At 69.3% G+C, this 55,543-nt stretch carries 51 protein-coding genes (2 of these 51 only partly in view); 22 read left to right on the top strand and 29 right to left on the bottom strand.

Annotated features, from left to right (window positions below; translation table 11 throughout):
• The 6 genes from infB to QT382_RS05010 all read left to right on the top strand — a co-directional run.
• A protein-coding gene (infB, locus tag QT382_RS05035; protein ID WP_289252952.1) for a translation initiation factor IF-2 crosses the window boundary here: on the top strand, positions 1-1,672 show its 3' portion. 1,241 nt of this gene lie to the left of the window's left edge; the window shows 1,672 of its 2,913 coding nt (coding positions 1,242-2,913); the start codon falls outside the window, past its left edge; the stop codon is at positions 1,670-1,672.
• A gap of 86 nt (positions 1,673-1,758) precedes the next feature.
• Positions 1,759-2,139, top strand: coding sequence for a 30S ribosome-binding factor RbfA (gene rbfA, locus QT382_RS05030; protein ID WP_289252951.1), 381 nt, complete (start codon positions 1,759-1,761; stop codon positions 2,137-2,139).
• Between the two features lie 14 nt (positions 2,140-2,153).
• On the top strand, positions 2,154-3,137 hold the full coding sequence (gene truB / locus QT382_RS05025) for a tRNA pseudouridine(55) synthase TruB (protein ID WP_289252950.1): 984 nt from the start codon (positions 2,154-2,156) through the stop codon (positions 3,135-3,137).
• Position 3,138: 1 nt separating this feature from the next.
• Complete coding sequence (gene typA / locus QT382_RS05020) at positions 3,139-4,962, top strand: translational GTPase TypA (RefSeq protein WP_289252949.1); 1,824 nt, start codon at positions 3,139-3,141, stop codon at positions 4,960-4,962.
• A 109-nt stretch (positions 4,963-5,071) separates the two neighbouring features.
• The gene (locus QT382_RS05015; protein WP_289252948.1) at positions 5,072-5,956 is read left to right on the top strand and encodes a DMT family transporter; all 885 of its coding nucleotides are present in this window, start codon (positions 5,072-5,074) and stop codon (positions 5,954-5,956) included.
• A 40-nt stretch (positions 5,957-5,996) separates the two neighbouring features.
• On the top strand, positions 5,997-7,121 hold the full coding sequence (locus tag QT382_RS05010; protein ID WP_289252947.1) for an enoyl-CoA hydratase/isomerase family protein: 1,125 nt from the start codon (positions 5,997-5,999) through the stop codon (positions 7,119-7,121).
• A gap of 7 nt (positions 7,122-7,128) precedes the next feature.
• Here the strand turns inward: QT382_RS05010 and QT382_RS05005 are convergent, their stop codons facing one another.
• Together QT382_RS05005 and QT382_RS05000 are read right to left on the bottom strand one after the other, a co-directional pair.
• Positions 7,129-8,547 (bottom strand): putative bifunctional diguanylate cyclase/phosphodiesterase, encoded by a 1,419-nt coding sequence (locus QT382_RS05005; protein WP_289252946.1) that lies wholly within the window; start codon positions 8,545-8,547, stop codon positions 7,129-7,131.
• Between the two features lie 95 nt (positions 8,548-8,642).
• Positions 8,643-10,052 (bottom strand): putative bifunctional diguanylate cyclase/phosphodiesterase, encoded by a 1,410-nt coding sequence (locus QT382_RS05000; protein ID WP_289252945.1) that lies wholly within the window; start codon positions 10,050-10,052, stop codon positions 8,643-8,645.
• A gap of 217 nt (positions 10,053-10,269) precedes the next feature.
• On the opposite strand from QT382_RS05000, the gene QT382_RS04995 reads away from it, so the two are divergent.
• From QT382_RS04995 to QT382_RS04965, 7 genes are all read left to right on the top strand, one after another.
• Positions 10,270-11,928, top strand: coding sequence for a formate--tetrahydrofolate ligase (locus tag QT382_RS04995; protein ID WP_289252944.1), 1,659 nt, complete (start codon positions 10,270-10,272; stop codon positions 11,926-11,928).
• A 7-nt stretch (positions 11,929-11,935) separates the two neighbouring features.
• A complete protein-coding gene (locus tag QT382_RS04990) occupies positions 11,936-12,478 on the top strand; it encodes a hypothetical protein (protein ID WP_289252943.1) in 543 nt (180 codons plus the stop codon).
• Positions 12,479-12,609: 131 nt separating this feature from the next.
• Positions 12,610-13,479, top strand: a complete 870-nt coding sequence (locus QT382_RS04985; protein WP_289252942.1) for an ABC transporter ATP-binding protein — start codon at positions 12,610-12,612, stop codon at positions 13,477-13,479.
• A complete protein-coding gene (locus tag QT382_RS04980; protein WP_289252941.1) occupies positions 13,476-15,053 on the top strand; it encodes an ABC transporter permease in 1,578 nt (525 codons plus the stop codon). Before QT382_RS04985 ends, QT382_RS04980 begins: the two co-directional genes overlap by 4 nt.
• Before the next feature lie 71 nt (positions 15,054-15,124).
• The gene (gene dusA, locus QT382_RS04975) at positions 15,125-16,123 is read left to right on the top strand and encodes a tRNA dihydrouridine(20/20a) synthase DusA (protein ID WP_502929878.1); all 999 of its coding nucleotides are present in this window, start codon (positions 15,125-15,127) and stop codon (positions 16,121-16,123) included.
• 20 nt (positions 16,124-16,143) lie between these two features.
• On the top strand, positions 16,144-16,707 hold the full coding sequence (locus QT382_RS04970) for a methylated-DNA--[protein]-cysteine S-methyltransferase (protein ID WP_289252939.1): 564 nt from the start codon (positions 16,144-16,146) through the stop codon (positions 16,705-16,707).
• Positions 16,708-16,726: 19 nt separating this feature from the next.
• Positions 16,727-17,962 carry a DEAD/DEAH box helicase gene (locus QT382_RS04965; protein ID WP_289252938.1) on the top strand — a complete coding sequence of 412 codons (1,236 nt, stop codon included), beginning with the start codon at positions 16,727-16,729 and terminating at the stop codon, positions 17,960-17,962.
• Positions 17,963-18,300: 338 nt separating this feature from the next.
• On the opposite strand, the gene QT382_RS04960 is transcribed toward QT382_RS04965, so the two are convergent.
• The 4 genes from QT382_RS04960 to QT382_RS04945 form a co-directional block, all read right to left on the bottom strand.
• Entirely contained in the window at positions 18,301-19,281 is a 981-nt protein-coding gene (locus QT382_RS04960; RefSeq protein WP_289252937.1) for a recombination-associated protein RdgC, read from the bottom strand.
• 91 nt (positions 19,282-19,372) lie between these two features.
• Positions 19,373-20,023, bottom strand: a complete 651-nt coding sequence (locus QT382_RS04955) for a DsbA family oxidoreductase (RefSeq protein WP_289252936.1) — start codon at positions 20,021-20,023, stop codon at positions 19,373-19,375.
• Positions 20,024-20,028: 5 nt separating this feature from the next.
• Entirely contained in the window at positions 20,029-21,024 is a 996-nt protein-coding gene (locus QT382_RS04950; protein ID WP_289252935.1) for a succinylglutamate desuccinylase/aspartoacylase family protein, read from the bottom strand.
• 36 nt (positions 21,025-21,060) lie between these two features.
• A complete protein-coding gene (locus QT382_RS04945) occupies positions 21,061-21,999 on the bottom strand; it encodes a DMT family transporter (protein WP_289252934.1) in 939 nt (312 codons plus the stop codon).
• A 119-nt stretch (positions 22,000-22,118) separates the two neighbouring features.
• Between QT382_RS04945 and QT382_RS04940 the strand changes: the two genes are divergently transcribed.
• The 3 genes from QT382_RS04940 (at position 22,119) to QT382_RS04930 (ending at position 24,908) form a co-directional block, all read left to right on the top strand.
• Positions 22,119-22,715 (top strand): TetR/AcrR family transcriptional regulator, encoded by a 597-nt coding sequence (locus tag QT382_RS04940; RefSeq protein ID WP_289252933.1) that lies wholly within the window; start codon positions 22,119-22,121, stop codon positions 22,713-22,715.
• An 86-nt stretch (positions 22,716-22,801) separates the two neighbouring features.
• Positions 22,802-23,503, top strand: coding sequence for an SDR family oxidoreductase (locus QT382_RS04935; protein ID WP_289252932.1), 702 nt, complete (start codon positions 22,802-22,804; stop codon positions 23,501-23,503).
• 10 nt (positions 23,504-23,513) lie between these two features.
• Positions 23,514-24,908, top strand: a complete 1,395-nt coding sequence (locus QT382_RS04930) for a DHA2 family efflux MFS transporter permease subunit (RefSeq protein WP_289252931.1) — start codon at positions 23,514-23,516, stop codon at positions 24,906-24,908.
• A 9-nt stretch (positions 24,909-24,917) separates the two neighbouring features.
• On the opposite strand, the gene QT382_RS04925 is transcribed toward QT382_RS04930, so the two are convergent.
• Entirely contained in the window at positions 24,918-26,888 is a 1,971-nt protein-coding gene (locus QT382_RS04925) for an alkyl/aryl-sulfatase (RefSeq protein WP_289252930.1), read from the bottom strand.
• Between the two features lie 125 nt (positions 26,889-27,013).
• On the opposite strand from QT382_RS04925, the gene QT382_RS04920 reads away from it, so the two are divergent.
• A complete protein-coding gene (locus tag QT382_RS04920; RefSeq protein WP_289252929.1) occupies positions 27,014-27,907 on the top strand; it encodes a LysR family transcriptional regulator in 894 nt (297 codons plus the stop codon).
• A 36-nt stretch (positions 27,908-27,943) separates the two neighbouring features.
• Positions 27,944-28,498, top strand: coding sequence for a dihydrofolate reductase family protein (locus tag QT382_RS04915; protein WP_289252928.1), 555 nt, complete (start codon positions 27,944-27,946; stop codon positions 28,496-28,498).
• Here the strand turns inward: QT382_RS04915 and QT382_RS04910 are convergent.
• From QT382_RS04910 to QT382_RS04875, 8 genes are all read right to left on the bottom strand, one after another.
• Entirely contained in the window at positions 28,467-28,829 is a 363-nt protein-coding gene (locus QT382_RS04910) for a hypothetical protein (protein WP_289252927.1), read from the bottom strand. The two genes, QT382_RS04915 and QT382_RS04910, sit on opposite strands and share 32 nt — an antisense overlap.
• Positions 28,826-29,191 carry a hypothetical protein gene (locus tag QT382_RS04905; RefSeq protein ID WP_289252926.1) on the bottom strand — a complete coding sequence of 122 codons (366 nt, stop codon included), beginning with the start codon at positions 29,189-29,191 and terminating at the stop codon, positions 28,826-28,828. The genes QT382_RS04910 and QT382_RS04905 overlap by 4 nt, the downstream gene beginning before the upstream one ends.
• Positions 29,192-29,210: 19 nt before the next feature.
• The gene (locus tag QT382_RS04900) at positions 29,211-32,321 is read right to left on the bottom strand and encodes an efflux RND transporter permease subunit (protein WP_289252925.1); all 3,111 of its coding nucleotides are present in this window, start codon (positions 32,319-32,321) and stop codon (positions 29,211-29,213) included.
• A 10-nt stretch (positions 32,322-32,331) separates the two neighbouring features.
• On the bottom strand, positions 32,332-33,432 hold the full coding sequence (locus tag QT382_RS04895; RefSeq protein WP_289252924.1) for an efflux RND transporter periplasmic adaptor subunit: 1,101 nt from the start codon (positions 33,430-33,432) through the stop codon (positions 32,332-32,334).
• Entirely contained in the window at positions 33,429-33,962 is a 534-nt protein-coding gene (locus QT382_RS04890; RefSeq protein WP_289252923.1) for a hypothetical protein, read from the bottom strand. Before QT382_RS04890 ends, QT382_RS04895 begins: the two co-directional genes overlap by 4 nt.
• Positions 33,959-35,179: a TolC family protein gene (locus tag QT382_RS04885; RefSeq protein WP_289252922.1), complete on the bottom strand. Its 1,221-nt coding sequence runs from the start codon at positions 35,177-35,179 to the stop codon at positions 33,959-33,961. Before QT382_RS04885 ends, QT382_RS04890 begins: the two co-directional genes overlap by 4 nt.
• 103 nt (positions 35,180-35,282) lie before the next feature.
• Entirely contained in the window at positions 35,283-35,639 is a 357-nt protein-coding gene (locus QT382_RS04880; protein WP_289252921.1) for a DUF2946 family protein, read from the bottom strand.
• A 24-nt stretch (positions 35,640-35,663) separates the two neighbouring features.
• Positions 35,664-36,452, bottom strand: a complete 789-nt coding sequence (locus tag QT382_RS04875) for an esterase/lipase family protein (protein ID WP_289252920.1) — start codon at positions 36,450-36,452, stop codon at positions 35,664-35,666.
• 159 nt (positions 36,453-36,611) lie between these two features.
• Between QT382_RS04875 and QT382_RS04870 the strand changes: the two genes are divergently transcribed.
• On the top strand, positions 36,612-38,072 hold the full coding sequence (locus tag QT382_RS04870; RefSeq protein WP_289252919.1) for a B12-binding domain-containing radical SAM protein: 1,461 nt from the start codon (positions 36,612-36,614) through the stop codon (positions 38,070-38,072).
• Here QT382_RS04870 and QT382_RS04865 read toward each other — a convergent pair.
• The gene (locus QT382_RS04865; RefSeq protein ID WP_289252918.1) at positions 38,069-39,088 is read right to left on the bottom strand and encodes a phosphoenolpyruvate carboxykinase (ATP); all 1,020 of its coding nucleotides are present in this window, start codon (positions 39,086-39,088) and stop codon (positions 38,069-38,071) included. The two genes, QT382_RS04870 and QT382_RS04865, sit on opposite strands and share 4 nt — an antisense overlap.
• 43 nt (positions 39,089-39,131) lie before the next feature.
• Here QT382_RS04865 and QT382_RS04860 point away from each other — a divergent pair, with 43 nt between their 5' ends.
• Positions 39,132-40,364, top strand: coding sequence for a nucleotidyltransferase family protein (locus QT382_RS04860; RefSeq protein ID WP_289252917.1), 1,233 nt, complete (start codon positions 39,132-39,134; stop codon positions 40,362-40,364).
• Here QT382_RS04860 and QT382_RS04855 read toward each other — a convergent pair.
• The gene (locus QT382_RS04855) at positions 40,359-41,474 is read right to left on the bottom strand and encodes a glycosyltransferase (RefSeq protein WP_289252916.1); all 1,116 of its coding nucleotides are present in this window, start codon (positions 41,472-41,474) and stop codon (positions 40,359-40,361) included. The genes QT382_RS04860 and QT382_RS04855 overlap by 6 nt on opposite strands.
• 41 nt (positions 41,475-41,515) lie before the next feature.
• On the opposite strand from QT382_RS04855, the gene QT382_RS04850 reads away from it, so the two are divergent.
• Positions 41,516-42,355, top strand: a complete 840-nt coding sequence (locus tag QT382_RS04850; RefSeq protein WP_289252915.1) for a class I SAM-dependent methyltransferase — start codon at positions 41,516-41,518, stop codon at positions 42,353-42,355.
• Here QT382_RS04850 and QT382_RS04845 read toward each other — a convergent pair.
• The 12 genes from QT382_RS04845 to QT382_RS04790 all read right to left on the bottom strand — a co-directional run bounded on the left by QT382_RS04845 (position 42,316) and on the right by QT382_RS04790 (position 54,147).
• Positions 42,316-43,770 carry an oligosaccharide flippase family protein gene (locus QT382_RS04845; RefSeq protein WP_289252914.1) on the bottom strand — a complete coding sequence of 485 codons (1,455 nt, stop codon included), beginning with the start codon at positions 43,768-43,770 and terminating at the stop codon, positions 42,316-42,318. The genes QT382_RS04850 and QT382_RS04845 overlap by 40 nt on opposite strands.
• Complete coding sequence (locus tag QT382_RS04840) at positions 43,767-44,876, bottom strand: glycosyltransferase family 4 protein (RefSeq protein ID WP_289252913.1); 1,110 nt, start codon at positions 44,874-44,876, stop codon at positions 43,767-43,769. The genes QT382_RS04845 and QT382_RS04840 overlap by 4 nt, the downstream gene beginning before the upstream one ends.
• 23 nt (positions 44,877-44,899) lie before the next feature.
• Positions 44,900-46,408, bottom strand: coding sequence for a B12-binding domain-containing radical SAM protein (locus QT382_RS04835; RefSeq protein ID WP_289252912.1), 1,509 nt, complete (start codon positions 46,406-46,408; stop codon positions 44,900-44,902).
• Positions 46,405-47,559, bottom strand: coding sequence for an amidohydrolase family protein (locus tag QT382_RS04830; RefSeq protein ID WP_289252911.1), 1,155 nt, complete (start codon positions 47,557-47,559; stop codon positions 46,405-46,407). The genes QT382_RS04835 and QT382_RS04830 overlap by 4 nt, the downstream gene beginning before the upstream one ends.
• Complete coding sequence (locus QT382_RS04825; RefSeq protein ID WP_289252910.1) at positions 47,556-48,239, bottom strand: class I SAM-dependent methyltransferase; 684 nt, start codon at positions 48,237-48,239, stop codon at positions 47,556-47,558. Before QT382_RS04825 ends, QT382_RS04830 begins: the two co-directional genes overlap by 4 nt.
• The gene (locus QT382_RS04820; protein ID WP_289252909.1) at positions 48,236-49,264 is read right to left on the bottom strand and encodes a radical SAM protein; all 1,029 of its coding nucleotides are present in this window, start codon (positions 49,262-49,264) and stop codon (positions 48,236-48,238) included. Before QT382_RS04820 ends, QT382_RS04825 begins: the two co-directional genes overlap by 4 nt.
• Positions 49,251-50,351 carry a porin family protein gene (locus QT382_RS04815; protein ID WP_289252908.1) on the bottom strand — a complete coding sequence of 367 codons (1,101 nt, stop codon included), beginning with the start codon at positions 50,349-50,351 and terminating at the stop codon, positions 49,251-49,253. Before QT382_RS04815 ends, QT382_RS04820 begins: the two co-directional genes overlap by 14 nt.
• Positions 50,348-50,791: a hypothetical protein gene (locus QT382_RS04810; RefSeq protein WP_289252907.1), complete on the bottom strand. Its 444-nt coding sequence runs from the start codon at positions 50,789-50,791 to the stop codon at positions 50,348-50,350. The genes QT382_RS04815 and QT382_RS04810 overlap by 4 nt, the downstream gene beginning before the upstream one ends.
• A 114-nt stretch (positions 50,792-50,905) precedes the next feature.
• Positions 50,906-51,637: a TorF family putative porin gene (locus QT382_RS04805; RefSeq protein ID WP_289252906.1), complete on the bottom strand. Its 732-nt coding sequence runs from the start codon at positions 51,635-51,637 to the stop codon at positions 50,906-50,908.
• Positions 51,637-52,776 carry a S8 family peptidase gene (locus QT382_RS04800; protein ID WP_289252905.1) on the bottom strand — a complete coding sequence of 380 codons (1,140 nt, stop codon included), beginning with the start codon at positions 52,774-52,776 and terminating at the stop codon, positions 51,637-51,639. The genes QT382_RS04805 and QT382_RS04800 overlap by 1 nt, the downstream gene beginning before the upstream one ends.
• A 92-nt stretch (positions 52,777-52,868) precedes the next feature.
• Positions 52,869-53,501 (bottom strand): zf-HC2 domain-containing protein, encoded by a 633-nt coding sequence (locus QT382_RS04795; RefSeq protein ID WP_289252904.1) that lies wholly within the window; start codon positions 53,499-53,501, stop codon positions 52,869-52,871.
• A gap of 10 nt (positions 53,502-53,511) precedes the next feature.
• A complete protein-coding gene (locus tag QT382_RS04790; RefSeq protein WP_289252903.1) occupies positions 53,512-54,147 on the bottom strand; it encodes an RNA polymerase sigma factor in 636 nt (211 codons plus the stop codon).
• A gap of 171 nt (positions 54,148-54,318) precedes the next feature.
• On the opposite strand from QT382_RS04790, the gene QT382_RS04785 reads away from it, so the two are divergent.
• A protein-coding gene (locus QT382_RS04785; protein ID WP_289252902.1) for an N-acyl-D-amino-acid deacylase family protein crosses the window boundary here: on the top strand, positions 54,319-55,543 show its 5' portion. The gene runs 389 nt beyond the window's last position; only the first 1,225 of its 1,614 coding nucleotides appear in the window; the start codon lies at positions 54,319-54,321; its stop codon lies off the right edge, out of view.

Genomic DNA, 55,543 nt, shown 5'->3' with positions numbered 1-55,543 from the left:
GCTGATGAAGCTGGGGCAGATGGTCACCATCAACCAGCAGCTGGACCAAGAGACGGCCATGATCCTGGTCGAGGAAATGGGCCACAAGGCGTTTGCCGCCAAGCTGGACGATCCGGATGCCTTCCTCGAGGAAGAGGGCACGGCCGAGCAGCAGCACGAGCTGCTGCCGCGTGCTCCGGTGGTTACGGTCATGGGTCACGTCGACCATGGCAAGACCTCGCTGCTGGACTACATCCGCCGCAGCCGCGTGGCCGCGGGCGAAGCCGGTGGCATCACGCAGCACATCGGCGCCTATCACGTCGATACGCCGCGTGGCACGGTCACCTTCCTGGATACCCCGGGTCACGAAGCCTTCACGGCCATGCGTGCCCGCGGCGCCAAGGCCACCGACATCGTCATCCTGGTCTGTGCTGCCGACGACGGCGTGATGCCGCAGACCAAGGAAGCCATCCACCATGCCAGGGCGGCGGGCGTGCCCATCGTCGTGGCCATGACCAAGATCGACAAGCCCGATTCCAACGCCGAGCGCGTCAAGAGCGAGCTGGTGGCCGAGCAGGTCGTGCCGGAAGAATTCGGCGGCGATTCGCCCTTCATCGGCGTGTCGTCCAAGACCGGCCAGGGCATCGACGAGCTGCTGGAGCAGGTGCTGCTGCAGGCCGAAGTGCTGGAGCTCAAGGCCCCGGCCGCCTCCATGGCCAAGGGCCTGGTGATCGAAGCCAAGCTGGACAAGGGCCGCGGCCCGGTGGCCACGGTGCTGGTGCAGAGCGGCACGCTCAAGCGCGGCGACGTGGTGCTGGCCGGCTCGACCTTCGGCCGCGTGCGCGCCATGCTGGACGAAGACGGCAAGCCGACCACTGAAGCCGGTCCGTCCATCCCGGTGGAAATCCAGGGCCTGACCGAAGTGCCGCAGGCCGGCGACGAATTCATGGTGTTGGCCGACGAGCGCCGTGCCCGCGAGGTCGCGACCTTCCGTTCGGGCAAGTACCGCGACGTCAAGCTGGCCAAGCAGCAGGCCGCCAAGCTGGAGAACATGTTCTCCGACATGACGGCTGGCGACGTCCAGACTCTGCCGCTGATCATCAAGGCCGACGTGCAGGGCTCGCAGGAAGCGCTGGCTGCCTCGCTGCTCAAGCTCTCGACCGACGAGGTCAAGGTGCAGATCGTCCATGCGGCGGTCGGTGGCATCAGCGAGTCCGACGTCAACCTGGCGATCGCTTCCAAGGCCATCGTCATCGGCTTCAACACCCGCGCCGATGCCGGCGCGCGCAAGCTGGCCGAGGGCAATGGCGTCGACCTGCGCTACTACAACATCATCTACGACGCCGTGGATGAGGTGAAGGCGGCGATGGGCGGCATGCTGGCTCCGGAGCAGAAGGAAGAAGCGCTGGGCACGGCCGAGATCCGCGTCGTGTTCGTGGCTTCGAAGATCGGCACGGTGGCCGGTTCCATGATCACTTCGGGCATGGTCCGCCGCAACGCCAAGTTCCGCCTGCTGCGCGAGAACATCGTCATCTACACCGGCGAGGTCGAATCGGTTCGCCGCGAGAAGGACGACGTCAAGGAAGTCAAGGAAGGCTTCGAGTGCGGTATCAAGCTCAAGAACTACAACGACATCAAGGAAGGTGACGTGCTGGAGTTCTTCGAGATCAAGGAAGTGGCACGAACGCTGTAACAGCGGAGTTGGCCCCACCCACCAAACCCCGCCTACGAAAAGCAGGCGGGGTTTGTCCTTGGTGAGGCCGGCGAAGGAGCAAATGCATGCGACACAAGCGAGCGATCCCCAACCGCGGTTTCCGCGTGGCCGACCAGATCCAGCGCGACCTCTCGGAACTGATCCGTGAGCTCAAGGATCCGCGCATAGGAATGGCCACGATCAGCGGCATCGAGGTCACGCCCGACTACGCCCACGCCAAGGTGTTCTTCACCGTGCTGATCGGCGACCCGCAAGCCACCGAGGAGGCGCTGAACGAGGCCGCCGGCTTCCTTCGCAATGGCCTGTTCAAGCGCCTGCAGATCCACACGGTGCCGACCCTGCACTTCCACTTCGACCGCACGACCGAGCGCGCTTCGGAGATGAGCGCCCTGATCGCCCGAGCCAACGCCACGCGCGCAGCGGATGACGATCTGACCAACGACTGACCGGCCCACCCGCAATGACCGACAAGCCCCAGCGCCAACGAGTGGTCCGCCGTGCCCTGCACGGCGTGCTGCTGCTCGACAAGCCGTTGGGCCTGTCGAGCAACGATGCGCTGCAGAAGGCCAAATGGCTGCTGCGCGCCGAGAAGGCCGGCCACACCGGCACGCTGGACCCGCTGGCCACCGGCCTCTTGCCGCTGTGCTTCGGCGCGGCCACCAAGTTCAGCCAGGTCAGCCTGGACGCCGACAAGGAATACATCGCAACTTTGCGCCTGGGCGTGCGCACCAGCACCGGCGATGCCGAGGGCGAGGTGCTGGAGACCAGGCCGGTCGAAGGCCTCAGCCGCGGGCAGATCGAAGCGGCCTGCGCGCGCCATGTCGGCCTGATCTCCCAGCTGCCGCCCATGCACTCGGCACTCAAGCACGAGGGCAAGGCGCTGTACGACTACGCCCGCCAGGGCATCACCGTAGAGCGCGAGCCGCGCGAGGTGACGATTCATTCGATTGCCATCCTGGACTGGCAGCATGAGGCGCTGGTGATACGCGTCCGCTGCTCCAAGGGCACCTACATCCGTACGCTGGCCGAGGACATCGGTGCGCTGCTGGGCTGCGGCGCCTCGCTGTCCGCGCTGCGCCGCACGGCCAGTGGCGCGGTGCAGGTCGAAGACGCCATCACGCTCGACGCGCTGGCCGCGATGAGCGAAGACGAACGCCTGGGCCTGCTGCGTCCGCCAGACTGCCTGTTGCAGGACTGGCCGGCCGTGAGCCTGGAAGAGGAGGACGCCTCGCGTTTCCTCAACGGCTTGCGGCGCCGCCTCCCCCCGGGAAGCGGCGACCAGTCCCAGGTGCGGGTCTATGGAATCCGCCCACCGGTGCTGCTGGGCAGCGCCTCGATCGCCGAAGGCCAGCTGATACCCAGCCGGCTGCTGAGTCCCCAGGAAGTGGCGGGGCTCGCAGCCAGCAGCAGCGCTGAAGAACAAGTTACTAGGAAAGTCGTTTGATATGAGCAAGCAGATCCGCAACATCGCCATCATCGCCCACGTCGACCATGGCAAAACCACCATGGTCGACCAGCTGCTGCGCCAGAGCGGCACCTTCGCCGAGCACGAGAAGGTCGTCGACACCGTGATGGACAGCAATGCCATCGAACGCGAGCGTGGCATCACCATCCTGGCCAAGAACTGCGCCGTGGCCTGGGAAGGCACCCACATCAACATCGTCGACACCCCGGGACACGCGGACTTCGGCGGCGAGGTGGAGCGCGCCCTGTCCATGGTGGACGGCGTGGTGCTGCTGATCGACGCCCAGGAAGGCCCGATGCCGCAGACCCGCTTCGTGACCAAGAAGGCGCTGGCCCTGGGCCTGAAGCCCATCGTCGTGGTCAACAAGGTGGACAAGCCGGGCGCCAAGCCCGATGCCGTGATCAACGCCGCCTTCGACCTGTTCGACAAGCTGGGCGCCACCGACGAGCAGCTGGACTTCCCGGTCGTCTACGCCTCCGGCATCAATGGCTGGACCTCGCTGGAAGAGGGCGAGCCCGGCGCGCAATGGGGCCCGGACATGTCGGCCCTGTTCAACACCGTGCTGAAGCATGTGCCCTCGCAAAAGGGTGACCCGACCGCCCCGCTGCAGCTGCAGATCTCGGCGCTGGACTACTCGACCTTCGTCGGCCGCATCGGCGTGGGTCGCATCACCCAGGGCACGATCAAGCCCAATATGGATGTGGCCGTGATGGAAGGCCTGGACGGCAAGACCACCAAGGGCCGCATCAACCAGGTGCTGACCTTCCAGGGTCTGGACCGCATGCAGACGCCCGAAGCCGGCCCCGGCGACATCGTGCTGATCAACGGCATCGAGGACATCGGCATCGGCGTGACCGTGACCAGCATCGCCGAGCCGGCACCGCTGCCCATGCTCAAGGTCGACGAGCCGACCCTGACCATGAATTTCTGCGTCAACACCAGCCCGCTGGCCGGCCGCGAAGGCAAGTACGTCACCAGCCGCCAGATCTGGGACCGTCTGCAGAAGGAACTGCAGAGCAACGTCGCGCTGCGCGTCTCGGAAACCAGCGAAGACGGCATCTTCGAGGTGATGGGCCGTGGCGAACTGCACCTGACCATCCTCTTGGAAAACATGCGCCGCGAAGGCTACGAGCTGGCCGTCTCCAAGCCGCGCGTGGTGTTCCAGATGATCAACGGCGAGAAGCATGAGCCTATCGAGCTGGTGACCGCCGACGTGGAAGAAACCCACCAGGGCGGCGTGATGCAGGCCCTGGGCGAGCGCAAGGGCGAGCTGGTGAACATGGAGTCGGACGGCCGCGGCCGCGTGCGCCTCGAGTACCGCATCCCGGCTCGCGGCCTGATCGGTTTCAGCAACGAATTCCTGAACCTGACCCGCGGTTCGGGCCTGATCTCCAACATCTTCGACGGCTACGAGCCGCACAAGGGCGAGATCGCCAGCCGCAAGAACGGCGTGCTGATCTCCATGGACGCCGGTGAAATCTTCACCTACGCCCTGGGCAAGCTGGACGACCGCGGCCGCATGTTCGTCAAGCCCAACGATCCGGTCTACGAAGGCATGATCGTCGGCATCCACAGCCGCGAGAACGACCTGGTGGTCAACGCCACCCGTACCAAGCAGCTGACCAACTTCCGCGTCAGCGGCAAGGAAGACGCGATCAAGATCACGCCTCCTATCGAGCTGACGCTGGAATACGGCGTGGAGTTCATCGAGGACGACGAACTGGTCGAGATCACGCCCAAGAGCGTGCGCCTGCGCAAGCGTCATCTGACGGAGAACGAGCGCAAGCGCGCATCGCGCGCGTAAGCGCGCGATGCACGCTCGCGTGCGCGTGAATGTTGCTCCCCCAGCCCCCTCCAGGAGGGGGCTCTAGTCAGAATGACGCCCGAGCCGCCGTTGGCGGCTCTCTAATTTCATGAGCCATCGTCGAGCGGTGTTGTTGATGATTTTGGTGACGCTGATGTGGAGCACGGCGGGGGTCGTGACGCGTCATCTGGAAGCGGCGCGCAGCTTCGAGGTGACCTTCTGGCGCAGTGCCTTTAATGCGCTGTCGCTGATCGCGCTGCTGCGCTGGCTGAGAGGGCCGGGGCTCTGGGCGCAGTTGCTGGCGGCGCCGCGGCTGGTGTGGTGGTCGGGCCTGTGCTGGGCGGCGATGTTCACCGCCTTCATGGTGGCCATCACCCTGGCCAGCGTCGCAACGGTGCTGGTCACCATGGCCCTGGGGCCGCTGCTGACGGCGCTGTTCTCGCGGCTGTTCCTGCATCACAAGCTGCCTGGACGCACCTGGGCCGCCATCGCGCTGGCCACGCTCGGCATCGCCTGGATGTTCGGCCATGAAGCCGATGCCGGTGGCCTGAAGGGCGTGCTGGTGGCCCTGCTGGTGCCGCTGGCCGCGGCGACCAACTGGACACTGTTGCAGCGCGTGACCCATGGCGCAGCCGATCCCGAGAAACCGGCAGCCGGCCAGGACATGCTGCCCGCCGTGCTGATAGGTGCGCTGCTGTCGGCCGCGATCACCTTGCCGCTGGCTTGGCCGCTGCAGGCTTCGGCGCATGACCTGGGCCTGCTGGCCTTCCTCGGCCTGGTGCAGCTGGCCATTCCCTGCCTGCTGGTCGTGCGCCTGAGCCGCGTGCTGCCGGCGCCCGAGATCGCACTGCTGGGGCAGCTGGAGGTGATCTTCGGTGTCCTCTGGACATGGGTCGGCGCCGGTGAAGCGCCGTCTGGTGCCGTGCTTGTTGGCGGTGCTATCGTGCTGGCCGCCCTGGCCGGCAATGAGCTGCTGGCCCTGAGGCGCCGCTGATTTTCCGTCCGTTCCTAGAAGTTTCCTGGAGTTCCCTGGCATGACCGCCGCTGCATCCGCTCTCCCGACCCTGCAATCCGATGGCCAGGTGCTGGCCGAAGTCAACGGCTGCCTGGGCCTGATCACGCTGAACCGGGCGCAGGCGCTGAATGCGCTGTCACTGGCCATGATCCGCGACCTGACCGCGCTGCTGAAATCCTGGGCGGCCGAGCCCGCCATCGAGGCCGTGGTCATCCTCGGCGCCGGCCGCGAGGGCAAGCCGGCCGCGTTCTGTGCTGGTGGTGACATCCGCTTCTTCCATGCCGCGGCCCTGGCGGGCGATAGCGCGCTGGAGGATTTCTTCACCGAGGAATACGCGCTCAATCACCTGATCCACGCCTATCCCAAGCCCTACATCGCCCTGATGGACGGCGTGGTCATGGGCGGTGGCATGGGCATCAGCCAGGGCGCCAAGCTGCGCGTACTGACCGAGCACAGCAAGCTGGCCATGCCCGAGACCAATATCGGCCTGTTCCCGGACGTGGGCGGCGGCTGGTTCCTGGGCCAGTGTCCCGGCCACAGCGGTGAATGGCTGGCCCTGACCGGCCAGCCGATTGGCGCCGGCGATGCCATCGCCCTGGGCCTGGGCGACGTCTTTGTCCGCGCGGCCGAGCTGCCGGCCATCATCGAGGCCTTCCGCCGTGGCGAGCAATCCAGCGCCGAGCATGTGGTGGCCACGGTGATGGAGCGAGCCGACCTGGCCGCGCCGGCCGACGACCTGGAACTGCGCAAGCGCATAGACCAGCATTTCTCCAAGCCCACGGTGCTGGCCATCTGCGAGTCGCTGCAGGCGGCCGGCGATGCCTGGTCGCTGGAGACCCTGGCCACGCTGCGCAAGCGCTCCCCACTGATGCTGGCCGTGACGCTGGAGCAAGTGCGCCGCGCCCGCGGCATGAGCCTGGCCGAAGACCTGCGCATGGAGCGCGACCTGGTGCACCGCTGCTTCACGCTGCGTCCCGGCGCGGCCTCTGAGACAGTGGAAGGCATACGCGCTCTGGCGGTCGACAAGGACCACAGCCCGCGCTGGAACCCGGCCCGCATCGAGGACGTGACGCCGGCCCTGGTGGCCGAGTTCTTCGCCAGCCCCTGGGCTCCGGCCGAGCATCCGCTGCGCGGACTGACCTGAGCCCCGCCTAGACCGAGGCCAGCAGGGAGCGCCCGTTGCGGGCCAGCTCCTCGAACTCCTCCAATGGCATGGGGCGGCCGAACAGGTAGCCCTGGAAGACCGAGCAGCCCATGGCCTGCAGGGCCTGCAGCTGCTCGCGCTTTTCAACGCCTTCGGCCACCAGCTCTAGGCCCAGGTCGTGGCCAAGATTGACGATGGTGGAGGCGATGCGCGCCGAGCTGCCGTCTGCTGGCAGGTCGCGCACAAAGCTCTGGTCCACCTTGAGCTGGTCCAGCGGCAACTGCTTCAGGTAGGCCAGCGAGGAGAAGCCGGTGCCGAAGTCGTCCAGCGCCATGCGTATGCCCTGGGCGCGGAAGCCGTTCATCTTGCCCAGCATGGCCTGGAAGTCGTGGGCGAACATGGACTCTGTCAGCTCGAACATCAGGGCCGAGCGCGGCGCCCCGGTGGTCTCGACGATGGCCAGCAGCCGCTCGGCCGATTGGCCGCTCAAGAGCTGGGCCGGGCTCACATTGACCGAGACCTTGAGCCGGCTCAGCACCGGGTCGGTTTCCCAGCGCCTCAGTGCGCGGCAGATGCTGGTGGCGATCTGCTCGCCGGCCGGAATGATCAGGCCGGAGCGCTCGGCCATGGGGATGAACTCGGCCGGCGAGATCCAGCCGCGTTCCGAATGCCGCCAGCGCATCAGCGCCTCGGCGCCGGTGATGCGGCCGTCGGCGCTGCACTGAGGCTGCAGATAGGCCTGCAGGTCGCCGGTGGCGACGGCGCGGGCGAAGTCCAGTTCAAGCGCCGACGACTCGCGGGCCTCGCGCAGCATGATGTCGACCGCCAGGTAGAGCAGCACCGAGGCGCCGATCACGTTGACCAGGGCGCCCACCCTGCGCGGCAGTACCTCGGGACCCATGATGTGCAGCGCTTCCGGCTGGGCCGGTGCCAGCGCCAGCAGGGCCAGGGTGAGCAAGGTCAGCATGGCCAGGCCTATGCGCACCGTGGCCTTCTCGTGCTGCAGCAGGAAGATGCCGTAGACCGTCAGCGGCGCGAGGTAGAGCTGCAAGGTGCGCGGCACCGAGGCCGTGGGGATGTCGGCGAAGTAGGACACGGCCATCACGGCCAGCAGACCTATCAGCAGGAACAGGAAGCCGGCCAGGCGTGCCAGGCCGCGGCGTTGCAGGCCATGCATCAGCACGGCGCCGGCGGCCAGGGCCAGGTTGCCGGCGGCCAGCATGAAGTCGGCGTTGATCAGGTAGTACAGCGCCCAGCCGCAACCCAGCATGGCGATGGCGGCGGCGGCCACCTTCAGCAGGCGCTGGCGCCGCCGATTGAAACCGGCCGGGAGCCGGCCTTCGGCGGCATTGAAGCGATGCAGCCGCCGGTGCAGGGCGGACGGGCGCTGGAGGGTCTCGGGCGGTTGGGGCAAAGCCGCTTGCATGACTGCGAGTTACTCCTTGGGCACGGCAGCCGCTATCGTCGGCCCGCGGGCCGGCCCAGGCAATCCTGCTGACGGGGGGAGTTGGCGCGGCCGGTTCAGGCCACGGGCAGGGTCTTGCCGCTGCGCGCCAGGGCCTCGAATTCCTCTAGCGGCAGCGGCCGCGCGAACAGGAAGCCCTGAAAGATGCGGCAGCCCATCGCCTCCAGCGCCGTCAACTGCTCGCGGTTCTCCACGCCTTCGGCCACCACCTCCAGGCCCAGGTCCTCGCCCAGGTGGACGATGGTGGCAGCGATCTTGGCCGCGCTGGCATCGCCGGGCAGATCACGCACGAAGCTCTGGTCCACCTTGATCTGGTCCAGCGGCAACTGCTTCAGGTAGGACAGCGAGGAGAAGCCGGTGCCGAAGTCGTCCAGCGCCATGCGGATGCCCTGGCCGCGGATCTCTTCCATCTTGCCGCGCACCGCCTGGAAGTCCTGCACGAACATGGATTCGGTCAGCTCGAACTTCAGCGAGGCGCGCGGCGCCGCGGCCTCCGACACGGTGCCCAGCAGCCGCGCGGTCGAAGCGCCCGAGAACAGCTGGGCCGAGCTGACGTTGACCGAGACGGTCAGCTCGCGCAGCACCGGGTCGTCCTCCCAGCGGTGCAGGGCCTTGCAGATGATGGCCGCGATCTGCTCGCCGGCCGGGATGATCAGGCCCGAGCGCTCGGCCATGGGGATGAATTCGGCCGGCGAGACATAGCCGCGCTTGGAATGCCGCCAGCGCATCAGGGCCTCGGCGCCGACGATGCGGCCATCGGCCGTGCACTGCGGCTGCAGGTAGGCCAGCACCTCGCCGGTGGCGACGGCGCGGGCAAAGTCCAGCTCCAGCGCCGAGGTCTCCTTGGCCTCGCGCAGCATGATGTCGATGACCAGGAACAGCAGCACCGTGGAGCTGATCACGTTGAGCACGGCGCCGACCCGGCGTTGCGACTCGCTCATGAAATGCTGATGGGCCAGGTCCACCGGCGCCATGGCCAGCACCGCGAAGCACAGCAGCACCACGGTCACCACGAAGGCCCGGACCGCGAAGCGTTCGTGCTGCAGCAGGAACACGCTGTAGACCGTCAGCGGCACCATGTAGAGGTGCAGGGTGCGGGGGGCCACGGTGGTCGGAACGTCGGCCAGCGTGGCCACGACCAGCAGGAAGGACAGGCAGATTGCGAGGAACACCAGACCGGCCAGGCGAAGCTGGCTGTTTCGCGCCATCCACAGCACGCCGCCGGCCGAGACTGCCAGGGCCAGGTCGAGCGCGGTCAGCCAGAACTGGCCCTTGAACGCGAAGAAACAGGCCCAGAAGCTGACGGTGAAAAGAATGAACAGACTGCCGAGCACGAGCATGCGTCGGCGGCGCCGGTTGAAGGGCTGCGGCAGCGGCCCCTCGGCACTGTTGAAGCCATCCAGCAGCTGCTTGACCGAAGGCCAGCCAGGCTGCGGACTGCGAATCCCAATCGACTCATCGAGCATGCGGGCACTCTCCCACGCACAAGGGCGCGACAGACGGAGGCGTCTTGCCTGCAATGTCGGCCAGTGGCGGCGCGAACGTCATCCGTAAATTCGATGGGTTGTGCGAAATGCGCCCGAAAGGGGCGCTCGTTTGCGGGGACCATAATCGCCCGCACCGATCGATCTTGCCGCGCGCTGTCTGGCGCGGTCCCGTCCCCACAAAGGATTGCGAACAGCCATGCGCACAGACATAGAGATCGCCCAGGCGGCGACCTTGCAGCCCATTGTTCCGCTGGCCGTGCAGCGGCTGGGCCTGCCGGAAGAGGCGCTCAGCCCCTACGGCCGCTACAAGGCCAAGCTCTCGCTCGAGCATGTGGCCCGCCTGCAGGACCGGCCCGACGGCCACCTGGTGCTGGTCACCGCGATCACGCCGACGCCGCCGGGCGAAGGCAAGACCACGACCACGGTCGGTCTGGGTGACGGACTCAACCACCTGGGCAAGCAGGCCATCATCTGCCTGCGCGAGCCTTCGCTGGGTCCCTGCTTCGGCATGAAGGGGGGAGCGGCCGGCGGCGGAATGGCCCAGGTCGTGCCGATGGAGGACATCAACCTCCATTTCACCGGCGATTTCCACGCCATCCAACTGGCCAACAACCTGCTGGCCGCGCTGATAGACAACCACATCAACCACGGCAATGCGCTGGGGCTGGACCTGCGCCGCATCGTCTGGCGCCGCGTGGTCGACATGAACGACCGGGCGCTGCGCCAGATCACGGTGGGCCTGGGCGGCCCGGCCAACGGCTATCCGCGCGAGGACGGCTTCGACATCGTCGTGGCTTCCGAGGTGATGGCCATCCTGTGCCTGGCCACTTCGCTGGCCGACCTGAAGCAGCGGCTGGGCCGCATCGTCATCGGCTACACGGCCGACAAGAAGCCGATCACGGCCAGGCAGCTGAAGGCCGACGGCGCCATGGCGGCCCTGCTCAAGGACGCGCTGGCGCCCAACATCGTCCAGACGCTGGAGGGCAACCTCGCCTTCGTCCATGGCGGCCCCTTCGCCAACATCGCCCACGGCTGCAATTCCCTGATCGCCACGCGCACGGCGCTCAAGCTGGCCGACTACGTGGTCACCGAGGCCGGCTTCGGCGCCGACCTGGGGGCAGAAAAGTTTATCGACATCAAGTGCCGGCAATCGGGCCTGAAACCGGGCTGCGCTGTGATCGTCGCCACGGTGCGGGCTCTGCGTCACCATGGGGGTGCGCTCGAGGGGCTGGCGGCCCTGCAGGCCGGCCTGGCCAACCTGCGCCGCCATGTGGAGAACGTGCGGCTGCAGTACGGACTGCCGGCCGTGGTTTCGATCAACCGCTTCGATGCCGACACGCCGGAGGAGATCGCCCTGATCCAGCAGGAATGCGCGGCCCTGGGCGTGGCCTGCGTGCTGGCCACGCATTGGGCCGAGGGGGGCACCGGCGCAGCGGCCCTGGCTCGCGAGGTCGTCAAGGCCTGCGAGAGCGGCGCGGCCGACCTGCAGTTCCTTTACGAGGATGCGATGCCGCTGGAGCAGAAGATCGTCAGCGTGGCGCGGCGCATCTATCACGCGGCCGACATCGAGCTGGAGCCCAAGGCGCGCTTCCAGCTGGCCGAACTGCAGGCCCTGGGCTTCAGCCAACTGCCGGTCTGCATCGCCAAGACCCAGTATTCGTTCAGCACCGATCCCAAGCTGCTGGCCGCGCCCAGCGGCCACAGCTTGCGGGTGCGCGAGCTGCGGCTCAATGCCGGCGCCGGCTTCGTCACCGCGATCTGCGGTGACATCATGACCATGCCCGGCCTGCCGCGCGAACCGGCGGCCGAGCGTATCGACGTGGACGACGAGGGCCGCATCAGCGGCCTGTTCTAGGAGCGGCATGAGCAGTCCGAAGATCGTGATCAGCCTGTGCGGCGGCCTGCTGCTGCTCGTCGGCTGCGCCAGCCGGCCCGACACCGGCGAGCGCATCGGCAATGCGGCCACGGCGCCGCTGTCCGACCTGAACCTGGTGCGCGACAAGATTCCACAGGTGCTGCAGGAGGCGCAGGCCGGCCCCTACAAGTTGCCGGCGGATGTCAGCTGCGCCGGCCTGCTGGCCGCACTGGCGCCGCTGGACGAGGCCCTGGGCCCTGACATCGATGCGCCGCCGCGGCCCGAGCAGGGAACCATGGAGAAGGGCGGCGAGATGGTCGGCGACGCGGCGCTGGACGCGCTCAAGCGCACGGCCGAGGGCTTGCTGCCTTTCCGCGGCTGGCTGCGCAAGCTCACGGGAGCCGAGCGCTATTCCAAGGAAGTCGCTGCGGCCGTGGTGGCCGGCCGCTCGCGCCGCGCCTTCCTCAAGGGGATGGGCGCGGCCAAGGCCTGCCCGCCGCCGCCACCGGCTGCAGCCGCAACTGCGGCCAGTGCCGCCAGCGCGAACTGAACCGACCGGCTGTCTGCCGCATTCGCGGCCTGACCCCGCCGCCCGACCATGCGTCGTAAGCGTGGCGCCGGTGGCGTCTCGCATCGCTAATCTGCCGCCCATTCCAGAACGGGCAAGCAAGAGGAAAAGCGATGCTGAGCATTCAGAACTTGGTCAAGGTCCACGGCGGCAAGCTGCGCGCGCTGGACGATGTTTCGCTGGAGCTGGGCCCCGGCGTGCTGGGCCTGGTGGGCCACAACGGCGCCGGCAAGAGCACGCTGATGCAGTTGCTGGCCACGCTGAGCAAACCCACCAGCGGCCGCATCCTGCTGGACGGCCAATGCATAGTCGCCCGGCCCGAGGCCATGCGCCGCCGTCTGGGCTATCTGCCGCAGGACTTCAGCGTGCCGTCCCATCTGACGGCGCTGGAATTCCTGCAGTACTTCGCCGCGCTCAAGGGCGTTCGCGATGCGGCGCGCATCCGCCGCCTGCTGGAACTGGTCAACCTGCATGAGCAAGCGAACCGCCTGGCCATAGGCTTTTCGGGCGGCATGCGCCAGCGCCTCGGCATTGCCCAGGCCTTGCTGAACGACCCCGACGTGCTGATCGTCGATGAGCCCACGGCCGGCCTGGACCCCGAGGAGCGGCTGCGCTTCCGCAACCTGCTGTCCGAGATCGGCTTCTCCAAGCTGGTGATCGTCTCGACCCACATCGTGTCCGACATCGAGAACATGGCCAGGCAGCTGGCCATCCTGCGCCAGGGCCGGCTGGTGGCCTTCGACACGCCCGAGCAGCTGCTGTTGGACGCCCGCGGCCGCATCTGGACCGCCTCGCTGGAACCGGCCCATTACGAAGCGCTGCGCGGCCAGGTCCATGTGCTGCATGCCCAGCGCCAGGGCGAACGCATCCAGGTGCGCATGGCCCATGGCGAGCAGCCCTGCCACGAGGCCAGCCCGGGCGAGCCCAGCCTGGAAGAAGCGCTGATGGCGCAGCGCTATGCCCTGCAGGCGGTGCCGGCATGAAAACGGGCCTGCAGACATTGGCCTTGAAGGCCCTGGTGCTGGACGAATTCCGGCTGCGCTCGCGCCGCATCGGCAGCCTGGTCTGCGTGGCAGCCGTGGTGCTGCTGTGCTGGCTGCTGGTGGCCGACCCCGAGAGCGGCCGCGCCATGATGGTGATGGGCAAGCAGCGCCTGGCCTACCAGAGCCAGGCCCTGGCCTATGGCACGGCGCTGACCGCCGGCATGTTGATGGGCCTGGCCGGCTTCTACCTGGCCCGTGGCCGCACCCAGCTGGATCTGGCCAGCGGCATGGCCGGCGTGCTGGCTTCCACACCGGTCAGCAATGCCACGCTGCTGCTGGCGCGCTGGCTCGGCGCCTTGCTCTACCTGGCTTCGTTGATGGGCGCCTTGCTCTTGACGGTCTGGGTGCTGCACCTGGTGCGCGGCGTCGGCCCGCTGGAGCCCTGGACCTATGTCTCGACCTATCTGCTTGTGCTCGGCCCGGTGCTCATGCTTTGCGCCAGCATGGCCGTGCTGTGTGATGCCTGGGCGCCGCTGATGGGCAAGCGCGGCGACCTGCTGTTCTTCAGCCTCTGGATCGCCCAGTTCGTGGCGCTGCCGCTGACCATGAGCGCCGAGCATCCGCGTATCACCGCCTGGCTGGTGTTCGACATCTCGGGCATGCCGGCCCACCTGATCCGCATGTCCGAGCTCTTGAACGTGCGCAGCTTCAGCCTGGGCGGCTCGGGCTTCGACGCCTCGCTGGCGCCGGTGCAGCTGCACGGCAGCTTCTGGACGCTGCAGTTGCTTGCCCTGCGCCTGGGCTCGGCCCTGCTGGCCCTGCTGCCGCTGGGCCTGGCCGTGCTGCTTTTCCATCGCTACTCGCCGGACCGGGTCAAGGCTTCCAGCAATGCGGCCAAGCAGAGCTGGTTGGCCGCGCTGCAACATCTGCTGCGGCCGCTGGCCCGTGGCGTGAACCGGTTGTTGCCGCTGGTGGCTCGTCTGCCCGGTCTGGCCGGTCAGGTGGCGGCCGAGATGGTCGTGGCCTTGAGTGCCAGCCCGCTAGGCGTGCTGCTGGGACTCGCGGCCCTCGTCGCTGGCGTGCTCAGCCCGGCCAACCGGATGGGGTCCGCGCTTGCGGCGACCAGCCTGCTCTGGGGCATCCTCATCACCGACATCGCTTCGCGCGACCAGCAGGCCGGCCTGCTGGGCCTGGGCGGGGCCGTGCCCGGTGGTCCGCGCAACCGCTATTTGCGCCAGTGGCTGGCCAGCGTAGGCCTGGGACTGCTCTTGAGCCTGCCGGTGTTGCTGCGCCTGAGCCAGGACCGGCCGATGCTCGCCTTGGCCCTGGTCTGCGGCCTGGTTTTCCTGGGCGCGATGGCCAGCCTGTTGGGTCGCTGGACCGGTTCCGGCCGCGCCTGGCTCTCGCTGTTCCTGTTCGGCCTCTACCTGTCGGTGCAGACGCCGGCGGTCGAGTGGCTGGACCCGCTGGGCTTCAATGGTTCGGCCACGCTGCAGAGCAGCGCCAGCTTCCTGGCCGCCGGCCTGGGTCTGCTGGCCCTGGGTCTGGCCCTGAACCAGCGCAAGCAGGCCTGAGAAAACTGCGTCGCTGGGATAATGCGGCGGTGAATTCCAAGCCCAATCCCTGGCGACTGTCGGTCGCGCCCATGCTGGACTGGACCGACAGCCCCTGCCGCGTCTTCCACCGCTTGCTGACCCGCCATACCCGCCTCTACACCGAGATGGTCACCACCGGTGCGCTCTTGCATGGTGACGTGCCGCGCCATCTGGACTACGACGCCGTCGAGCATCCGGTCGCCCTGCAGCTCGGCGGTAGCGAGCCGGCCGACCTGGCCGCCGCTGCCAAGCTGGCCGAGCAATGGGGCTATGACGAGGTCAATCTGAATTGCGGCTGCCCCAGCGAGCGGGTGCAGAAGGGCGCCTTCGGTGCCTGCCTGATGGCCGAGCCGCAGCTGGTGGCCGACGGCGTCAAAGCCATGCGCGATGCGGTGGGCATCCCGGTGACGGTCAAGCACCGCATAGGCATAGACCGCGAAGAAAGCTACGAGTTCGTGCGCGACTTCGTCGGCACGATTGCCGAGGCCGGCTGCGAAGTCTTCATCGTCCATGCCCGCAACGCCTGGCTGCAGGGCCTGAGCCCCAAGGAAAACCGCGAGATCCCGCCGCTGCGCTACGAGCTGGTGCACCAGCTCAAGCGCGAGTTCCCGCAGCTCACCATCGTGCTGAACGGCGGGGTCAAGAGCGACGACGAAATCGAAGAGCAGCTGCGCCATGTGGACGGCGTGATGGTCGGCCGCCAGGCCTATCACGAGCCCTGGCAGATGGCGGCCTGGGACCAGCGCTTCTTCGGCACGACCGGCCCGGCCGAAAGCCGCGAGCAGGTCGAGGCGGCCTGGGTCGAATGGCTGGACCACCGCAGCCAGGCCACGCGCAAGCACTGGCCCCAGGCCATGCGCCATGCGCTGGGCCTGTGGAACGGCGAGGCCGGTGCTCGCCGCTGGCGCCAGATCTGGAGCGACCACAAGCTCAAGAGCCTGCCGGCCGCCGAGGTGGCCCGCCTGGCCGATGCCGCCCGCATCGGCATCGCCTCCGATGCCGAGGCGCACCAGACGGCGAACCGCCACGCACCGCAAACGGTGGCCTGATGCGCAGCCAGGCGGACAGCATGAAGCCGCAGGTCTTCTTCCACTGCTATGAAACCGCCCTGGGCTGCTGCGGCATTGCCTGGACGCTGGAGCGCGGCATCTGCGGCTGCCAGCTGCCTGAAGAAAGCGCCACGGCCACGCGGGATCGCATGCGGGTGCGCTTCCCGGCGGCACGCGAGAGCGAGCAGCCGCCAGCCTTCGTCAGCGAGGCGATGGCCGGCGTACGGGCCCTGCTGAGCGGCGAGGTGCATCAATTGCTTGAAGTGCAGCTCGACGAAAGCGAGATCGCCGACTTCAATCGCCAGGTCCATGCGCTGACCCGGCAGATCCCGGTCGGCCAGACCCGCACCTACGGCGAGCTGGCGCTGGCCCTGGGCCAGCCCGGTGCCGCGCGTGCGGTCGGCCGGGCTGAGGGCAGCAATCCATTCGCCCCCATCGTGCCTTGCCACCGTGTGATGGGCGCCGATGGTGCCGGCACCGGCTTCTCGGCCCATGGCGGCATCCAGACCAAGCTCAAGCTCTTGCGCATCGAGGCCCGCGCCACCGGCCAGACCGCGGCCGAGCAGGGCGCCTTGTTCGACTGACCAGAAAAACTCAAACCTCATGTCCTTCCAGACCCTGGGCCTAGGCCCCGCCGTCATGCGCGCCCTGCGTGATCAGGGCTATCACGCGCCAACGCCGGTGCAGCAAGCGGCGATTCCCGCCGTGCTGGCCGGTGGCGACCTGCTGGCGCTGGCGCCCACCGGCTCGGGCAAGACGGCCGCCTATGCCTTGCCGCTCTTGCAGCAGCTGCTGCAAAGCAATCCACAGCGCGATCCGCGCGCCTTGCTGCTGCTGCCGACGCGTGAACTGGCCGTGCAGGTCGGCGATGCGCTGCGTGAGCTGAGCCGCCATCTGCCGCAGCGTCTGCGTGTGGCCGTGGTCTTCGGCGGCGTCTCCATCAATCCGCAGCTGATGGGCCTGCGCGGCGGCTGCGACATCGTCGTCGCGACACCGGGCCGGCTGCTTGACATCGTGGACCACAACGGCCTGCGCCTGGATGCGGTCCGGCACCTGGTGCTGGACGAAGCCGACCGTCTGCTGGCCCTGGGCTTTGCCGAGGAGCTGCAGCGCGTGCTGGGACTGCTGCCGGCCCAACGCCAGAACCTGCTGTTCTCGGCTACGTTCCCGAAGTCGGTCGAGGCGCTGGCCGCGGCCCAGCTGCGAGAGCCACAGCGCATCACGGTGGCGGCCGAGGCGCCGCGGCTGGAGGCGATTCGCCAGCGCAGCATCGTGGTCGATACCGACAAGCGCACGCCGCTGCTGCGCCATCTGCTTGAGACCGAAGGTTGGCAGCGCGCGCTGGTCTTCGTGGCCACCAAGTACGCCACCGAGCATGTGTCGGACAAGCTCTGGGCCAAGGGCATCAAGGCCGCGGCCCTGCATGGCGAGCTGAGCCAGGGCGGCCGCGCCAAGGTGCTGGTGGCGCTCAAGAGCGGCGAAGTCGCGGTGCTGGTGGCCACCGATCTGGCGGCCCGCGGCCTCGACATTCCCGAGCTGCCGGCTGTCATCAACTACGACCTGCCGCGCTCGCCGGCCGACTACACGCACCGCATAGGCCGCACCGGCCGGGCCGGCGCGACCGGCGATGCCGTCAGCTTCGTGCCGCCGGCCAGCGAGGCGCATTTCCGCCTGATCGAAAAGCGCCAGGGCCGGCGTGTGGAACGCGAGCAGATTGCGGGTTACGAGGCGACAGAAGAAGCGCCTGCCTCGGATCCGAACGGGGGCGTCAAGGGCAAGCGCAAGAGCAAGAAGGACAAGTTGCGGGAGGCGGCTGCCGCTGCTGCGGTCAAAGACTGAGGGCTGGAGCACAGGCCCGGCAGAGCCCGCTGCGGGGCGCAGGCGTGCAGGTCGGCCCCAGGGGCCGACTGCCCTCGGTGCTCGCAGCCCGGATCGCAGCGCAAAACTCACTACGCTTCCTTCGGGCGCTCCGTTCAAACAATCGCGCTGAGTCAGATGAACGAAGCGCGCATTCGCGCGCCGATCCGGGCTGCTGCGCTCTCGGCTGCCCACATGCGCCCCGCAGCGGGCTCAGCCGGGCCTGCAACCACGACGGTGGCATGCGAAGAATTCGGTGTGCGCCATGGCGGTGCTGCCCGGCCCTCGTCTGGGCCGGCACAATCTGCCCACCAATCAAATCAATCCCAAGGCGCCGCACCCTCCAGCGCCGGTTCCTTGCTCTCAACGACCACAGGCAGCGTCGCCGGCGCCGGTGCCGAGCCGAAGAAGTCGTGCTCGCCGCCCAGGGCCTCGATCAGGGCCGGGATCAGGTCGCCCAGCTCGCCGGTGGACAGGGCTGCATCGGCGTCGAACTGCTCGTCCTTGCCGGGCTTGTCCTGGCCTTCGAAGACCAGGTCCAGGAAGGCGATCTTCTTCAGCTGCAGCGTGTCGGTCAGCACGAAGGACACCCGGTCGCGCCAGCTCATGGCCAGGCGGGTCGGCTGCTTGCCGGCTTGCAGGTGCAACTTCACTTCCTCGATGTCCAGCGCATGGCGGGCATAGCGCACGGCGGACTTCTGCTCGTCGCCGCTCTTGAGCTCGCAGTCGCGGTCGATCGTGAACTCATGCGGCGGCTGGCTGTCCATCAGCCAGGCGGCCATGCAGACGGCCGGCGATTCCGCGGTCTGGATCAGGTGCAGGGACAGACCGTCCAGCGCCTTGACCAGCAGGCTCACCACCTCCTCGGCGCGCGAGGGGCTGGAGGCGTCGATCATCAGCAACTGCTGCTTGGGGGCGATCCAGACGCGCAGGCTGCCCTGCTTGGTGAAGGCCAGCGGCAGCAGCTCCTGCGTCGCGAATTCCTTCATTTCCTTGAGCGCCTTGCGGCCGGGCTTGCGGCCGCTCTGGGCTTCCTCGGCGGCGGCCATCTCGTCGACCCGGCGCTTGACCACCGAACCGGGCAGCACGCGCTGCTCGACCATCAGCTTGAGCAGCAGGTGGCCGTCCACGGCCTCGACCAGGGGCGCGTGCTCAATGCCGCGCGGCGGCACCCAGCCGACCGATTGCGCCTGGGTGGCGCCACAGGGGATGAAACGGCCGGCCTCCAGGGCCTCTTCGATCTTCGCCACATCGGCCTGCCACTCGGCGGCCAGGCGGTACACCATCAGGTTCTTGAACACGGGATCTTCGGGACTGCTGCAGGGCTGTAAAACAAACGCGCCCCGGGCGGGGCGCGTCATCGCTGGTTCGTGACTCGGGTCGGATTGTCGCTCAGCCCTGGGCCGCAATCTGGCGCAAGGCCTGGGTGAAAACCTCAGGGGGCTGGCCGCCCTGGATCAGGTGGCGGTCATTGACGATCACCGAGGGCACGGAATGAATACCCTGGCCGTTGTAGAAGGCCTCGCGCTGGCGCACCTCGGCGGCGTAGCGCCCGCTCTCCAGCACCTCGCGGGCTGAAGCGGCATCCAGGCCGACGCTGGCGGCGCGGGCCACCAGCACCTCGTGGTCGCCCGGGTTCAGTCCTTCGGTGAAATAGGCGGTGAACAGGGCCAGCTTCAGGTCGCGCTGCAAGCTGCCGCCTTGCTCGCCGGCCCAGTGCAGCAAGCGGTGGGCATCGAAGCTGTTGTAGATGCGGTCGCGGGCCTCGACGCTGAACGTGAAGCCCAGTGCGGCGCCGCGTTCGCGGATGGCGTTGCGGGTGCCCTGCAATTGCTCCAGCGTGGCGCCGTACTTGCGCAGCAGGTGTTCGTTGATCTCCTCGCCCTCGGGAACCATCTGCGGGTTAAGCTCGAAGGGCTGGAAATGCACGCTGGCCTGGATCTCGCCCTGCAGGCCTGCCAGCGCCTGCTCCAGCGACTTGAGGCCGATGGCGCACCAGGGGCAGGACACATCGGAGACGAAGTCGATCTTGATCTGCTTCATGGTGTTCATTGCGGCAGCTTGCGGTCGCTGTAGCGGGCCAGGTAGAACCATTCCTGGCCGGCCTGGGCGTTGTTGTTCGGGAAGATGATGCGGCCGCCGGCCGGAGCACGGACCTCGGTGCCGTCGTGGCGCGTGCCAATCAGCTGGCCTTGCTGGATCTCGTCGAAGCTGGACCAGGACTGGGCGAAGCGGTCGTCGGCATGCTCGCGATCGATCACCTCGTAGAGCTGCAAGAGCTCGATGGGGCGCTGGGGGTCGGCCAGCTCCACGGCGCCCGGGGCGATCATGCCCAGCAGGGTCAGGGTGCGCAGGATGGCCTTGTAGGCGACCTCGGGTCCCTGCGGGTCGGCATGCTGGCCGCATTCCAGCGTGATGCAGTAGCCGCCCTGGCTGCGCATGTATTCGGTGGTGCCCACGCCGTAATGCGGGTCCTGCACCAGGCTGGCCTGGCGCGAGCCGTCGCTCACGCGGCCGGCGCGACGCTGCAGGCCGAGGGCATAGGTCGAGAGCCAGCCTTCGACGATGCGCGAGGTGCCGACGCAGGCGGCCAGCGCGGCCTCGGCCTGCTCGTGGCGGAAAGGCTCCAGCTCGCCGTCGTTGTCACGCGGGCCCATCATCGCGAAGGCCGGGCCGGGGTTGTTGAAGCTGTGCAGGTCCAGCAGCACGTCGCTGGCCGCCATCCAGGGGCAGAGCTGGTTGGCGATGCGGTCCTCGAAGTCCTGCGGAATGGGCGCCGGCCGCAGATTGCGGTTCAGGTTGCGCTCGCCCTCGCGGCGCTGCAGCCGGTAGGCCAGCGGGTTGACGATGGGGATCATGGTCAGCGTGCCGCGCAGCAGGGTCAGCTTGCCTTCGTCGATCTCCTTCAGTACCCGCTCTATGCCTTGCGTGCCGGCCACCTCGTTGCCGTGGACCGCGCCGGTCACCAGCAGGCGGGGGCCGGTCTTGAGCCCGGCGAACTGGTGGACACGCAGATGGGTGGGGTGGGGCGCGGTGCTGCTCATGGCGGGACGGGATAGAAAGAAGGGCAGGCCGGCATCCTAGGGCAAGGCGCCCGGCTTGGTCGGCGCGGGGCCATAGCTTTTGTTGGCCGGGCCATGCGCTGTTGTTGCCAGCAGCACGCCCAGCAAGGCCAGGCCATAGGCGGCGAGATGCAGGCTGCCGGCCTGCTCGCCCAGCACCAGCAGGCCCACCAGGCCGGTGGCCAACGGCAGGAAGACCATGAACACGCCGGCCTGGGCTGCCGGCACCTGGCGCAGGCCCTGCATCCACAGCCAGACGGTCAGGATGCTGGCCGCCGCCGCATAGGCGAACAGGCCGAGCCAATGGCCAAGCGATGGGGTGCCGAAGTCGAAGCTGGCGGCTTGCCACAGGCCCAGCGGCGTCACCAGGACCAGGCCCCAGCCATTGATCAGGGCGCTGATGCGGCGCGGCGACAGGCTGGCTGTCAGCTGCTTGCCTATCACCACATAGGCCGCCTCGCAGAGCATCGCGGCCAGCAGAAGCAGGGCGCCCAAGCGGTCGGTGCTGCCCTGGCCGCCATCGCGGGCAAAGGCCAGCAGGCCTATGCCGGCCACGCCGCAGGCAATCGCTATTCGCACCCGCGGCAGGATTCGTTCGCGCAGGAAGATGCGGCTCAGCAAGGCCACGGCCGCCGGGATGCCGGCCATGATGACGCCGGCCACCAGGGCCGAGCTGTGCTGCAGGCCGAACAGCAGGCAGATCGAGAACAGGAAGTTGCCTATGAAGGATTCGAGGAACAGCAGGATGCGGGTGCGCCGGTCCAGCGGCAGCTCGCCGGCTTCCTTGCGCAGCCAGGGCAGCATCAGCACCGCCGCAGAACCGAAGCGCAGCCAGGCCAGCAGAAAGACCGGGAAGGCGCTCAGCAGCAGCTTGGACAGGCCTATGTAGCTGCCGACCACGCTGGTGGACAGGGCCAGGCAGGCATAGGCCAGCCAGGGGTTGCGGAGATGGGGCATCAGGGCTTGCGACGCTGCAAAGCTGGGCATCATGCCTGGACCCGAGGACTTCGTTCGAGCCGCTTGACGCGGGTCGATCCGATCACTAATATGACGAGCATCATATTTGCGTTGCCGCCATGTCCACCACCCCCAGCCGCAAGGAACTCAGCCACCAGCGCATCCTGGAAGCAGCCGCCGCTGCGCTGCGTCGCGCAGGACCGGCCGGCGTCGGCGTGGCCGAGGTGATGCGCGAGGCCGGCCTGACCCATGGCGGCTTCTATGCCCATTTCGCCTCGCGCGAGGCCCTGATCGCCGAGGCCCTGATCTATGCCGGCCACAGCAGCAGCGAAAGGCTGGGTGCCCGGGCCGAGGCCAAGGTCGGCAAGGGCCAGAGCGGCTTCAGGGCCCTGGTCGAAAGCTATCTGGGCGACGGCCATCTGGCGGCGGTGGAGCAGGGTTGCCCGGTGGCGGCCTTGGCCTCCGAGCTGCCACGCCAGAGCGGCGTGGTGCACGAGGCCGGCCTGTCTCGCATCCATGGCCTGATCGACCGGGTTCGCCGCTCGCTGCCCGAGGGCGACGCGGACGCCGCGGGCGTGGTCACGGCTCAGATGGTCGGCAGCCTGCAACTGGCCCGCGCCCTGGGCGACAACGCCGAGGGCCGGGCCCTGCTCAAGCGCAGCCGCCAGGAGCTGCTGTCGCGCTACGAACCCCAGGAGGCCCAGCACATTCGCTGAGGCCTGCCCATTTCGTCGGCCACTTCGGTGGCCATTTCTTGATCCATTTATATGATGAGAATCATATAACCGTGAAAGTCAATGCCATGAATCTGCTGAACGCCACCGTCCTGATCACCGGCGCCAACCGCGGCATAGGCCTGGCCTTTGCCCGCGAGGCCCTGGCCCGCGGTGCCCGCAAGGTTTACGCCGCGGCCCGCGACCCTTCCAAGATCACGCTGCCCGGCGTCGTGCCGGTGCGGCTCGACGTCACCCGGCCCGATGAAGTGGCCGCACTGGCCGCCGAGCTGAAGGACGTGACGGTGCTGATCAACAACGCCGGCATCGCCGACTTCGGCGGCTTCCTCGCGCCAGGCAGCGTCGAATCGGCGCGCCGGCACCTGGAGGTCAACTTCTTCGGCCCGCTGCTGCTGGCCCAGGCCTTCGCGCCCACCTTGGCGGCCAATGGCGGTGGGGCGGTGCTGAATGTGCTGTCCATTGCCAGCTGGATCAACCGGCCGCTGCTGGGCGTCTATGGCGCCAGCAAGTCGGCTGCCTGGGCGCTGACCAATGGCCTGCGCCACGAGCTGCGCGGCCAGCACACCCAGGTGCTGGGCCTGCACATGGGCTTCGTAGATACCGACCTGACCACGGCGGTGGACGCGCCCAAGAGCAAGCCCGAGGACATAGTCAATGCGGCTCTGGACGCGCTGGAATCCGGCGCCGAGGAAGTGCTGGCCGACGAGATGACCCGCCAGGTCAAGGCCAGCCTGGGCACGGCCAAGGCCGCCTACCTTGCTGCCGCCTGAGGAGCACGCGATGAGCACCACCACAGCCCCCGCTGCCGCAGCGGCGCCGACCAGTTCCCCCTGGCCGGTGTTCTGGATCGCCAGCAGCGCCGTCTTCCTGGTCTCGCTGGACACGACCCTGCTGTACGCCGCCTTCCCGGCGCTGCGCGCCAGCTTTGCCGGCGCCTCGGCGGCCGATTTGTCCTGGGTCCTGAATGCCTACACGGTGATCTACGCCGCCATGCTGGTGCCGGCCGGGGCGCTGGCAGACCGCCGCGGCCGCAAGCGCATCTTCATGCTGGGGGCGACGCTGTTTCTGGCGGCCTCGGCCGCTTGCGGCCTGGCGGGCAATGTGCCGGCCCTGATCGCAGCGCGGGTGGTGCAGGCGCTGGGCGCGGCGCTCCTGACGCCGGCTTCGCTCTCGCTGGTGCTCGCCGCCTTTCCGGCCAGCAAGCGGGCGGTGGCGATCAGCCTGTGGGGTGCGGTCAGTGCGCTGGCGGCGGCGGTCGGTCCCTGCCTGGGTTCCATCGTGGTCGATTCCGTCGGCTGGCCCTGGGCCTTCTACATCAACCTGCCGGTGGGGGCCGTAGCGCTGTGGTTCGGTGCCGGCGTGCTGAGCGAGGCACGCGGCAACGGCCATGGCCGGGTCGACCTGGTCGGCATGGCCTTGCTGATCCTGGCGGTGGGCGCCATCGCCCTGTCCATCGTGCAGTCGGAGTCTCCGCACTGGACGCGCAGCGAACTGCTCGTCGCCGCCATCACCGGCGTGCTGTCGCTGGCCGGCTTCATCGCCTGGGCCCGCAAGACACCGCAGCCGCTGGTGGACCTGGGCCTGTTTCGCCACCGCACGTTCGCCATGGTCAACCTGGCGACGCTGGCCTTCGGCAGCGCCTTCGCGATGATGTTCTTCGGCTTCTTCTTCTACATGACCGGCATCTGGCACTACACGCTGCCCGAGGCCGGTCTGGCCGTGACTCCCGGGCCGCTGATCGTGATTCCCTCGGCCATCGTCGGCGGACGCCTTGCCGCCAGGCTGGGCCACCGGCCGGTGCTGGTGACTGGCGCCCTGATCTATGCGCTGGCCGGCCTCTGGTTCATGAGCATGCCGGGCGACTCGCCCGACTACCTGGGCCGCTGGCTGCCGGGCCTGATCCTCAACGGCATCGGCATTGGCCTGGTGCTTCCATCGCTGTCGGCCGCGGCCGCTCACAAGCTGCCGCCGGCACAGTACGCCGTAGGCAGCGCGGTCAACCAGGCCACGCGACAGATAGGCTCGGTGCTCGGCGTGGCCGTCACCGTGCTGCTGCTGGGCCATGGCACGCTGAGCCACACCAGCTTCGTGCCGCTGTACGCCTGCCACATTGGGCTGGCGCTGCTGACCGCGCTGCTGTGCCTCTCGGTGGACACGCGGCCCAAGCAGGCCTAGTTACCAAAGTCAGCGAGTCACGATCTGGAAGGTGCCCGGCGCCTTGTCGATCAGGCTGAAGAAGCGCACCAGGTCGATGCGGCTGCCGCTGGTCTTGAGCTCGTCCGACATCAGGGTGTCCTTGGCGCCGGCCGTGCCGGCCATCATCTTGATGAAGATCGGATGGGTCAGCGTCAGCGTGGCATTGGCATCGGCGGCCGGCTCGGCCTTGCGGTGGTGCAGCACCGCGTTTTCGATCCAGAGCTGGTAGCTTTCCTTGCGGTCGCTGAACACCAGGTTGATCTTCAGGTTCTTGCCCTCGGCGGCCGGGCCGTCCAGGCCGGCGGCCATGGCCTCGAAGAAGCGTTCCAGCGGCGTCTGCATCAGGGTGTCGATCAGGAATGAGCGGTCTATGCCCTTCTTGGGCGGGCCGTTGCGCAGCTCGGCCGCGGCCGTGAGGTAGCTGTTGCGCCAGGTCGAGGCTTCGGCGGCATAGCCCATCTGGTCATAGGTCCTGGCCAGCAGCTCCTTGGCGGCCGTGTTCTTGCCGTCGGCATAGACGAGGTGGTTCAGCAGCTCGGCCGTCCAGCGGTAATCGCCGGCATCGAAGGCCTGCTGCGCGGCCTGCAGGGCCTTGTCGGCACCGCCGGCCAGCTGCACATAGCGCTTGGCCGACTCCACCGGCGGCAGCGGGTTCAGGTTGGCCGGGTTGCCGTCGTAGCCGCCCAGGTAGAACTGGTAGACCGCCTTGACGTTGTGGCGCAGGTCACCGTAGTAGCCGCGAGCACCGAAGTGCGACTGCAGCGAGGCCGGCAGCTTGACCGTGTCGGCAATCTCGCGCGGCGTCAGGCCGGCGTTGATCAGGCGCACCGTCTGGTCATGGGTGTACTTGTAGACGTCGCGGTGCTTGGTGATGAACTCGGCGATGCGGGCGTTGCCCCAGATCGGCCAGTTGTGCTGGCCGAAGTAGACGTCGGCCTCACCCAGTTGGTCCAGCGCCTGCTGCATGTAGTCGCTCCAACGCAGCGCATCGCGCACCTTGGCGCCGCGCACCGGCAGCAGGTTGTGCATGGTCTGGGCCAGGTTCTCGGCGCCGCCATAGGCCTTGAGCGAAGGCACCGAGAAGCTCATCTCGGCCGGCGCCTCGGCGCCCGGCACGTTGTGGAAGACGAAGCGCACGCCGTCCAGCTCCAGCTCCTCGGTGGCCTGGGTGATCAGTTTGTTGGGCTGCAGGATGCCGATGGCGCCATAGGCCACGTTCTTGCCCAGGCCGGTGTCCACCAGGCCCTTGGCCGAACGCTCCAGGTCCTTGCCGAACTGGTAGATAGAGCGGCGCGCCATGGCCGTGCCGACCAGGATGTTCTCGCTGGTCGATTCCTCGATGAAGCCGGCGGAGGCGATCACCGGCACCTTGCGCGCCGCCACTTCCTCGGGCGTGATCACGCCCAGGGCGCCGCCGAAATGGTCGGCATGGCTGTGGGTGAACAGCAGGGCCGTGACCGGCTTGTTGCCCAGGTGCTGGCGCGCAAAGGCCAGGGCGGCGGCGGCGCTTTCGCGGGCGGTCAGCGCGTCCACCACGATCCAGCCGGTCTTGCCCTCGATCAGGGACATGTTGCCTATGTCGAAGCCGCGCAGCTGGTAGAGGCCGTCGGTGACCTTGAACAGGCCGATCTGGGCATTCAGCCGGGCATGGCGCCAGAGGCTGGGATTGACCGTGGCCGGCGCCGGGCCGTCCACGAACTTGAAGGCGTCGAAGTCGACCAGCACGGTCTTGCCGTCGGCCGCCAGGATCTTGCCCTCGGGCCGGGCGATGAAGCCGCGCTTGGCGTCGTCGAAGTCCTGCGGGTCGCCCAGTGGCAGGCTCTGCTCGAACTGGGCATTGGCGGCCACTGTGGTGGCCGTGGCATCGGAGGCAGCGCCGCCTATGCCGGTCTGGCGGCTGCAGGCGCTCAAGGACAGGGCGATGGCCAGGACCGGCCAGGCCTTCGAAAGCGGATTCATCACGGGCTTGTCTCCTGCGGTGTTCTTGCATGCGCCGGGCTCGGCGAGCCCTGAAGGATCGGGGTTGAGGGTCATGACGTCCAATGCATAATTTGCTCGCATTCATTGCGTGGAGCGCATATCGCATGAACCTGCGCCAGTTGAACCACCTGATCGCCCTGGCCGACGAAGGCCGCTTCGTCGCCGCGGCCGAGCGGGTGCACCTGAGCCAGGCCGCCTTCAGCCGCAGCATCCAGACGCTGGAGGAGCATTTCGGCCTGCGGCTGTTCGAGCGCGGGCCGCTGGGCGCGGCGCTGACGCCGGCCGGCCGCACCCTGGTCGAGCGCGCGCGGCAACTGGTGTTCGACAGCCGCTGCCTGGAGCGCGATGCCGTGCTTCTGCGCGAAGGCCAGCTGGGCGAGCTGGCCTTCGGGGCAGGGCCGGTGCCGGCGGCTGTGCTGGTGCCGCCCCTGCTCAGCACCTTGCGCCGCCAGGCCCCTCAGTTGGTGACGCGAGCCCGCAGCGGCAATGTCGACATGCTGTTGTCCCTGCTTGAGGACGAGGAAATCGATTTCTTCATCGCCGATCCTCGTCTCCTGGCCTCGGACGCAAGGCTGGAGCTGCGGCCGCTGGCCCGCATCGTCGGCGGTGCCTATGTGCGGCCCGGCCATCCGCTGCTGGAGCGCGGCCAGGCCGATGGCGAGGACATGCGCCGCCACGGCATAGGCATGGTCTCGACCAAGCCGGCCCTGCGCCGCCAGGTAGCGCAGGCCCTGGGCTTCCGCAATGAAGCCGAGCTGCCGCTGGCGGTGGAATGCGATGACCTGCACACGCTGTCCAGCCTGGCCCGCGAGGGCGAGCTGCTCGCCATGCTGCCGCACAGCTTTCCCACCGTGCTCAGCGGCGACCTGCTGCCGTTGCAGCTCAAGGGCGTCAAGCAAGCGCTGTTTGCCGACGTGCATTTGATCTGGCTGCGCGGCCGCACCTTGTCCCCGGCTGCGGAGCTGGCCATGCAGGCCTGCCGGGAACTGGCCGCCTAAGATCTCCCGCTGATACACACGGCCCGGGAGCCTGCCATGCAAACCACGGTCTTCGTCGGCACCAGCGTCGACGGCTTCATCGCCCGGCCCGACGGCCGCTTCGACTTCCTGCGCTCCGACGGCGGCGAGGCCGAGAACCATGGCGGCTTCGAAGACTTCTTCGCCACCGTCGATGCCTTGCTGATGGGCCGCAACACCTACGAGGTGGTGCTGGCCATGGGCGGCTGGTTCTACCGCGACAAGCCGGTCTTCGTGCTCAGCCACCATGGTCTCAAGCCGGCACCGGCCGAGGCTCGGGTGGAGCCCATACACGGCACGGTCAGCGAGGCGCTGGACCAGCTGCAGGCCCGCGGCTTCAAGCATGTCTACGTGGACGGCGGCAACGTCATCCACCAGGCGCTGCGCGAGCACCGCGTCAACCGCATCGTGCGCACCCAGGTGCCGGTCTTGATAGGCGAAGGCATCTCGCTGTTCGGACCGCTGGGCTTCGACCAGAAGCTGGAGCTTGTCTCCACCAAGGTCCTGCCCGGCGGCGCGGTGCAGAGCGAATACCGGGTCGTCAGCGGCGCTGCAGCTCCAGCTTCAGCTTGACCGGCTGCGCACCCTTGTTGCTCCACATCCAGCAATAGCCCTGGTCGAGCTCGACCTTGAGCTCGCCCTTGCGCTGGCTGATGCCGTTCTCGCGCGCGGGGTACGTGACCTTCTCGCCTTCGTGATAGTGGATGTTGAAGTTCAAGGCCCCGTCGGCCTCGAAGGACCAGGCGACGCTTTGCCCGGCCTTCAAGGGCCCGCAGACCTCAGCGAACTTGCCCGGTGCCAGCTCGAGCGACTGGGCGTGGACGCCGGCCTCGTTCCAGCGGATGTCCTGCACGGCCGCAGCGGTGCTGCCGATCAGGGCAAGCAGAAGCAGGCCGCGCTTCATTGCAGGCTCCAGCGGACGGTGACCGTCTTGCCGCGGATGCCGTTCAACACCGCCACCAGCTTGGCGCCGGCCTCGGCCTTGAGGCCGGCGGCGCGCAGCTTGCCTTCGCCCGCCGGCTTCAGCTCGGCCTCGCTCCTGGCGGCGCCCTGCAGCAGGCTCAGCTTCCCGGTGAGGCCGGTGGTGGCAACCGGCTTGCCATGGTCGGTCAGGTAGATCGCCAGGCCCTCGGCCTCGTTCACCAGTTCGAAGCCGACGTCCTCGGCCATCTGTACGACGCCGCCATGCTGGGGCTTGGCATCGCCATGGGAGTGAGAGAGGCCGGCGCTCAGGGCCAGGATCAGGGCAATCAGGGTCTTGTTCATCTCATTTCCTCATCGGGATTCAAAGGGCTTCGCTGCTGGCACGGGCCAGCAGGCGTTCGGTGGCGCGGCGTCCATAGCGCGCGTAGAGCAGCGGCGTGAGCAGAGTGTCCAGCAGGGTGGAGCTGACCAGGCCGCCGAAGATCACCACGGCCACCGGATGCAGGATCTCCTTGCCCGGCGCATCGCCGGCCAGCAGCAGCGGTGTCAGTGCAAAGGCCGCGACCAGGGCGGTCATCAGGACCGGCGTCAGCCGCTCCAGCGAACCCCGCACGATCATGGCCTGGCCGAAGGTCTCGCCCTCGAAGCGACAGAGGTTGACGTAGTGGCTGATCTTCAGGATGCCGTTGCGGGTGGCGATGCCGGCCAGCGTGATGAAGCCCACCAGGGTGGCCACCGACAGGCTGACCCCGGCCAGCCCCATGGCCGCCACGCTGCCTATCAGGGCCAGCGGGATATTGGCCATGATGATGGCGGCCAGCACGACCGAGCGGTAGCGGGTGTAGAGCACCAGGAAGATCATCGCCAGCGACACCAGCGAAAGCCCGGCGATCAGCCGCGTCGCCTGCTCCTGGGCCTGGAACTGGCCCTCCAGGCTGATGAAGCTGCCGGCCGGCAGCTCGGTGCGATCGATGACCTGGCGGATGTCGGCGATCAGGTGGGCCATGTCGCTGCCATCGCTGTTGGCATAGACCACGATGCGGCGCCGGCCGTTCTCGCGGCCTATCTGGTTGGGCCCGTCGGCCTCCTCGATGCTGGCGAAGCTCGAGAGCGGCAGCTTGCCGGCCGGCGTATCGACCAGCAGCTGGCCCAGCTCCTGCGGCGTTCGCTTGCTCTCGGGCAGGCGCAGCACCAGGTCATAGCGCCGGGCGCCGTCCACCACCTGGGCCAGGTGGCTGCCGTCGGTCAGGGCCTGCAGCAGGCGCAGCGCCTCGCCGGGCGCGAGGCCGGTGCGCGAGAGCTGCTGCGGATCCAGGCGCACCAGCAGCTGGGGAATCAGCACCTGCTTTTCCACCGTCAGGTCCACCAGGCCCGGCAGCTGGCTCAGTTGTCCGCGCAACTGCTCGGCCAGGCCGCGCAGGGCATCGGTGTCGTCGCCGAAGGTCTTGATCGCGATCTGAGCCCGCACGCCGGACAGCAGATGGTCCAGCCGGTGCGAGATGGGTTGGCCTATCGCGACCTGGGCCGGCAGCTCGGCCAGCCGCGTGCGGATCGCTGCCATCACCGCCTCGCGGTCGACCTTCTTGTCCTTCTTCAGGTCGATGTCGATCTCGGACGAATGCACACCCTCGGCATGCTCGTCCAGCTCGGCCCGGCCGGTGCGCCGGCCGACCTGGCTCACGCCGGGTACCGCGGCAATCAGCTGCTCGGCCTGCGCGCCCAGCCGGTTGGCCTCGGCCAGCGAGGTGCCGGGATTGAACAGCAGGGACAGCACCAGCGAGCCCTCGTTGAAGGCCGGCAGGAAGGCGCGCGGGAAGAACGGCAGGCTGGCCGCCGCCAGGCCCACGGCCAGCAGGGCCGCGACTATCAATCGCTTGCTGCGCGGGAAGGACCAGGCCAGCAGCCGCTCGTCCCAGCGCTTGAGCCGCGCCACCAGCGGGCTGTCGCCATGGTCCAGCTTGTCCTTCAAGCCGGGCAGCAGGAAGGAACAGAGCACCGGCGTCACCGTCATCGACACCAACATCGAGGCCAGGATGGAGACGATGTAGGCGATGCCCAGCGGCGCGAACAGCCGGCCCTCGATGCCGGGCAGGGCGAACAGCGGTACGAAGACCAGGACCACGATCACCGTGGCGTAGACGATTCCCGAGCGCACCTCGATGCTGGCCCGGCGTATCACCTCCAGCAGATGCAATGGAACGGCCGCCGTGCGGTTGGCCTTGAGCCGGCGCAGGATGTTCTCCACATCGACGACGGCATCGTCCACCAGCTCGCCGATGGCAATCGCCAGGCCGCCCAGGGTCATCACATTGATCGACTGGTCCAGCAGCCGGAACACCAGGGCCGTGACCGCCAGCGACAGCGGAATCGCCAGCAGCGAGATCAAGGTGGTGCGGGCCGACAGCAGGAAGGCGAACAGCACCAGGGCCACCATCACGGCCCCGTCGCGCAGGGCCTCGCCGACATTGCCTATCGAGGCCTTGATGAAGTCGGCCTGGCGGAACAGCACCGTGGGCGCGGCCAGGCCTTTGGGCATGCCTTGCTTGAGCTCGGCCAGGGCGGCCTCGATGTCGCGGGACAGGCGCACCGTGTCGGCGCTGGGCTGCTTCTGCACGCTGACGATGACGGCGGGTCGGCCCTGGTAGCCAGCATCGCCACGCTTGACGGCGGCGGCAAAGCGCACGTTCGCCACCTGCTCCAGCCGGACCGCGCGGCCGTCCTTCCAGGCCACGGCCAGGGCCTGCAGGTCCTCGAGCTTCTTGCTGCGCGCCAGATGGCGTATCAGGTACTCGCGGCCGTTCAGGTCCACGAAGCCGCCACCGGCATTGCCTGCGTAGCCCTTCAGCGCCTGCTCGACCTGGCCCAGGTTGAGGCCCAGCTGGGCGAGGCGCTGCAGGTCGGGCTCGACCCGCAGCTGCCTGACTTCGCCGCCAATCGGAATGACCTGGGCGATGCCGGGGATGCCCAGCAGCCGAGGCCGCAGGATGAAGTCCGCATACTCGCGAGCCTGCATAGGGTCGGCAGCGCTGCCTAACGGCAGCGCGATCAGCATGATTTCGCCCATGATGGAGGAGACCGGGCCCAGGGTCGGCGCGATATCGCCCGGCAACTGGCCGCGCAACTGGGCCAGACGCTCGGCCACCAGCTGGCGGTTGCGGTAGATGTCGGTGCCCCAGTCGAACTCGGCGTACACCACCGACAGGCCAACGCCCGAGGTCGAGCGCACCCGGCTGACGCCGGGCATGCCGTTGAGCGCGGTCTCGATGGGGAAGCTGACCAGCTGCTCCACCTCCTCGGGCGCCAGGCCGCCGGCTTCGGTCAGCACGGTGACCACGGGCTTGTTCAGGTCGGGGAACACGTCGATGGGCGCGCGCCAGGCGCTGATCAGGCCATAGGCCATCAGCAGCGCGGCGAAGGCCAGCACGAAGAGCCGGTTGCGCAGGCTGTTGTTGACGATCCAGTTGAAAAGCATGGCTCGTTCCTCAACGAATCTGGGCGACCAGGGCCGCGCCCTGGACCAGCACGCGCTCGCCACCGGCCAGGCCCTGGGTCACCAGCAGGCTGGCGCCATCGACCGCCTGCACCTGCACCGGCTGGGCGCGGAAGCGTTCGGCCGAGGTCTTGACCCAGACCATGGGCTCGTTGGCCGGGCTGCGCACCACGGCCGCGGCCGGCAGCAGCACGCCGGGCCGCCTGTCCTTGAGCTGGACGATGACCGAGACCGGCTGGTTCAGTGCCAGCGCCGACTGATCGCCGCGCAGCCGGAAGCTGAGCGGCAGCACGCCGTCGCGCAGGCTGCGGGCCGCGCCCAGCAACTGCAGCTCGGCGCCGCCTTCCTGCAGCCGGGCCGAGGCGATGCGAGCGGCAAGTCCGGCATCGGTGCTGCCAGCCTCGACGATCCAGCGTGCTGGATCGACGATTTCGACCAGGACCTCGCGGGTCTCGACGATGGCGCCTATGCGCAGATCGCTGCGGGCCACGATGCCGGCCACCGGGGCGACCAGGGCTTCACGCGCGCCCAGGCTGGCGGCGTAGCTCTGCTCGCGCTGGGTCAGCGAAGCGAGCTCGATGCGGGCCGCTTCGATGTCCTTGCGCGGCACCGTGCCTTCCAGCGATTCGAACCGCCGCAGCTTCTTCTCCGCCAGTTCGCGGGCCGCCTGCAGCTCGTCGCGTTGCGACTGCTGGGCGGCGCGCGCATAGGGCTCGGCATGGTGGCGCACATAGGCCAGCACCTCACCGGCGCGCACCGCCTGGCCCGGCAGCGGCAGGCCGCGCGGACCGGCCTCGATGCGGCCGCCATGGGCCGACTGCACTTGGCCGCTGGCGCTGGGGTCGCTGCTCACGCGGCCCGGCAGCAGCACGGTGGCGGCAGCCTCGCCGGTGGCCGTCACCACGGTGCGCAGGGCCAGGCGGCGCTGGGCCGGCTTGGGCACCTGCACGCTGCCGTCCGGCAGGCGCATCAGGCCGTCGCCGGCCGCGCTCGCTTTGCCTTCACCATGGTCGTCGCCGCCATGGGCTTGCGCTGCCGGTGGCGACAGCAGGGCCGCGATCAGAAGCAGGGATTGCAGGAGCTTGTTGTTCATGCCCGACCTCCGCGCTTGCGAGCGATCCAGACGCCGCCCAACAGCGGCAGGGCCAGCAAAGCCCACCACCAGCGCCGGCCGCCGGCATCGCCATGCTCGGCATGCACACCACCAGCCGCGCCGGGCGTGCCCACCTTGAGCACGCCGTCCAGCAGGTCGGACTCCGAGCCGGCGATCACGGTGATCACCAGCGCATGCTCGCCGGGCGTGGCGAGCAGCTTGAGCAAGGCCGGGTCCTCGATGCTGTAGTCGCCGTGCTCGGCGTGGAAGGCGGCCTTGGCCTTGCGGCCGCCGCTTTCCACCTCGACGCTGGCCTGGAGCAACGGCTCGTTGCTGGCGTAGCGGTCAATCAGCAGCGAGAGCTCCTTTGGCTGCAACCGGGCGACCAGCTCGAACAGCTCGGAGTGCGCTTCCACGCGCGGGACTGAGCCGGCGGCAGCGGCGGGTGCCGCGCCATGGTCGTCGCCATCGTGGGCGAAGGCGCCGCTGCAGGCAAGCAGCAGGGCCGGGATGATCAGCTTGGTCTTCATGGGAGCACTCCCAGCGATTGCAGAAGGCGCGCCCGGGCCAGGCCCAGGGCGGCTTGTTGACGGGTGGCGGCGGCCTCGGCCTGGGCGGCGGCGGCGAGGGCGCGCAGCAGCTCGGGCAGGGCGGTCTCGCCGGCCTTGAAGGACTGGTCCAGCCACTGCGCGCGCTGGCGCAGCAGGCCGGCGCGTTCGGCTTCCAGCGCGGCCTGGCCCTGGGCCGTGCGCAAGGCTTCGCGGGCCAGCAACTGGTCGGCTTGCAGCTGCAGCCGCAGGCGTTCGCGCTGGGCCAGGGCCAGGTCTTGTTCGGCCAGGGCGGCGGCCTGCTGCGGCTGGCTGTGGGCCTCGCTGCCGAAGGGAATGCGCAGCGACAGCTGGACGCTGTGTTGCCCGGCCTGGCCACCACCCGGGCGTTCCTGGCGCAAGCCCACGCCCAGCTCCGGCGCGGCCATGCGCTGGCTGCGGACCTGGGCCAGGCGCTGGCCAGCACGAGCCACGGCCGCCTCGGCCAGGGCCTGCTCGGGATGGGGCGCGGCGGCCGGGCGTTCGGCATCTTCCGGGTCCGGCGCCTGGAGCTGACCGGTCAGCAATTGCCAATGGCTGCGCTGCGTGGCCAGCTGCAGCTCGGCTTCGCGCTGCGCACCGGCGGCGGCCAAGGCCTCGGCCCGCGCGGCCAGGCCATCGGCCGGCGCCAGGTCACCGGCGGCGACGCGGCGCTGCACGTCGGCGGCCAGGCGGTCCAGCAGCTCGCGCTGCAGTTGCGCTTGATGGGCGTCGCTCTCGAGCAGCTTGAGTTTCGCAGCCTGTTCACGCAGCTGGCCGGCCAGGCGCAAGCGGGCCGCTTGTTCGGCTGCGCGGGCCAAGTCGCGCTCGGCCTGGGCGGCCAGGCCATTGGCCTCACGCTGGCCGGGACGCCAGATGGGCAGGGCCAGGCCTATCTCGGTTTCGCGCTGGCTGCTGGCGCCGCCGCGGCCTTCGAGCTGGCTGAGGCTGGCGCTGGGCGGTGCGGCCAGCCAGGACGAGGCCAGCTGCTGTTCAGCCTGGACGCGTCGCTCGCGGCCCTGGGCCTCGGCCGCTTCCAGCGAGCGCTGCCAGGCCGCGTCCAGGGCCTGGGCCAGGGTCGAACCAGCATTGGCGCTGCCCGCCGTTGCCCCGAGGGCAAGCAGCCAGGCCGCGCACCATGGCCGGGGGCGCCATGGATTTGCAGGGGAATGGGATTTCATCGATGACCATCATTCGAACGGTGGGTCAGGCGGCGCGGCGGCACGCTGCAGCCCGGAAGGGCATGCAGACGCACCGCGACAGCAAGCCGCGGCCAGCGTGGAATCAGGTCGTCTTGGGAGGTCGGTCCAGCCCCGGCAGGCAGGGCAGGGGCGGCTCGACGGCCGCCAGCTCCAGCGGCGCAGCGGGGCGCAGCATAGGCAGGTTCAGGGCCAGCAGGTCTGGCAGCAGGGCGACGCAGAACATGCAGGCATCGTCCATCGCATGCTGGGTCGAGGCCGTGGACTGATCCTTGTGCAGGCCGCCATGCTCGTCATGGTGATGGTGGGCCTCGCCCTTGAAATGCATCAGCGCATGCTGCTGGGCCTGGCCCTGGCGGACCAGCACCTCGACCCCGGCAAAGGCCATCGACTGCCAGCAGAGGCAGACGGTGAGCAGCAGGGCGAGGGCGCGGCGGAGCATGGGCGGCAGTGTAGCGGAGCAGGGCTAGCCGAGCAGGCCGGCCAGGTCGGCATAGCGGTTCAGCAGGGCCGGATCCACGTGGCCGAACATGGCTTCGAACAGGGTCGGATGGCCGCTGGGCCAGCCGACGGCGCCGCCATGGTCGACCGGCCAGGTGATCAGCTCATGGCCTTCCAGATGGGCCGAGCGCAGGCTGACCACGCCGTCGTTCGGCAGCTCCACGCTGAACAGATTGCCCAGCTCGCGGAACACCAGGCCCTGGTAGCCGGCCTGGCCGGCATCGCAGAACACATCGATGTAGCGGACGCCGGCCTGGTCGGGTTCGGCCGGCTTGGGCCGCACGGCCAGGTCCTCGACCCCGCCGGCATGGGCGCGCGCCAGCAGGGAAAGCGCGCCTGGCAGATGCCCGACCGGGTTGATCCAGCTGCTGGCCACCGGCGAGCCCAGGTGGGGCGTGCCAATGGCGACCAGGGTCTTGATGCGCTTGCGCAGCTGCGGGTCCACGCGCAGCAGATGGCGGGTGTCGAGCCCGCCGAGGCTGTGCGCGATCACGTGCAGGTCGCCCTGCGGCCAGGCGGCGTGGATGGCCTGGCCCAGGGCCGCGGCGCGTTCTACCACCCGGCCGGCCGGCGGCACCTGGGGCTCTATCACCTCATGGCCCAGCGACTCCAGGTGCGGCCTGACGCCATGGAAGTAGGCGCCGCGCTGGCCCAGCGCCCAGTTCGGCGCCCAGGCCAGGCCGCCGAAGATGCCGTGGGCGAGGACGATGCGGTGACGGGCCATGGAATCGCTCTCCTTGGTCTTGTCGTTCATGCGCGGGCGCTGCGGCGACGCTATCGAAAGCCCGTCCGGCCTGCAAGCCGCTGTTGCGCGCTGTTGCGTGAATGCGCCTTGAACCTGCCGGACGGTGGGCGGCATTCACTGCGGTGCCGGTGGTCGAGACGAGCCCGGCCCAAGCAGGGAGCTTGTTGCATGCTGTCCATCCTGGTCGCCCATTCCTACTTTCTGCGCTTCGACGGCAAGCAGTACGAGCGTGCCAAGCCCTATCCGCCGCTGGCCACGCTGCAGGTCGCCGCCTTGCTGCGTGCCCAGGGCCATGGCGTGAGCCTGTTCGACGCCATGCTGGCCGAGGGCGTGCACGACTTCGAGGCCAGGCTGCGCCAATGCTCGCCCCAGCTCGTGCTGCTGTACGAGGACAACTACAACTACCTCAGCAAGATGTGCCTGGGTGCCATGCGGCGCGCGGCGGCCGAGATGATCGCCCGGGCCCGCCAGGCCGGCTCCCGGGTCATCGTGGCCGGCTCCGATGTCAGCGATGCGCCCGGTCCGTACCTGCAGGCCGGTGCCGATGCAGCCCTGCAGGGCGAAGGCCATGGCGCCCTGCAGGCGCTGATCGAGCGCCTGGAGCAGGACCCGGACCAGGAGGCTGCCGACCTGGTCGCCGGCCTGGAGGGCGTGCATGCGCTGTTCGAAGGCCGGCCGCGCGAGCCGGGGCCGGGTCTTGCCTCGGCCAAGGTCGTGGCCCTGCATCCGCCGCGCCGCCAGGACGAGATGGCCGTGGCCTGGGACCTGGTCGACATCGAGAGCTACCGCGCCATCTGGAGCTCCGCCCATGCTCGCTTCAGCCTCAACATGGCGGCCTCCAAGGGCTGCTCGTTCCGCTGTGCCTGGTGCGCCAAGCCGATCTGGGGCAACCGCTATCAGCAGCGCGAGCCGCAGGCCGTGGCGGCCGAGATGCTGGAGCTCAAGCGCCGCTTCGCGCCCGACCACATCTGGTTTGCCGACGACATCTTCGGCTTCAGGGCCGACTGGGTGCTGGACTTTGCAGCGGCGCTGCAGGACGGAGGCGGTGGCCTGCCGTTCACGATCCAGAGTCGGGCCGACCTGATCACGCCGGCCATGGCCGAGGCCCTGGCCCGCGCCGGCTGCAGCGAGGTCTGGATCGGTGCCGAAAGCGGCAGCCAGCAGGTGCTGGACCGGATGAACAAGGGCACGACGGTGGAGCAGATCCTCGAGGCCCGGCGCCGCCTGGGCGAGCAGGGCATCCGCGTGGCCTTTTTCATCCAGCTGGGCTATCTGGGCGAGCAGCTGGAAGACCTGCTGGCCACGCGCCGCCTGGTGGTCGAGGCCCAGCCCGACGACATAGGCGTCAGCGTCAGCTATCCGCTGCCCGGCACCCGCTTCCACGAGCAGGTGCGTCGGCAGCTGGGACCCAAGACCCATTGGGAAGACAGCGGCGAGCTGGCCATGATGTTCCACGGCCGCTACAGCACCGAGTTCTACCGCGAGGTGCGCGACCTGCTGCATGAGCAGGTTGGCCTGGACGGCGCTCAGGCTGCCAGCAGCGAGGCACGGCAGGCCCTGGGTCGGCGCTGGTCCTCCTTGCTGGCGGCCGAGACCGAGCACCGCAACCTGGCGGGCTCACTGGCCTAGGGCGATGGAGAGGCCTGTGCCAGCAGTTCGCGCAGCCGCTTGGCGCTTTCACGCGGAGGGCCGCGGCGCTTCAACGCATAGGCCGGCACATGGCTGAGCTGCTGCAGAAATTCGGACCAGCCGGCCTGGCCCCGCGCATAGGGCTGGCTTTGGGCCAGCGCTTCCGACCAGGAGCCCGCAGCGAGCGGGCGCAGGGCCGGGCCCTCGTCGCAGGGGCTGCCATCGACGAAGACCAGGCCGCAAAGCCGCAGCGGCTTCGTCGCCAGCGGTCCGGACGTGCGGCGCAGGTCCAGCTCCTGCTTCTCGACGCCGCTGCGCCGGCTAATGCGCGGCGCGGCACGAACCTGGGCCAGCAGCTCGGCGTCGTCGATCAGGGCCAGGGCATCGTCTCGCAGGTGCAGGAAATTGGGGATGCCGACCAGGCGCAGATCGCCCGGCGTGATGAAGCTGGCGTCCTCGGTCAGGAAGTCCAGGCCTTCCCGCATGGCGTGCAGGGCGAGCATCGACTTGCCGGCGCCGCTGCGCCCCAGCAGCAGCAAGCCGCGGCCCTCGGTCCCGACGCAAGCGGCATGCAGGGGCACCAGGCCGCGCACCCGGGCCGCCAGCGTGAAGACGGCGAATTCCAGCAGCTCGTAGCGAGCGTTGTACGCATGGGCAAGCATGCCACGCGAAATAGTCACCAGGGCCTGGCGCTGGGCCGGCACCACGAGGGTGTGGTTGTCGGCATCGACCAGGGCGCACAGCAGGCCCGGCCCGCCCTGCATCGTGGGCTCGGGCGGCAGCTGGGGCAGCGGCGCTCCTTCGCGCAGGCTCAGCCTGATGCTCAGGTCGGCGGGAGCCTGGTCCAGCTGCAGGGCCGGCAGGCCGGCATAGGCGGCATCGACCAGCTCGAACAGCTCGGGGCTGTCGCCAAGGAATTCGATGCTGCAGCCCAGCAGGTCCAGGCAGCGGCGCAGCGGCGTGGCGCGCTGCTCGCCGAAGGGGTCCAGCATCGAGGGCGAGGGGCTTTCGGGCATGGTCTTCATCTTAGGTTGGCGACGGGCAGCTCAAGGAGCGGACATGGGCAGCGATGACACGCAACTGCCCGATGTGAGGCAGCTCGAACAGGTCTTGCGCAGCACCACCTTGCGCCTGGCCAGCGAACTGGCGGCACCGCAGGACGAGGCGCCGGACTGGGATGGATTCGAATGGCGCGTGGCCCTGGCCGTGGTGGCCATCCATGGCATAGGCGCCTTGCTGGCGAATCGCTTGCGCTGGCAGGGGCCGCCGCTCTGGTCGGCCTTCCTGGCCGAGCAGCGCCACCATGGGCAGTTGCGCCAGGTGCGTATCGAGGACTTGCTGGCTCGCATCGACCACGAGGCGCGAGCCCGAGGCCTTGGCCTGCAGCGCCTCAAGGGCGCCGCCCTGCTCGAACTGGGTCTCTACGCCGCCGGCGAACGGCCCATGGGAGACATCGACCTGCTGCTCAATGCCGCCGACATGGAGGCCGCCTCGGCCCTGATGCGCGAGCTCGGCTACCGCGATGACTTCGATGGTTCGCGCCATCGCAGCTTTGCGCCGGGCACGCTGGCGGCCGGCCTGGGCTTTGGCGAGCATGAGGCCAACCCGCTGCGGATCGAGCTTCATGACCATGTGTCCGAGCGGCTGCCCATGCAGGAGACCGACCTCAGCGAGCTGATACGGGCGCCGGTGCTGGAGCCCGGCCTGAATCCCTATCCGGATCCGCTGTCCCTGATGCGGCACCTGCTGCTGCATGCGGCGGGCAATATCCGCACCCGCTCGCTGCGCCTGGTCCAGCTGCATGACCTGGCCTTGCTGGCCCCGCGGCTGTCGCCGGGCGACTGGGCCGCCCTGGTGACCGGGCCGCAGGCGCCAGGCGCCTGGTGGGCGATGCCGCCGCTCAGCTTGCTGGAGCGTCATTTTCCGGGCCGTCTGCCGCGCGATCTGCTGAAGATGCTGGCCGCCGATTGCCCGCCGCTGCTGCGGCTGAGCGTTCAGCGGCTGGACATCTTCGAGGCTTCGCTGTCCTGTCCCCGCATCGCTGCGTTTCCCGGGCTGGCCTGGTCGCGCACGCCGGGCGAGGCCCTGGGCCTGATGCTGGCCCGGCTGCGGCCGGACCGCGAGACCCGCGCCCAGATGCGGCATTCGGTGGCCACGCAGCCGGCCCTGGCCAATGCCGGCTGGACCGACCGCTCGCAGCTGCGCAAGCTGCTGCGCTGGACGCTGAGCCGGCCCTTGCGCGTGCCCACGCTGTACTCGCTGCGCTGCGCGCTGGCCTATGAGCCTTCATGAACGATGAGCCTCCAGCACCTGACCGTAGAGACGTTCGAAGGCCGCGGCCGTCCAGTCCGCATCCTCGCGGCGCGCCCGGCACAGCGCTTCATTCGCCAGGCGCAGCCTCAGGTCCTCGTCACCGGCAAGGCGCAGCACGGCGGCGGCCAGGGCTCGAGCATCGCCGACCTCGACCGCCAGCGCGGCGCCGGGCGCCCATTCGCGCAGATGGCCCACGGCCGTGCCGACGCCGGGCACACCGACCAGGCCGGCCTCCAGCAACACCAGAGGGCCGGCCTCGTGACGCGAGCTGACCAGCAGCAGGTCGGCCGCGGCCAGCAGCGGATGCAATTGCGACTGGGTCATGAAGCCGTGGAAATGAAGATGGTCGGCCAGGCCGAGCTGTCGCCCCAGTTGCTGGATGCGACCTTCGAGCCGGTCCTCGCCGACGATGTCCAGCCGGAACGCCAGGCCGCTGGCCTGCAGCTCCGCAACCGACTGCAGAAGCAGGGTCTGGTCCTTCACCGGATTCAGGCTGGCGACATGGATCAGGCGCAGCGGCTGGCCATGCGATCGGCGGCGCGGAGCCTGAGAAGGCCAGTGCTCTCTGTCAACGCCCAAGGGAATTCGCTCCGCCGTGAGCCCCAGTGCACTCAGCTGCTGAAGCATGGGCGCACTGGCGGCGCTGAGGCCGTCTGCGGCCCGCAGCACCCGGCGTTCCCGCCAGCGACCGAGGGGGCGAAGCGCGCCACCGTAGGCGATGTCGGGCAGGGCCGTCAGTTCGCCGCCGGCCAGATGGATCAGCGCCGGCAGGCCCAGCCAGCGAGCAGCCAGCACCGCACGCAGCCCGCAGCTGCCCGACCAGATCGAATGGACCAGGTCAAAGCGGCCGCGTCGGTGTTCAGCGCGGATCGCGAGCAGGCAGCGCAGCAGGGCCAGCCGGCCAGTGCCAATGTTGTGAACCTGGGCGCCCAGCAGCGGCCAGCCGGCTGGCGTGGCTTGCTGGCGCAGCGCGAACACATGCAGCTCATGCCGCTGGGCCAGCCTGCGTATCAAGGCCAGCAAGGCGGGCACGACCCGCCGTTCGGCCGAGCTGTCGACCCCGCCCGGCACCACCAGCGCGATCTTCATGCCCGCCACTCCTTCTTCTTCATCTTCAAGCCCTCGACCCCATGGACAAGGCCCTGACTCCTGAACTGGACCGGCAACTGGCCGATACCCGCGCCGCCTTCGACAGCGTGGCCGCCGACTACGACGGCCCGCGCGGCAACAACGGCGCGATCCAGGACATGCGCACCGAGATGTGGCGCTGGCTGGACCGCTGCTTCACTGGCCCGTCGCGCCTGATCGACATAGGCTGCGGCACCGGCCTGGATGCGGTGCGCATGGCCGGGCAGGGTCACAGCGTCTGGGCCACGGACTGGTCGCCCGCCATGGTCGAACGCACCGCCGGCCGGGCGCAGGACCAAGGTCTGGCTGAGCGAGTGCGCGCCCTGCTGCTGGGTGCGCAGGAGCTGGCGCGGCTGGAGGGCGACGGCCAGTTCGACGGCGCCTATTCCAACCTCGGACCGCTGAACTGCGTGCCCGATCTCGACGAGCTGGCCCGGCAATGTGCCCGCCTGCTCAGGCCCGATGGCCAGCTGGCGTTCACCGTGATCGGGCGCTACTGCCCCTGGGAGATCGGCCACTACGCGCTGCAGCGGCGCTGGTCGCGCATCGCCGTGCGCTTCACCCGCGACACCGTGGCCGTGGGCATGAACAAGCACCGCATCTGGACCCGCTACTACACGCCCGACGAGTTCTACCGTGCCTTCGCGCCGCATTTCGAGCTGGTGCACCGCCGCGGGCTCTGCTTGTTCGTGCCGCCGCCTTACCTCGACGGCCTGCGCCAGCGTCATCCGCGCTGGCATGAATGGCTGTGGCGCCTGGACAGGCGCCTGGCCGGCTGGCCGGGGCTGCGAGCGATGGGCGATCATTTCCTGATCGTGATGAAGCGCCGCGGCCCGCCCTGAAACTGGGCGGCCAGCGGATGGCCGCTCAGCTGCAGGCTCAGCAGCCAGACGGCCAGCAAGACAGGCAGGGCCAGCATCAGCCGGACCGTCGAAGCCAGGCCGGACAGGACCTGCAGCAGCAAACAGGCTGTTGCCAGGCAGCTCAGCAGAACCAGCAGGCTGGCCTGCAGCGCCCGGGCCAGCGACCGCCATGAGATGCCCAGCCAGCGCTGCTGCAGCCAGGCCAGCAGCGGCAGGCCTAGCAGGCCGGCGAACATCAGCAGCCAGGCCATCGAGGCCGCATCGGCGACCACGAGCCAGTACAGCAGCGCCAGGCGCAGCAGCAGGCTGAAAACCGGTGGCCAGACCGCCAGGCCGGGGCGACCGGTGGCGCTCAGGGCCGTGCCCAGGTAGTGGAAGGGCAGGGCCAGGGCGGCGGCCAGGGCCAGGGCGGGGATGGCCGGCGCCGCGCCCAGCCAGGCCGGGCCGTAGAGCAGGCCCAGCAGGTCCTCGCCGAAGACCGCGGCCAAGGCCAGCACCGGCCAGGCCACGCCGGTCAGCAAGGCCGTGGCCTGCAGCAGCAGCGGTGCCAGCGGACGTTGGGTATGGTGCTGCTCGGCCAGCTTGGGCAAGGCGCCGAAGCTCATTGCCGGACCGGCCAGCGCGGTGAACAGCTGGGCCAGGGTCGAGGCCCTGGCATAGAGGCCGAGCTGGGTCGGTCCGCCCAGGCGGCCCAGCAGCAGGCCGGGCAGGGCCTGGTTCAGCTGATTGGCCAGACTGCCCAGCATGCTGCCGCTGCCGAAATGCAGCAGGGGCTGCCAGTGCCGGGTTGACGGTCGCCAATCGAAGTCGGCCGGCTTGAGCCGCAGATGGGCGAGGCTGCACACGACGATGGCCGCCACCGAAGCCCAGGCCAGGCTGAGCGGCCCCCAGCCCTGCCAGGCCAGCACCAAGGCGGTCAGCGCATGGGCTGTGCCGCCGAGGCGGGCGACCAGGGCGATGCGAGATGCGGCGAGCTCGCGCTGCTGCAGGGCCGCGACCAGGGTGCTGAACGGCAGCAGCAGGAATCCCAGTGCCAGCACCTGCAAGGTGTCGGCCAACTCGGGCATGGCGTAGTAGCGCGCCAGCGGATCGCCGGCCAGAGCCAGCAGGGCGGCCGACGAGAAGCCGGTTACCAGCAGAAAACCGAAGCAGGAGGCCAGCTGCTCGCGATCCAGTGATGACTGACGCTGCAAGTAGGTGGAGATGCCGAAATCACGCAGCAAATGAGCGAAGCCGGCCAGCAGAGCGGCGAGCGCGTAGACCCCAAGTTCCGCCGGCGTCAGCAGGCGTGCCAGCAGCAGGGACAGCACGAAGGCCGAAACCTGGGCCAGGCTGCTCGAGGCCAGGTTGATCAGAAAGGCCTGGCGCCAGGCCTCGGGCGTCGTTGGCTTCATGGCAGGAGCAGGTCCTCGTAGATCGAGACCAGGCGGCGCCCCAGGGCCTGGGGCGACAGCTCGCTCTCGAAGCGCTGCCGCGCCGCCTGGCGAAGCGCCGACGGCGGGCGGCCGGCCAGGGCCAGCAGGGCGGCATGCAAGGCATAGGGATCGCCGGCTCGCCACAGGCGGCCAACCGGCTCGGGGCCGGCCAGGGCGCGGAAGGCGGGGATGTCGGTCACCAGCAGCGGCAGGCCGCAGGCCAGGGCCTCGATCACGCTGTAGCCGGTGCTTTCGCGCTGGCTGCCTTGCACCAGGAAGTCGGCGGCGTTCATCCAGCGCTCGATCTCGGCATGCGGCAGGCGGCCGAGCAGCTGCACTCGGCCGGCCAAGCGGCTGTCGCCGGCGATGCGGGCCTGCACCTGCTCCAGCAGCGGTGCGCGGTCGAAGCAGCACCACAGCTTCAGGCCGGGCAGTTGCTCGCTGGCAAGGGCCAGGCCGTCGAGCACGGTCAGCGGGTCCTTGTTGGCGTCCAGGTGGGCGACCCACAGCAAAGCCGGATCACCGACCAGGCCGGTGGCGCCGCGGGCCTGAAGCCGGTCGCTCACGCCGAAACGGCTGCTGGAGCCGGGCAATTCGTAGATGCGGGTGGGCGGCTTCAGCAAGCCTTGGCGCTGCCAGGGCACGGCCTGCTCGCGCGAGCAGAACAGCAGGCCGCGAGCCGACGCCAGGGCGCGCCGCGACTGCAGATGCCGCCACCAGCGCCGCGCCGGCTGGTCGGCGCGGTCCTGCAGCAGCAGCGGCCGTCCAGGCAGCTCGGTGGCCAGCCAGCTCGCCTGGGCCGGAAAACCCAGGCCCTGCAGATGCAGCAGATCGGGCGGGTCATCCTGCAGCAGCTGCAAGAGCGCCAGCCGGTCGCGGCGCTTGGCCATGGGCAGGAAGCGGTAGTCGATGCCGCCGCGTCGCAGCTGGTCCGGCCGCCGACTCGCTTGCAGCACCTGGACCGAAGCGCCGGCCGCGGCCGCCGATTCGGCCAGCTCGACAACGGTGGGCCAGGCGTTCAGCAAGTCTTCGGCCGCCCGCTCGGCCGGGTCGGCATGGAAGCTGATCTGCACCACCTTGAGCATGGCTGGCTCCTGCGCTGGCTGGATCAAAGGCTGGACAGCTGCGGATCCCACAGCCTGACCATGCGCTGCAGCAGCTGCAGTTCCCAGGGCCGTTCGTAGCGTCCGAAGCGATAGCGCCAGGCCGCGCTGGCGCTGAGGGTGCGGCGCTGCCAGGAGGGCGCGCGGATGTCGGTGACCGTGGGGAAGCGGCAGCCGAGCACGGTGGTGAAACCGCGGATCCGCTCCAGCAGCCGTTCGCTGACCCAGGGCGCATTGCGGTGGCACCAGTAGGCCACCCAGGCCGGTTCGGCCCAGCCTTCGACATGGTCCGGAAAGCGCACCGGCTGGCCCTGCAGGTCGCGTAAGGGCGTCGCCGCCAAGGGCGCGCGGCCGGGGCCTGGTGCCGTCGGCAGCGGCGTGTTGATGTGCAGCATGATTTCGGCGGCCGGATGCAGTCGCTTGATGCGGCGAATGAAGTCAAAGCAGCGCTCGGTTTCGCCCTCGGGGTCATGCGGAGGCGCCAGCATGAAGGACAGCTCGGGGATGACGCCGTGTCGGCGGCATTGCTCCACGGCGGCCAGTGTCTGGTCCACCTGGGTGCCCTTGCGCATCTCGCGCAGCAGCTGCGGATTGGGCGTTTCGGCGCCTATGTAGGCCATGCGCAAGCGGCTGCGCCGGACCAGGGCCCAGGCCGCTTCGGACAGCTGGGCCAGCGCATCGGCGCGGGCATAGCACCACCATGGCAGGGCATGGTGGGCCAGCACCTCGAGCAGGGGCAGCATCGCGCTTTCGCGGTCGAAGAAGTTGTGGTCGTAGAACTGCACCGAGTCGGCGCCGAACTCGGCTTTCAGATAGCCGAGGTCGCGGTCCAGGCGCTCGGCGCCGGGCAGGGCGGTCTTGCCCCGGAACATGGCGGCCACGCCGCAGAAAGTGCAGCGGTAGCGGCAGCCCAGTGCCGCCTGGTAGCCGGTGGTGCGCCGGCCGAGGTAGGTGGGCCTGAGGTACTGCTGGGGCTGGTCAACACCGTGGTAGTCCAGCGGCTGCTGCAGCGACTGGGCCGAGAACGCGCGCTCGCGGTTGTGCACCAGCTGGCCCGCGTGCCGCCAGGACAGGCCATCGATGGCTGCCAGCGCCTCGGCCGCAGCGCCGTCGTCCAGCGCCCGCAGCAGTTCCGCCAGCGTGGCCTCGCCAGGGCCGCGGACCACCTGGCTGACCGGGCTGTCGCCATTCAATGCCGCGTCCGGGCAGATCGTCGGAAAGTAGCCGCCCCAGACGATGGGCAGGCCGGGCAGCGCTTGCCGGATCGCCCGCGAAGCGGCCAGGGCGCTGACCAGCTGGGGCCCGCCCATGACGCTGAGGCCCACGGCCGCGAAGTCGCCGCTGGCCAGCAGGGCCGTCGCGCGTTCCGCGAAATCGGCATGGACGTTGCCGTCGAGGATCTGCACCGGGCGGTCCGCCCGCAGGGCCGTGGCCAGCTGCATCACCGCCAGCGGGAAGCGCGGCTTGGAAGTGATGCGCGGATTGATCAGCAGCAGCGGCTTGCGGGTCTTCATGCCAGGGCCTCCGCCGGCCTGGGTTCCAGCACCAGGCCGGGTTCGCTGATGGCTGCGCCTTGCAGTGCCTCGACCAGCGAGCGCTCCAGCGATTTGGGTCGGCCGTCGACTTGCACCGGCAGCAGGCCGGGTCCGCCTGCGCTCGCGAAGGCCGGGTCAGCGCAAAGCATGCGGCCGCCGACCATCACCAGCCGCAGGTCCGCACGCTGCGCCTCACTGAGCTTCAGGCCGCGGGGCAGCACGAGCAGATCGGCGCGCAAGCCCGGCAGCAGCCGGCCGCGGTCGTTCAGGCGCAGACGTGCGGCCGCCTGCGAGGTCAAGAGTGCTTCGAGTCCGGCCTCGCTCAGCCCGGCCAGTTCGCGCGCCAGCGGCAGTTCGGCCAGCAGGTCGCGGCCGCCGCTGATGCGTGAATCGCTGCCCAGCAGCAGGCAGCCTCGCTCCAGCAGCGGGCGGACTTCCGGCGTGCGCTGGAACAAGTGCAGGTTGGAGCCCGGGCACCAGACCAGGCAGGCGCCGCGCTGCATCAGCCGCTGCTGCTGATCGGCGCTCAGGGCCAGGCCATGGACCAGCACGGTGTTGGCGGCGATGCAGCCCAGGCGGTCGAGCTGCTCGAACTCGTCGCCGCTGTCCAGGCCTTCGGCGGCGTGGATGATCCAGGGCTGCTCGGGCGGCGTGGCCTGGAAGGAGCGCCGCACGTGCTCGGCACCGTCCAGTTCCAGCGAATGCGACCAGCCATAGGACCGCAGCACCTCGACCGGAAAGCCTGGTTCCAGCAGCGACGGGTAGAGCGGATCGTGATGGACCACCGTGGTGGCGCCGCTGAGCAGGTTCTTGAGGCCGCCGATCAGCAGGCGCTGCGCGCGCGGGATCGCCTGGTTGGCCCGCAGCAATGGATCCTGGCTGCGGCGTGCATCGATGTCGGCTATCCAGTCGCCCACCCGCTCGTACCGCTGCCGGTAGCTGAGGCGGGGCAGGGCATTGAGCTGCAGATGCTCATGGGCATTGATCAGCCCGGGCAGCAGGCGGTCACCCTGCAGGTCGATGACGGTCTCGCCGTGGGCTCCAGGGCCGGCGGCATCGACGATGAGCCCGCCGAGCACGCGCAGCCGGGCCTGTCCCGGCGCACCGCCGTTGACGAAGAGCAGGCTCATGACAGGCCCCGTTTGCGCAGGCGGATGGCCAGCACCAGGGCGACACCGGGCCAGCGCGCGGCGACTTGCGGCCAGGCATCGAAGACCCTGCCATGGCCCTCGCCGGGCCTGACCTCGACGAGCGCTTCCATTTCAAAGCCCACGCTGTCCGCAGCCGCTTGATGCTGGTGCAGCTCGTGGATGCGGTGCTTCAGCACGTGCAGCACCTGGTCGCTGTCGACGAAGGTGCGCGTCATGCCGGCCTGGGCGGCTTCGGGATGGAAATCGGAATAGACCAGGATGGCGCCGGGCTTCATCACCCGGGCCAGGCCGGCGAGCCAGGCGCCGAGATCGGGCGCATGACCGACCGCCAGGCCGGCGGTCACCAGCTCGAAGCTGGCAGCGCGGAACGGCAACTTCATCATGTCGGCGCGCAGCCGTGCAAAGCCGCCGGCATGGTCCAGCATGCCGCTGGACAGGTCGCTGCCCACGACCCAGGCCGCGCCGCGCTGCCGAAGCAGCCGCACATAGCGGCCGGTGCCACAGGCCAGGTCCAGCGCGATCAGACCGCGCGGCGAGGGCAGCAGTTCCAGCATCGCCGCCTGCTCGGCCTGCATCAGCGCGTTGTGGGCCAGCGGCGGATAGCTCTCGGCCCAGCGGTCATAGGCCGGCAGATTGGCCAGCGCGTAGGCCTCGTTCATGCCGACATCTCCAGCTGCCGCGCGAGCTCCGCCGGATCGCGCCACATCGAGCAGACACAGCGCCTGCATTCGGGCCGCTGGCCGCAGCGAATGGACTCGCGCAGCTCGCGCATGGCCGGGCTGTTGAGCGACTGCTCCAGCGTCGCGTCCGTCTGGCCGGCCGGGCCGGCGATGAAGAAGCAGGGCCGCAGCCGGCCGCCGGCCTCGAGCACGGCCGAGAACTCCGGCGCATTGCAGCGCACCGGCGGGTATTCGCCCTGGCCCAGCAGCGCCCGGTAGTGAGCGGCGATGCGGCGCAGCTTGGCCGGACTCTCGGCGATGAAGCCGCTGCGGAAGTCGTGCTCCAGCGCCGTTTCCATCCGGTCTATCAGCCGCTCCAGCGCCTCGACTTCCTCGATCCGCAGGGCCAGGCCCGCGGGCTGCTGCGTCAGGGCGATGCGGCCGAAGGCCTGGGGGTTGCCCAGGTCGGCGGCGAGAAAGGAAATGCCGCTGGCACCGCATGCATGCGCCAGGGCCACCAGCTCGGGCAGCTGCCTGAAATTGCGCTGCTGCACCGTGCAGCGCAGCAGGGCCGGCCGACCGAATTGCGCGGCGGCGCGCAGTCCCTGGCAGACCACGTCGAAGGCATCGACGCCGCGGATCGCGGCATAGGTCTCGGCATCGGCACCGTCCATGGACACGGTCAGCTTGTCGAACAGTGAGCTCACCGCCGCAGCATGCTTGGCCAGGGCCAGGCCCGCCGTGAGCAGCCACAGCTGCAGGCCTTCCGACTTGAGCAGGGTGGCGATCTCGGCCCATTGCGGATGCAGCAGCGGTTCACCCCCCGAGACCAGCACGGCCCGCGTGCCCAGCCGCTGGAATTGCGGCAGCAGTGCCTGTACAGAGGCCAGGCTCAGCTGGTCGCGGCCGTGGCGCCAGTAGTCGCAGCTGGTGCAGCGCGAATTGCAGCGCTCGGTCAGGTAGAGCGTGACCAAGGGCAGGGCCCGCAGCCGCGCTTGCGACGCGAGGACGTCAGAAGAAGCCATGCAGCTCCAGGAAGCTCTGGCGCCGGTTGTCGAAGGCGTTCTGCGGGATGCCGTCATGGCGCCGGAGGCCGGCCCGCAGCTGCAGATAGGGAATCGGCGTGTACTCGTAGACCAGGCTGTGCCGGACCTTGCGGTCATGGGCCACGCGGCGGTCCGGGTCCAGGCTCTCCAGCGTCAGCTTGAGGTTGTGGCCCTGGGTGATCAGCCAGTTCGCCTCGGCCAGGCTGGCGAGCATGCGCCGCCGACCCTCGGGAAATCCTTCATCGCTGACCAGGTCCAGCTCGACCAGGTAGCTCACCGGCCCCTGGTTGGCGCCGGCAAACACGCCGATGGCACGCCGGTCGCCGGCCCGGGCCGCCGTGCTGGCCCAGGCCAGGCCGAGCCGCCCCCAGTCCTGCAGATGGACCAGCTGGGCGCCGAGCTGGTGGCCCGAGCCCATGCCCTTGTTGCCGGGGCCTCGGGTATAGCTCAGTTGGGCTGACCATTGATCGCGTTCCAGGCCCAGTTCCACGCCCTTGTCGGGCACGCTCATGTTGATGCCGCTGGTCGAACGCACCAGGCTGCTGCTGTCCTGCAGCCGCCAGCCGAAGGGCAGGTAGAACTGGCCGGCCTTGAGATACCAGGCCTGGCCTTGGGTGGCGAGCCGCAGATAGGCTTCCTGGCGCTGGGCCTTGCCCGGCGCGACCGATTCGTCCAGCACCAGGGCCGCATGCTCGGACAGCAGCTTCAGCTCGCCGTAGAGGCGGAACTGGTCGGTGCCGCTGTCGCGCTGGCTGGCCTGGCCGGGCATGCTGGCGCGCTGCTGGCTGCCGCGGTAGTCGCCGCCCAGGCGCAGGTAGTCGGTGACGGCGCCATTCCAGCGGTACCAGTCTTCGGGCAGCGTATTGGCCGGCAGCGAGCGCTGAGCAAACGCATTGCCCAGGGCATTGCGCAGGCCGCCGCCAGTGGCGTTGACATGGCAGGCGACGCACTTGAGCCCGGCTTGCACGGCCAGATAGGGCTCGGCCCGCAGCGGCAGCAGCAGGCCGAACAGGCCCAGCATCAGCAGGCCTCGGAGCAGGCGCAGCAAAGAGTGGGTCTTGCTCATCGCGGGGCTCCGTTGCTGATCCATTGGCGGATCTTGGCGACCGTGTCGGCATCGAGGTAGGGGCCACCCAGGGGCATGCGGGCTCCCACGGCGGCATGGCCTTCCAGCTTCTGGATCAGATAGCTCTGGTCCGGGTTGCCGGCGAGTACGCGGCGCAGCGAGGACACCTCGACGGCGCTGACGCCGACCAGCATGTCGTAGCTGTTGGCCGCATCCAGCCGCAGGCCCTGGGGCGCTGCGGCGCCGGCATGGCAGGCCGTGCACTTGGGCGTGAACACATGAGCCTGGATGGAAGCGTGGGTGGCGATCAGCGGTCCGCCCGGATCGGTTCCTTCGCCCAGGGGCCTGCCGTTGCTGTCCAGTCCCTCGCCGCTGCCGCCTCCACAGCTGGCCAGCAGGGCGGCCAACAGCAGGGACGCAAGGGTCAGTCTTGATTTCATGGGCCGTCCTTCGCGCCTTCGCCGATGGCGCTGCCCATGGATTCCGCGGCGGGTCGCGCCGGTTCAATCAATCCATCGATCAATCGATCAATCAATCGATCAAAGGGCCGGGGATCAGAACGCCAGGCTGCTGCTCAGCGTCCAGCGGCGCCGGTCCGTCTCGAACGGCCCGGCGTAGGGACCGCCGCGGCTGAGCGTCACATGGGCCAGTTGCAGCTCGACCTGGCCCAGGCGCAGGGCCAGGCCGCTGCGTGTGTCCAGCCGGCTGGGGCCATGAGGATTGCGGGTGTCGTCGCGCGTGCTCAGGTAGCCCAGGCCTACGAAGCCGTCCAGGCGCGCTGCCAGTGGCCAGCGCAGGCTCAGCTCGGCGTAGAGCGTGGACAGCGGCCTGCCGTAATAGCGCGGCGAGTGGTAGAGCCGGGCCTGCCAGCGTTCGCCCAGCAGGCCCAGGTAGAGCTCCTGGTAGTTGTAGAAGTCCTTGCCCGGGTAGTGGCTGGCGCTGGCGCCCAGCTCCCAGTCCAGGCCTGGAGCCAGCGGCATCACCCGGCCCAGGTAGCCGAGCAGCAAGCTGCTCTCGCTGCGCGCATAGAAGTCCACATGGCTGACCAGGGCGCCGCCATACCAGCCCTCGGTGCCGTCATAGGCCAGGTCCAGCTGGGCCTGCGGCTTGCCGGCACTCAGCGAGACGCCGCGGTAGCGCAGGTCGGAGTGCAACGAGACCGTGCCGCCCAGTTCGGCCTGGGCCGCCAGCGGCGCCGACAACGCGAGCCAGCAAGCGAAAGCGCGCAGACCGGGCCGGCCGCTGCGCGCTTGCTGGGGGTGGGGCGGCAGGACGGTGGTCAGCATCACTCCGGCGTTTTTACCAGGCGATGGCAATGGACGACCGTGCCGCTGCTGCTGCGCGCCAGCAGGCTGGCGCAGGCGTCGATGCGTCCGTTGGCGTCGGTGACCAGGGCGCCGCGACTGAGGGCTTCGCGGCTGCCGCCCAGCTCTCGCATCAGGGCCAGCAGGCCAGACACATGGGCGGCCGAGAACGAGGAGCCCGACACCAGGCCCCAGCCGGAGGTCTGGGTGCTGGGCACATCGCGTCCCGGTGCCAGCACCGCCCCGCTGGGCAGCGGCGGCGCATCGGCCACGGCGAGCACGCCGGGGTGCGAAGCCGGGAAGCTGGCCGCGCCGCGGTCCAGCGCTGCTACGACCTGCTGGCCGCGCGCCGTGGCCTGGTCGATCAGCGTGGCCAGCAAGCGGTCGGGCGGACCGGTCAGGCTCATATTGATCACCGGCGTGCCGCGCTGCAGGGCCGCGAGCAGGGCCTTGGCCAGGCTGAGGCTGGTGCAGAGGGTCTCGGTCTCGCTGCGCTGCACGCAGGCACGCAGGCCGAGCAGCCGGGCCTGGGGCGCAATGCCAATGCCGCCCTGGGCCGTGTCGGCCCGCGCCGCGATGATGCCGGCCACGGCCGTGCCATGGCTCTCGGCCGGCGTCGGGCGCTCGTCGACCAGGTTTTCGTTGGCGATCACCTGGCCGACCAGCTCGGGATGCTGGGCCGCGATGCCGCTGTCGATCACGGCCACCTGGACGCCGCGGCCGGTGGCCAGCCGGTGCAGTTCGGCCAGCTGCCACTGGCTAGCGGCCGGCTGGGCGGCGAACAGCGGCTTGTGCCGGGTGTCGGCCTGGGTGCGGAAAACCTGCATGGCCTGGGCCCAGGCGATGCGCGGGTCTTTGGCCAGCTGCTCGGCCACCTGCTGCGGCGGCCGGTCGTCGCCTGCGGGCAGGCGCATCACGAAGCAATCCACACCTATGGGCTGCATGGGCCAGTCGCGCTGCAGCTCCAGGCCGTGCAGCCGGGCCAGCTCGGCCGCCAGGCGCCGGCGGGCCGGCGAGCTCAGTCCTTCACCGTAACTGCCACCGTAGCCGCCACCGGGCCGGAAATGCGGCTTGGGCAAGGGCAGCATCACCAGCAACTGGCGCTCGGCTGCCTCGGCCATCGGCGGCTCTGGCTCGTCCGCCGCGGCTGCGGAGAGGCTGCAGGCCAAGGTCAGACTTGCGACCAGCAGACCGGCCAGGCGCCGCCACGCGTTCAACGCAGGCTCCCCGGATCCAGCGCCTCGGCGAGCTGCACGCCGGCTTGCCGGCGCAGCCGCTCCAGCGCGGCCTTCTGGTCGGTGGCCGGCAGGCGCAGCACATAGGCGCCGCTCTCGGTGGGGCCGCCGACCAGGGTCATGCCGGCGTTCTGCAGCGCGGCCCTCATCTGCCTTTCGCTGGCCTCGGGGCCGAAGATCACCAGGGCCTGAGCCTGGGTGGCCGGCGCCGGGCCGGACAGGCCGCGGTAGGCCGGCGGATCGATACGGGTCCAGACCAGCATCAAGAGCAGCATCGCGATGGCCCCGCCTTGCAGTCCGGCGGTCCAGACCAGCCAGCGCGGGCCCTGCCTGGCCGGGTTCGGGGCCTTGTCGTTGCCCTGAATGCGCTGCATCACCCGGGCCAGGCCGGCGTCGGCGCTGCCCAGGCGGCCTTCGCCCAGCGGCATCGTGGCCAGCAGCGAGCGCAGCGGCGGCTCGGTTTCCAGCTCGGCGCGGCAGGCCGGACAAGCCAGCAGGTGCTGCTGCAGCTCCTGCATCTCGGCATCGTCCAGCTGGCCGCGGGCATACCAGGGCAGTTGGGCCAGCACGGCGGCATGGGGATCTCGGTCGATGGGAATGACGGTACTCATGATGGACAACTCATTCGACGGCCGGGCCGTCATACAGCTCGGCCACCAGGCTGCGCAGCCGGCGACGGGCATAGAACATGCGGGTCTTGACCGTCTCGGGCGGGCAGCCCACCACCTGGGCGATCTCGGCATGGCTCATGTCGTGGAAATAGCAGAGCTCGATCACCGCCCGGTGATCGGCCGACAGTTCACCGAGCGCTGCTTTCAGACGCCCCAGGCGCTGCGCATGGCCGAGCTGCTGCTCGGGTCCCGGGGACGGGTCGGCCTGCTCGTCTTGTTGCGGGTCTTCCTGCGGCAGGTCGAGCCGGCTCAGCGCCTTCAGCGACTTGCGGTAGGCGATGCCGAATATCCAGGTCGAGAGCTTGCTGCTGCCGTCGAAGCGGTCGGCGCGCTGCCAGACCACCAGCAGGGTGTCGTCCAGGATCTCGTCGACCAGATCGGCCTGCCGGGTCAGGTGCAGCACGAAGCGCTGCAGCCGCGGATGGTAGAGCCGGTAGAGGGCTTCGAAATCGGACATGCGGCCGCGCTGCACGCCGCGCAGCAGCTGCAGTTCCTGGGCCTCGGCGTCGCTCCGGCCAGCGGCCGACGGCGAGGCCGGCGTGGCCTGTCGACCGCGCTTGAAGATCTGCCAGTTCGGCATGTCCATCCCGTTTCAGTACCGCTTGTATGCCAGCCGCGGCGCAAAAGGTTCAAGCGAGGCGCCGGGCCGGGCGAAATTGCCGGCCGCCGGGGCGTGCAGCGCCCGCCTGCGCAGCGTAAACGTTGCCGGGCGCCGCCGGATTTCCATAATGGCCCACCTCGTCCCTGGATAGCCGCCATGAAGTCTCCGGCCTACCGCCGTCTGCTCGCGCCCCTGTTTCTTGCCGGCCTGCTGGTCGCCTGTGCCGGTCCGGCCACGCCGCCCCAGCTGCAGCCGCCGGAATTCGACCTCTTGATACGCGGCGGCCGCATCGTCGATGGCAGCGGCAACGCCTGGTACCGTGCCGATCTGGCGGTCAAGGATGGCCGCATCGCTGCCATAGGCCCGCTGGCCGGGGCCAAGGCGCGCCGTGTGATCGAGGCGCGCGACCGCATCGTGGCGCCCGGATTCATAGACACCCATGGCCACATCGAGGGCGGCCTGTTCGAGCGGCCCACGGCCGACAACTTCGTGCAGGATGGCGTCACCACCGTGGTCACCGGCAACTGCGGAAGCTCGGAGGACAAGGGCATCCAGTCCTTCTTCGAGCAGATGGGCAAGGTCGGCGGCACCTCGATCAACGTGGCCAGCCTGGTCGGCCACAACACGGTGCGCCGCCAGGTCATGGGCCTGGCCCGACGCGCCGCCACGGCCGAGGAGCAGCAGCGCATGGAGGCGCTGGTGGATCAAGCCATGCGCGAGGGGGCGGTGGGCCTGTCCACCGGCCTGATCTACCTGCCAGGCCTGTACAGCGACACGCCCGAGGTCGTGGGCCTGGCCAAGGCGGCGGCCCGCCACCACGGGGTCTATGCCTCGCATATCCGCGACGAGGCGTCCAAGGTGGTCGAGGCGATCAACGAGGCGCTGGACATAGGCCGCCAGGCCGGCCTGCCGGTGCAGATCTCGCATTTCAAGGTCGGTGCGCCGGCCAATTGGGGCCGATCGAAGGAGACCCTGGCCCTGATCGAGAAGGCCCGCGCCGACGGCCTGGACGTGACCATAGACCAGTACCCGTACACGGCTTCGAGCACCCAGCTCACGGTGATGCTGCCCGACTGGGCGGTGGAGGGCGGCCAGGAGCAGATCCGGCTGCGGCTGCAGGACGCGCCCACGCGCCAACGCATTGCCGCCGACATCCTGGCCAGCGCCAGGCGCGGCAAGCGGCCCGATTTCTCATACGCCGTCGTGGCCCGTCACGGCGCCGATGCCAGCCTCAACGGCCGCAACATCAGCCAGATCAATCTGCAGCGCGGCCGTCCGGCGACCATGGAGTCCGAGATCGAGACCCTGCTCGACATCGTGCAGGCCGGCGGCGCCCAGATGACCTTCCACGGCATGAGCGAGGAAGACGTGAAGCGCATCA

It is taken from the genome of Pelomonas sp. SE-A7, from assembly GCF_030345705.1.
In the GTDB taxonomy this organism is placed as follows: Bacteria; Pseudomonadota; Gammaproteobacteria; order Burkholderiales; family Burkholderiaceae_C; genus JAUASW01.
Note: the sequence above shows the minus strand (reverse complement) of the source record. Positions and strands in the feature narration are given on the sequence as shown.

Excerpts from the sequence above, each read along its gene's own strand:
- QT382_RS04840 (WP_289252913.1), bottom strand. The coding sequence starts at position 44,876 with ATGCTCAAGGTGGTGCAGATCAGCTTCCATGCCGACCCGGCCGAGCGG.
- QT382_RS04850 (WP_289252915.1), top strand. The coding sequence starts at position 41,516 with ATGGACAAGGCCCTGACTCCTGAACTGGACCGGCAACTGGCCGATACC.
- QT382_RS04830 (WP_289252911.1), bottom strand. The coding sequence starts at position 47,559 with ATGAGCCTGCTCTTCGTCAACGGCGGTGCGCCGGGACAGGCCCGGCTG.
- QT382_RS04835 (WP_289252912.1), bottom strand. The coding sequence starts at position 46,408 with ATGAAGACCCGCAAGCCGCTGCTGCTGATCAATCCGCGCATCACTTCC.
- QT382_RS04995 (WP_289252944.1), top strand. The coding sequence starts at position 10,270 with ATGCGCACAGACATAGAGATCGCCCAGGCGGCGACCTTGCAGCCCATT.
- QT382_RS05000 (WP_289252945.1), bottom strand. The coding sequence starts at position 10,052 with ATGCTCGATGAGTCGATTGGGATTCGCAGTCCGCAGCCTGGCTGGCCT.
- QT382_RS04880 (WP_289252921.1), bottom strand. The coding sequence starts at position 35,639 with ATGCTCCGCCGCGCCCTCGCCCTGCTGCTCACCGTCTGCCTCTGCTGG.
- dusA (WP_502929878.1), top strand. The coding sequence starts at position 15,125 with ATGCTGGACTGGACCGACAGCCCCTGCCGCGTCTTCCACCGCTTGCTG.
- QT382_RS04825 (WP_289252910.1), bottom strand. The coding sequence starts at position 48,239 with ATGAACGAGGCCTACGCGCTGGCCAATCTGCCGGCCTATGACCGCTGG.
- QT382_RS04950 (WP_289252935.1), bottom strand. The coding sequence starts at position 21,024 with ATGAGCAGCACCGCGCCCCACCCCACCCATCTGCGTGTCCACCAGTTC.
- QT382_RS04895 (WP_289252924.1), bottom strand. The coding sequence starts at position 33,432 with ATGAACAACAAGCTCCTGCAATCCCTGCTTCTGATCGCGGCCCTGCTG.
- QT382_RS04845 (WP_289252914.1), bottom strand. The coding sequence starts at position 43,770 with ATGAAGCCAACGACGCCCGAGGCCTGGCGCCAGGCCTTTCTGATCAAC.
- QT382_RS04805 (WP_289252906.1), bottom strand. The coding sequence starts at position 51,637 with ATGCTGACCACCGTCCTGCCGCCCCACCCCCAGCAAGCGCGCAGCGGC.
- QT382_RS04865 (WP_289252918.1), bottom strand. The coding sequence starts at position 39,088 with ATGCCCGAAAGCCCCTCGCCCTCGATGCTGGACCCCTTCGGCGAGCAG.
- QT382_RS04820 (WP_289252909.1), bottom strand. The coding sequence starts at position 49,264 with ATGGCTTCTTCTGACGTCCTCGCGTCGCAAGCGCGGCTGCGGGCCCTG.
- truB (WP_289252950.1), top strand. The coding sequence starts at position 2,154 with ATGACCGACAAGCCCCAGCGCCAACGAGTGGTCCGCCGTGCCCTGCAC.
- QT382_RS04945 (WP_289252934.1), bottom strand. The coding sequence starts at position 21,999 with ATGCCCCATCTCCGCAACCCCTGGCTGGCCTATGCCTGCCTGGCCCTG.
- QT382_RS04795 (WP_289252904.1), bottom strand. The coding sequence starts at position 53,501 with ATGAGTACCGTCATTCCCATCGACCGAGATCCCCATGCCGCCGTGCTG.
- QT382_RS04915 (WP_289252928.1), top strand. The coding sequence starts at position 27,944 with ATGCAAACCACGGTCTTCGTCGGCACCAGCGTCGACGGCTTCATCGCC.
- QT382_RS04810 (WP_289252907.1), bottom strand. The coding sequence starts at position 50,791 with ATGAAATCAAGACTGACCCTTGCGTCCCTGCTGTTGGCCGCCCTGCTG.
- QT382_RS04990 (WP_289252943.1), top strand. The coding sequence starts at position 11,936 with ATGAGCAGTCCGAAGATCGTGATCAGCCTGTGCGGCGGCCTGCTGCTG.
- QT382_RS04815 (WP_289252908.1), bottom strand. The coding sequence starts at position 50,351 with ATGAGCAAGACCCACTCTTTGCTGCGCCTGCTCCGAGGCCTGCTGATG.
- QT382_RS04870 (WP_289252919.1), top strand. The coding sequence starts at position 36,612 with ATGCTGTCCATCCTGGTCGCCCATTCCTACTTTCTGCGCTTCGACGGC.
- QT382_RS05015 (WP_289252948.1), top strand. The coding sequence starts at position 5,072 with ATGAGCCATCGTCGAGCGGTGTTGTTGATGATTTTGGTGACGCTGATG.
- QT382_RS04940 (WP_289252933.1), top strand. The coding sequence starts at position 22,119 with ATGTCCACCACCCCCAGCCGCAAGGAACTCAGCCACCAGCGCATCCTG.
- QT382_RS04855 (WP_289252916.1), bottom strand. The coding sequence starts at position 41,474 with ATGAAGATCGCGCTGGTGGTGCCGGGCGGGGTCGACAGCTCGGCCGAA.
- QT382_RS04890 (WP_289252923.1), bottom strand. The coding sequence starts at position 33,962 with ATGAAGACCAAGCTGATCATCCCGGCCCTGCTGCTTGCCTGCAGCGGC.
- QT382_RS04955 (WP_289252936.1), bottom strand. The coding sequence starts at position 20,023 with ATGAAGCAGATCAAGATCGACTTCGTCTCCGATGTGTCCTGCCCCTGG.
- QT382_RS04860 (WP_289252917.1), top strand. The coding sequence starts at position 39,132 with ATGGGCAGCGATGACACGCAACTGCCCGATGTGAGGCAGCTCGAACAG.
- QT382_RS04965 (WP_289252938.1), top strand. The coding sequence starts at position 16,727 with ATGTCCTTCCAGACCCTGGGCCTAGGCCCCGCCGTCATGCGCGCCCTG.
- QT382_RS04885 (WP_289252922.1), bottom strand. The coding sequence starts at position 35,179 with ATGAAATCCCATTCCCCTGCAAATCCATGGCGCCCCCGGCCATGGTGC.
- QT382_RS04900 (WP_289252925.1), bottom strand. The coding sequence starts at position 32,321 with ATGCTTTTCAACTGGATCGTCAACAACAGCCTGCGCAACCGGCTCTTC.
- QT382_RS05005 (WP_289252946.1), bottom strand. The coding sequence starts at position 8,547 with ATGCAAGCGGCTTTGCCCCAACCGCCCGAGACCCTCCAGCGCCCGTCC.
- QT382_RS04935 (WP_289252932.1), top strand. The coding sequence starts at position 22,802 with ATGAATCTGCTGAACGCCACCGTCCTGATCACCGGCGCCAACCGCGGC.
- QT382_RS04985 (WP_289252942.1), top strand. The coding sequence starts at position 12,610 with ATGCTGAGCATTCAGAACTTGGTCAAGGTCCACGGCGGCAAGCTGCGC.
- QT382_RS04790 (WP_289252903.1), bottom strand. The coding sequence starts at position 54,147 with ATGGACATGCCGAACTGGCAGATCTTCAAGCGCGGTCGACAGGCCACG.
- QT382_RS04905 (WP_289252926.1), bottom strand. The coding sequence starts at position 29,191 with ATGAACAAGACCCTGATTGCCCTGATCCTGGCCCTGAGCGCCGGCCTC.
- typA (WP_289252949.1), top strand. The coding sequence starts at position 3,139 with ATGAGCAAGCAGATCCGCAACATCGCCATCATCGCCCACGTCGACCAT.
- rbfA (WP_289252951.1), top strand. The coding sequence starts at position 1,759 with ATGCGACACAAGCGAGCGATCCCCAACCGCGGTTTCCGCGTGGCCGAC.
- QT382_RS04800 (WP_289252905.1), bottom strand. The coding sequence starts at position 52,776 with ATGGCCGAGGCAGCCGAGCGCCAGTTGCTGGTGATGCTGCCCTTGCCC.
- QT382_RS04910 (WP_289252927.1), bottom strand. The coding sequence starts at position 28,829 with ATGAAGCGCGGCCTGCTTCTGCTTGCCCTGATCGGCAGCACCGCTGCG.
- QT382_RS04875 (WP_289252920.1), bottom strand. The coding sequence starts at position 36,452 with ATGAACGACAAGACCAAGGAGAGCGATTCCATGGCCCGTCACCGCATC.
- QT382_RS04970 (WP_289252939.1), top strand. The coding sequence starts at position 16,144 with ATGAAGCCGCAGGTCTTCTTCCACTGCTATGAAACCGCCCTGGGCTGC.
- QT382_RS05010 (WP_289252947.1), top strand. The coding sequence starts at position 5,997 with ATGACCGCCGCTGCATCCGCTCTCCCGACCCTGCAATCCGATGGCCAG.
- QT382_RS04930 (WP_289252931.1), top strand. The coding sequence starts at position 23,514 with ATGAGCACCACCACAGCCCCCGCTGCCGCAGCGGCGCCGACCAGTTCC.
- QT382_RS04920 (WP_289252929.1), top strand. The coding sequence starts at position 27,014 with ATGAACCTGCGCCAGTTGAACCACCTGATCGCCCTGGCCGACGAAGGC.
- QT382_RS04925 (WP_289252930.1), bottom strand. The coding sequence starts at position 26,888 with ATGAATCCGCTTTCGAAGGCCTGGCCGGTCCTGGCCATCGCCCTGTCC.
- QT382_RS04980 (WP_289252941.1), top strand. The coding sequence starts at position 13,476 with ATGAAAACGGGCCTGCAGACATTGGCCTTGAAGGCCCTGGTGCTGGAC.